A 56,145-nucleotide genomic window follows, 5' to 3' on the forward strand; every position below is an offset into this window, starting at 1 on the left:
GATCGGCCGGGGCGAGTCGGGTCGCGAGGCGCGCGGTCGCGATCGCCGGCCCGGTCCGGCCGACCGCCTGTTGCGCGCGCGCCAGATTCAGCAGAACGCGATGGTCCCGGCCGATGCCGGCCTGGGCTGCCCGGGTGAAATAGCGCACGGCCGACGCGGCGGCGTTCTGACGTATGGCGATCTGGCCCGCGACCGTCAGACCGGAGCTCGACGCCGGCTCCATGGCCAGGGCGCATCGCACCGGGTGCCAGGCTTCGGCGAGCGCGCCGGTGTTTATCAGTTCACGGGCGCGGCTGAGCGGATCGGCCGGAATCATAAGAGGATCCGTCGTGCATCGGTAATCGATACTGCGGCAAACGCCGGTCGAAAAGAAAGAGGGGCGCTCGATGAGCGCCCCTCCGAAGGTATTCGAGGTTCCAGTATCAGAGGAACTCGAAGTCGTTCACGTCGACCACAGACACACCAGAGATGTTGATCTGCAGGTACAGGTTGGTACCGCCATGGATGTGGAGGATACCCGTCTCGTACACGATGCTGTTGACACCGCCGAAGGTCGTTCCGCTCTGGATCGACGGAGTTGCCGTCATGAACAGCAGCTCGATCTTGTCGTTGCCCCGAACGAAGTCGCTGACCACGTTGAACGTGACAGCAGACGCAACGGCCGTGCTCACCTGCGCGGAACCGGTGGTGAAGACGAACAAGTCGTTACCGGCACCACCGAACATGGTGTCGCCGCCGGTCCATGCACCAGCGACCAGCGAGTCGTTGCCGTCGCCACCGGACATGACCGCAGCACCGAGCGTCCCGCCGATGATGGTGTCGTTACCGCCACCGCCGAACAGCGTGTCCAGACCGGTACCGGCACTCAGCAGGTCGTTGCCGTCGTCACCGTAGACGACGTCAGCGCCACCGCCAGCCGTGATGGTGTCGTTGCCGTCACCGCCGTAGAGCAGGTCAGCCGCCGTGTTGCCGGCGAGCACGTCAGCACCGGCACCACCGAACACGGTGTCGGCACCGTCGGTGCCACCCGACAGAACGTCGTTGTCGTCACCGCCGTAGATAAGGTCGGTACCAGTACCGCCGGTGATCGAGTCGAGGCCCGCACCGCCGGACAGGGTGTCGCTGCCCAGACCACCCAGCAGGGTATCGTTCGCAGCACCGCCGATCAGGAGGTCGGCGCCGGTGTTACCCAGCAGCGAGTCGGCATCGAGGTTGCCGTACAGCGTGTCGTTGCCCTCGCCGCCCGAAAGGACGTCGTTGCCCTGACCGCCATACATCAGATCGGCGCCGGTGTTACCCAGCAGCGAGTCGATGCCGAGGTTGCCGTAGATAACGTCGTTGCCGGCACCAGCGGAAACGGTGTCGTTGTCCTGACCGCCGTAGATCGAGTCGGCCAGGTCACCACCGGTGATCGCGTCAGTACCCTGGTTACCGTAGATCAGGGCCGTGCCGCTGTTGGAGGTGAACGCCACGGTGTCGTTGCCCGCGCCACCGAAGACCGTGGCCGCGCCCGACGCATTGACGAGCGAGTCGTTGCCCGCGCCGCCGCTCAGAACGTCCGAGCCAGCGCCGCCGATCAGCGTGTCGTTGCCGAGGTTGCCGAAGAGCAGATCGCTGCCGGCGCCGCCGGACAGAAGATCGTTACCCTGGCCACCGTACATGGTGTCGGCGTCCGCGCCGCCCGACAGCGTGTCGGCGCCGAGGTTACCGTAAACAAGATCGAGACCGTCGCCGGCCGAAACGGTGTCAGAATCCTGACCGCCGAAGATCGTGTCAGCGCCACCCGAGGCGATGACCAGATCGGAACCCTGGTTGCCGTAAACCAGATCGGCTGCATCGAGCGCTGAGATCGTATCGGAGCCCGCCAGCGCAGAGATCACGTCGCTGCTGGCGGTACCGGTGAGCGACTCGCTAGAGGTCGTGCCAGTAATGTTAGCCATCGTTGTAACTCCTAGACTCCCTACAGAGCGTGTGTGCGTCAGAACGATGCTGATCGTCAAGGACGATCACCACCCTCCCCTGTCAGACCGCGTTCTCACGCAACAGCGCCAGCAGCTACCAGGGAGGACGACACGGTTTTACAGCAGGTCATCCGGCAGGCGCAAGCGGCGTAAGAGGAAAAGATCGTAGACAGTGGACGTTAGTGGCAACCGGTGAATGCCCTGTGACACTTTTGCCACAGGACGCCAAAGGTGCTCAGGAACGGTCCATCCGGCGGTCATCGCGCGCAGAGTAGATCGAGACAGGCCCGGGTGACAATCGTCAGTGCTTCCGGCGGCCGGGCCGCCAGTTCGTCTGCCCTTTCCCGGGCTCGCGATCGGATCCGTTCGTTGCCCTGGGCCATTTCCAGGGCGCGCCCGACATCCTCCACCCGGAACTGCCCGCCGGACCGGAGCGCGACGGCGACGCCCATGCGGCCGAGGCTGGTCGCATTCGAAGCCTGTTCGAAATGGCGCGGCAGCAGCAGCTGCGGCCGGCCGAAACCGAGGGCCTGCTCCGAAGTTCCAACGCCGCCATGGTGGATGATCACCGCCGACCGCTCGGCCATCGAGCGAAGGTCCTGCGGCGCATCCCAGACCTGCAGCCCCTTCCGTCGCCAGTCGTTGCGCTGGGCCACGGACGAGTCGCGCAGGAACACCGAGCCGGTCCGGCCACTCGCCAGCAGCCCATCCAGCAGCCGACCGGTGAACCGGTACGCCGCGGACAGGTAGGCGAAATAGGAATCGCCCGGAATCGAGTCGACAGGCCGCGGCGGCGGGTCGATCGGCCCGACGGCGGCAACCGTGCGCATCGGCCGCCAGGGGTCCAGTTCCGGCAGGGTGACGACGAACCGGGCGTTGCCCTCGAACAGTTCCGGCAGACGCTGCGGTGCCGGTCGCCCGCGGGCCGCCTGGACCTGCCGGACGACGCCGCGCATCCGGCCGTCTTCGTATGCCGGACGGGCCTGCCGGAACGGCAGGAACTCCTCGGTCTCGTGCGGCGGCAGCGTGAAGCCGTCGCCGATCGGGATCCACGGCACCGTCCCGCCGTAGAGCGCCAGATTGGCGGTCGGCGAATAGTCGGTGATGACCAGATCGGGAGCCGTCGTCTCGATCAGCATGTGCCAGGCACCGACGATCGGCGCCAGGCGCTCGGCCGCGCCGAACCCGATCGCCCCCATGATGTCGCCGACCGTGACCGGTTGGGTGCCGTCCGGGCCCCGTATCGGCTCCACCCGGGCGAGCGGCGCCTGCAGGACATCGAAGCCGGCGGACTGCACCACACGTCCGGCGAGCTCGAGATTGCGAACGGCGAATCGGCACTTCACCCCGGCGTCGCGCAGACGCTCGGCGATCCGCAGCAGCCGCGTCACATGGCCCAGTCCGTCTCCCAGCTCCCAGGCCAGAAGGACAGTGCCGGTCACCGCAGCGTCCCGCCCCGGCGACGGGCCTCGATCTCGGCCTGCAAGGCGGCCCGCACCCGGGCGAAGACCCCGTCCCAGTCGTCGAGCACGGACTGCCGGAACAGCCGGGCGCTCGGATACCACGGGCTGTCGTCGCGCCCGATCAGCCAGCGCCAGTCGGCGTTGCGCGACAGGACGACCCAGAACGGCCGCCCCAATGCCCCGGCGAGATGGGCGACCGAGGTGCAGGTCGTGATCACCAGGTCGAGCTTGCCCATCGCGACCGCCGTGTCGCGGAAGCTGATCAGCCGCTCGTTCAGCCGGACCACCGATTCCGGGGCATTCGCCAGTTCCGGCTCGCGGTCGCCCTTCTGCATGCTGAAGAACTTGACGCCGTCGAGGTCGAACAGCGGCATCCACGACTCCAGGCGGGTCGAGCGGGTGCGATCGTTCGGGAACTTCGGATTGCCCCCGAACACGAAGCCGACGTTCAGGCAGGCCGGATCCAGCTCCGGGATCGGCAGGTCCGGCCCCGCCGGCACCGGCAGGTAGGGCACCGCGTTCGGCAGCTGCTCGATGGTGTCGACGCCCAGGGCCCGGGCGGCCGACAGCAACGGCATATGCAGGTCGGCCGGCGGTGGCGGGGCGAACCGCTCGATCATCTCGTCGATGCCCGGAAACCCCTGCAGCAGCGACATCAGGGGTTCGTGGCACTCCAGCACGATGCGGCCGGTCCGGCCCTTGCGCTCGACGATCATCGGCAGGAACCGCAGGAACTGCAGCACGTCGCCGATGCCCTGCTCGGTATGCAGCAGCAGCGTGCGGCCGTCGAACGGCTCGCCGTTCCACAACGGCTGCGGGAAGTCCCGCCGCTTGGACGGGAAACTGTCGTATTTCCAGCGCCACTCGTACTCGTCGAAACCCTCCTTGAGCCGGCCGTCGGCAAGCAGGGCCAGCGAGAGGTTCCAGTGCAGTTCCGCATTGGTGGGACGGATCACCAGAGCCCGCCGATAGTGCTGGATCGCGATGTCGATCCGGTTTTCGGCACGGTAGAGGTTGGCGTAGTTGTAGTTGACGCCGCTGTCCGACGGCATCAGGCACATCGCCCGCCGGTACTGGCGCCTGGCGTCATCGTAGCGACCCATCTTCCGCAGCAGGGCGCCGACATTCGACAGGACCGGCGCCTTCAGCCCCTGCATTTCCAGGGTTTGCTGGTACCAGTGCAGGGACTCGTCGAAGCGCTCAGCCGACTGCAGCAGGTTGGCGAGGTTCAGGGCGGCGTCGCCGAACCCGGTTTGGGTCTCCAGGGCCTGCCGGTAGACGCGTTCCGCCCGGTCCCTGTCGCCGCTCGCTTCGAGCGCCTGCGCCAGCGCGATCCGGAACGTCCGCCGGAACGGATTGAGGTTGACGGCGGCATCGTAGGCGGCGACCGCTTCGCCCAACTTGCCCTGCCGCTGCAGTGCCCCGCCGAGCACGCCGAACAGCGCGTCGCTGCAGGGCGCCCGGCGGAGGCCCCGCCGGGCCAGTTTCTCGGCCTCCTCGCTGCGCCCGAAGATCAGGGAGCATCGCGCCGCCACCGTCAGCAGCTCGGAATCGGCATTCGAGCCGGCCTTCGCCATCGCCTTCTGCACATCCGCCACGGCACCGCGCTGGTCGCCGGAATCCAGGCGGATCGCCGCCCGGTGCCGCAGCAATGTCGGGTCGTTCGGCCTGCCCGACAGTGCCTGCTCGACCTGTTCGAGCGTCGGGCGGGCGCCCAGATGAACTTGTGCTGCCTGCTGGTTCACGAACCGGCCCCGCGTTCCATCTCGAGTTTCAACACACCGTACTTCAACAGCCAGCCCAGGGTGCGCAACGTGCGCAGGCGCTGATCCGGAGCCGTCCGCTCGAGGCAGGCGCCCAGGGTGTCGGCGTCGCCGCGAACGAACTCCACCAGCGCCAGCATGCCCTGCTCGTCCAGGAGTGCGCCGCTGGCGTAGGTGTTGCACTTCAGGGCCAGCAGGTCGGCCACCGTGGTGCCGGCCGGATCGACACTCAGCCGGGTACCGATCGTCCCCTGCATGGTGGCGTGCCCCGCGAACACGTCGAACGGATCGCTGAGCCTGGAGTTCCGGACCGACGACGGCGGCGCGATCTCGGCGGCGGCGCGGCGGCGTGCCGCCAGTTCCGCCCAGAGCTCCTGGTACATTCCGATCAGCCGCGACCAGTCGTATTGCTCGCGCGCCCGCCGGCGGCCGGCCTCGCCCATCCGGCGCCGGCCCTCGGGATCGGTGGCGAGGACCTCCACGGCGGCGGCGAAGGCCGCGACGTCGACCGCCGTCGATTGACTCGCGTAGCCGATGTAGAGGTCGTAGGTCAGCGACCCGCTGGCATAGCTGTCGGCCAGCTTGCCGCCGGCCCCGGCCGGCGGCAGCCAGGTCGGAACCCGGATGCCGGTCTCGCCGTCGATCACGGTGTCGCGGTAGCCGTCCCAGTCGCTGACCAGGCACGGGAGTCCGGCGGCCATCGCTTCGACCGGCGTGATCCCGAAGCTCTCCTGGATATTGTCGGACAGCGACACGAAGATATCGGCGGCCGCCCAGCTGCCGTCGGCGAGCTCCGGGTCGGAACCGTCGAGGAAATGAACCGCCACGTCCTTGCAGTAGCGCGCCGCACCATCGCGATAGCCGGCTTCGGCGGTCGTGTTGGGGAAATGACCGGTCTGCACGAGATGCAGGCGGACGCCCCGCTCGGCGAGCCGCTCGGCGGCGCGCTGCAGACCGAGATACATCGGGACCGGGTGCGCCTTGGCGTGGAACACGAGCCGCCCGAAGAACAGCAGGACGACGTCGTTGTCGGCCGCGCCGATACGGTTCCGCAGCGCCGCGCGGGCCGCGCCGTCGCGGCCCAGCCTTTCGAACCGGGCGACGTCCACGCCGAGCGGAATGACCGGGGTCTGGATCGGGTTGGCAGGGCGGGCACCGATACGTCGCTCCAGGTAGTCGGCATGGTGCTCGATCTGCCGCAGCCCGGCGTCCCGGACCGACTTCGACGTGAAGATGATGGCGTCCCAGGCCTGAACCGGCGCCGTCAGCACGTCGCACAGCAGACCCATGGCACCCTGGCTGGAGATCGTATGGGTGATGCCGCACAGGCTGTAGGCACGCTGGTCGAGCTGGCGCCGGCTCTCGGCGAACCGTGCGATCTGCGGGTCGGGCAGGAAGACGGCGCCGACGGACGCCAGACCCTCGAGCGCATTGGTCGGCAGCGTGGCGACCGGCCGGGCCGACCGCGCGGGATCGTTCGAGGCGATTTCGGCGACCCGGCGGCGGAATACCCCGGCGGCCTCGGCGCCGTAGGTGACGCCGACATAGCGGTCGACCTCGGCATGCCTCACGAAGCCCTCCAGGAACGTCGCACCCGCGACGTTCCGGCCCATCACCTTCTTGACCTGTGTGTCGTAGGCGGTCGGCTCGAACAGGATCGCCGCATTGCTACCGGGAATCACGTTTCCTCACCGTCCTTGGCCTGCGGCGGCAACGCGGCAACCGCCTTGTCGAACTCCTCGACGATCGTATCCAGCCGGTCCGGGCGCCAGACGAAGCGGCGCAGCGGCGTCGCATGCGGAAAGCTCTGGCCCTCGGCGACGCCCAGCAGTTCCGCCATCCTTCCGATCCGTCCGAGGCCGACGACCGCCGGCAACTTTTCCACCGGCAGGAAGCACAGCATCGTCGACCCGGCCATGAAGTAGCTCAGGAACGCGGGACCGCCGTTATCCGCGATGTTGAGGGTGGCGAGCCGGAACATAGCCAGCCGCAGGTCGAGGTCAACCGCACCGATCGAGAACACCGGCAGGTCCCCGAAGATCGACATTTCATAGCCGCCGGTGACCACGTCGGTGTCCGGCACGACGATCGGGTCGAAGCCACGCTCGCGCATCACCCGCGCCGCCGCCAGCCACTCGTCGAGGCGGGAGTTGCGGTCGGGCTCGGCCCGCGACGTGCGCAGGGTGAGGCTGACCGGCCGCCCGCCCGGCGCGCGTTGGGACAGCCAGCCGCCGACCCGCTCCAGCGCCGACGCCGTCGGCTCGAACACCGCCATCTCCTCGGCCGTCGGGGCGAGCTGGAAGACCTGGCTGAGCATGATCAGCTGGTTCGGCTTCTCGAGCGTGTAGTCCGGCGGGATGATCTGCATCGGGTGGATGGCGCGCAGGAGCTGCGCCAGCTCCTTGCGTTCCTTCATGATGCTGACCCCGAGGCAGTTCCGGGCGATGCCGGCGTGCGGCATCAGCACATGCCACAGCCGCCAGACCTTCTCGTCGTAGGGCAGCGTGAGGTCCTTGGGGGTCAGGTTCCGGAACTCGCGGCCCTCGCCCATCACGAAGATCACGTGGTAGCCGGAGAACCCCGCGCGCTGCGACCAGATGTGCGCGAACGCGAAGAAGTTCATGACGTCGAACGTCACCGGCGCCTTGCTGAGGTCGTAGATCGCGTAGAGGCACGGTCGATGCGGCGCTTCGGTCGTCATCCTCGCTCCCTGTCCCCGATCGTCGTCCCGATCGTCAGGCCGGATTCAGCCAGTCGCTCTCGAAGACCTCGTGCCGGGCCGGCATCTCGGCATCGAAGAAGCGTTGATAGTCTTGGGCCGCACGCTCGTAAAGCTCGCCGGACTGCGCGCGTAGCCGGCCGGCCGCCAGAATGAACAGCTTGCGCAGGTAGCGGCGCACCGCCGGCTCGTCGCCGGCCGGCCGCCAGCCGTCCGCCTGCAGCCGCTCCAGGCAGATGATCGCATAGTCCGGCATGCCGTTGCGCAGCGAGAACGCCGCCAGCTTCAGCAGCGCCGCCGCCGTCTCGTCGCCGCCCCAGGCCCCGATCGAGGCCGGCTTGCGGACGAACACCGCGTCGCAGCCGCACAGCGCCCCGAAATTGCCGTCGACCGTCAGGTAGCTCAGCGGCTGGCCGCGGCCGTCGTAGTCCAGGCGCATCAGCCGGAAATCCAGCCGGTCGATCAGATGCGCGAAGATCGCCGAGGCGGTCTGGGTCTCGAAGCTGTCGTCGAACTGCACCTCGACCCGAAGCGCCAGGGTGCGGTCGAGCGTGCGGGCGCCGCCCTCCAGGACCGCCAACTCGTGGCCCTCGACGTCGATCTTCAGGAAATCGGCCCGCGACCCGGTGGCTGCGAGATAAGCGTCCAGGGTGGTGGCCGGCGCGGTGATCGTGCCCTCGACCGTGCCCTCCTCGCGGCGCACGTCGCCGAACCAGAGGCTGTCCGGGTTCGGTCTGGTGGCGCCGACATAGCCGCGGTGGGCGGTGATGAACAGGTCGATCGTGCTGTCCGGGACCGCCCCGAGCGCTTCCGCGAGCACCGTGACGTCCTTGCGGGCAGCGTATTTCCGGGCGAGCCGGGCGGCCTCGACCGGCTCCGGCTCGAACATCCGGTAGTCGAGCGGCGCCTCGAAGCCGCGCCAGGAGGGGTGCAGCCCGTATCGACCGCCGGCGTCGACCACTGCGGTGGTCCACAGGTCGGGAGCGGCGGGGGTGGTGGTCTCGGTCATCGCGGAACTCCTCGAGTCGGCACGGGGCGACTCGCCCAGGGGTGCGGCGTCAGCGGACGCGCTCGATCGTCGGCCGGCGCGGATCGGTCGACCATACCGCCCCGCGGAACCCGTCCTCGGCCAGCTTGCCGGCGATCGCCGGCTGGTGGTGATAGGCGCCGATGAACACATGGTCGAGCCCGGCCAGCAGTTCGGCGCTGCGCGGATGGATGGTCGCGGTGCCGCCGCGGCCATAGGTCTGGCGGCCGGCATAGTCCGGATTGTCGTCGATGAAGCGGGTCGGCGCCGCCCCGGCCTCGAACAGATTGAAGAACGTCACGCCCTGCGAGGTCGCGCCGTAGACCGCGGTGCGTTCGGGCCGGCCGTCGAACGCCGCCAGGAAGGATTCGTGCGCCCGCCGGCGCTCGCCCACCCGGTCGGTCCGGCTCGGCGCCGGGTTCCGGTCCGGCAGTTCGGTCCGCCCCGGCCGCGCCAGGATGCCGACGTCATGGCCCTGAAGGATGTCGTGGGCGGCGGTCACCACCAGGCCGGCGTCCGCCATCAGGCGGCGGCGGGCCGCGTCGTCGAGATAATGCAGGTGCTGGACATGCACTTCCATGTAGGCGCCGCTCCCGGCGATGAACTCCAGGGTCGGCACCTCGACATAGGCGAAGCCGTCCGGCGCGACCGCCGCTCCCAGGGCCCGCACGAACGGCCGCACCTCGGCGATGTGCTCGACCACCTGCCGGCAGATCACCCCGTCGAAGGTCTCGTCGATGGTGCCGGGGCCGAAGAAGTCGTTCACCACGCGGATCCGGCCGGCCTGGTCGCCCAGCAGGGCCGGCAGGTCGTCGTTCGGCTCGACCACCGTGACCGCCGCGCCGAGGTCGGCCAGCAGCCGGGCCAGGCTGCCGGTGCCGCCGCCGACCTCCAGGATCCGCTTGCCGGTCAGCCGCTCGCGGCCGAGGAAGTCGATCAGCGTGTCGTAGCGCCGGTGCATGTCGGCCGACACCGGTCGGTTGGTGGCGGTCTGCCGCCGGTAGATCTCGGCGATGGTCTCGTCGGACAGTTCGCGGTTGAACACATGACCGCAGGCCACGCACTGCCGCAGCCGCACCGGCGCGAACCGGTCGGTCAGCCCGGGGTCGGCGACTACCCAGAACATCTGGGCGTCGGTCTCGTACACGACCCGAGCCCGCTCGGCTTCGCACAGGGGGCAGACGTCGGACATGGGACGGCGCGCTCCTTCCGCCGGTCCAGCTGGCGGCGCCCGTGCTATAGGGGACGAAGCCGCTTCCGATCAAGGCAATCCCACCGCAGGCGCCGCCGATGAACGAGCCCCGTCCAGCTGCAGAAACCTGCGTCACCGGCGCCGGCGGCTTTCTCGGCGCGCGGATCGCCGCCGCCCTCGCGGCCGCCGGCCGCCGGGTAGCGGCGTTCGGACGGGTGGCGCCGCCGGGGCTGGACCGCCGTGTGCGGACGGCGGCCTGGGACGGCCGGCAGCCGGCCCCCGCCGGCCTGCAGGTCGACGCGGTGGTCGACTGCGCCGCCGCGATTCCGTCCCGGCTGGCGGATCCCGACCTGCTGATCGCCACCAACGTCGCGCTGGCCCGCAATGCCGTCGACCTGGCCGCCCGCTGCGCGGCGCCGCTGCTCTACATGTCGTCGCAGTCGGCGATCGGCCGGCCGGCGGCCGCGACGATCGACGACGCCACGCCGCCGGACCCGGACACGCCGTACGGCCACTCCAAGCTCGCGGCCGAGCGGCTGATCGCCGCGGCGGTGGCGGACGGCTCGCTGCCCTGGGCCGTGGCGCTGCGGCTGCCGGCGGTGATCGGGCCGGGATGCCACGGCAACTTCCCGGCGACCGTGGCGGCCCGGCTGGCGGCCGGCGAGACGATCACCCTGTTCAATCCGGACGGCCCCTACAACGCGGTCGTCCACGCCGACACCGTCGCCGCCTTCGTCGGGCACCTGCTGGCGCATCCGCCCGCCGGCTTCCGGGCGGTGTCGCTGGCCGCGAGGCCGCCGATTCCGGTGCGCGACGCGGTCGCGGCGATCGCCGCCGGGTTCGACGCGGCGCCCCGGCTCGACGTCCGCCCGGCGGCGCACGCCTCGCCGGTCATCGACCCGACGGGCGCGGTGGCCCTCGGCTTCGTGCCCGACGGGACCCGCGACGTGCTGACCCGGTACGGTGCCGAGGCGGCGTTACGCATTGCGACCCCGCCGCCGCCGCGATAAGACTGCGAACGTTCCAGAGGGTTTAAGCGGCACAGAGGGCTCGGCAATGACCGGCAGCAACATGGGCGTCGACAACAAGTTTCCGGGCAAGGACCTGTCCGAGGACGACCTGCAGAACAAGATCCCGCTCGTCGCCAAGAAGCGCCCCGACCACCGCACCACCTTCGAATGCGCCGGCATCGAGTTCGGCGGCAAGCTGGTCCCGGTGATGGCCGGCCCGAACACGGTCGAGAACGAGGAGCTGATCGTGAAGACCGCGATCGGCGTGAAGAAGGCCGGTGCCCACTTCCTGCGCGGCGGCGCCTTCAAGCCGCTGACCTTCCCGTACCGCTCGCCGAAGTTCTTCGAGCCGCGCGAGGACGGACTGAAGTGGCTGCAGGTCGCCAAGCAGGAGACCGGCCTGCCGATCGTCACCGAGGTGATGGAGATCACCAAGATCGAGGTGGTCGCGAAATACGCCGACATGCTGCAGATCGGCACCCGCAACATGCAGAACTACCCACTGCTGACTGAGGTCGGGAAGACCGGCATGCCGGTCATGCTGAAGCGCGGCTTCGGCAACAGCCTGCGGGACTGGCTGATGGCCGCCGAGTACATCGCGCTGGAGCACGACAAGCTGCGGCAGCCGGCCAAGATCGTGCTGTGCGAGCGCGGCGTGGTCGCCCCGCATACCCACCGCGCGACCTCGCGCTTCCTGATCGACCTGCAGGTCATCCCGGCGGCCCAGGAGGCTACCCACCTGCCGATCATGTCCGACCCCAGCCACGCCACCTTCTGGCAGCCCTGGGTGAAGTCGATGATGCTGGCGTCGATCGCCGCCGGCGCCGACGGCCTGATGCTGGAGGTCCATCCGGACCCGGTGAACGCCGCCGTCGACCCGCTGCAGTGCTCCAGTCTCGAGCAGTTCGACGACATCATGAAGGCCTGCCGCCCGGTGGCCGAGGCGATCGGCCGGACGGTCGACGCCTGACCATGGCCGGCCCCGCCTCCTTCGCCGGGCCGATCGGCAACCCGGTCACCATCGCGACAGACCGTTACGCCGCGATCCTCGGCGCGTCGCCCTCCAAAGGCGCGCGCTCGCCGCTGCTGTGGAACGCCGCCTTCCGGGCCGCCGGAATCGACGCGGTCATGCACCCGATGGACGTGACCGCCGGCGACCTGCCGGCGGTGGTCGCCGCCCTCAAGGCCGATCAGCGGTTCGTCGGCGGCGCGGTCGCCGTGCCGCACAAGCAGGCGCTGGTGTCGCTGCTCGACCGGGTCGAACCTGAGGCCGCGCGGATCGGTGCGGTCAACGCGATCTACCGCGACGGTGGCGCCCTGGTCGGCGCCAACACCGACGGCGCCGGGGCCTTGTCGCAGATCGAGGAACTGGTCGGCGGCGCGAACGCCCTGATGACCCGCCGGGCGCTGGTGCTGGGGCTCGGCGGTGCCGGCCTGGCGGTCGCCGCGTTCCTCGCCGGCCGGGTCACCGAGCTGACGGTCGCCAACCGCAGCCGCGCCACCGCCGGGGCGGTGGCGGCGAAGCTGGGGACACTGGTCGCCGACTGGCCGGTCGGCGCCGACGTCACCAGCAAGGTCGACCTGGTGGTGAACGCGACCTCGGTCGGCCACAAGGACGGTCCCGCCGGGTCGCCGCTCGACGAGGCGGCGCTGGCCGCCCTGCCGGCGTCGGCGGCGGTGTACGACGTGATCTACCAGCCGGAGGTCACGGCGCTCCTCGCCGCGGCGGCGGCGCGCGGGCTGGCGACCCGCAACGGCCTCGGCATGAACCTCGACCAGGCGGTCATCGCCTTCGGCAAGGCCGTCCCGGGGGCGCTCGACATGGATGCCGTCCGCGCCGCGATGCGAGCGGCTTGACGGAGACGCTGGCCATGCGCCGCATCCTGCTGACGGCCGACACGCCGGAGCTGACCGTGGAGACCGTCGACGAGGTGACCGCGACCCCCCTCACCGAGGTCGCCGCCCGCTACCATGTCGTCGTCCCGGCCGACCACATGGCCGAGCCGCCGCTGCTGTCCGACGGCCTGCGGGTCGCCTTCCTGTGCACCGACCTGGACGCCTTCGACCGGCTGCGCCGGCTGGCGCTGCCGGGCGACCTTTTGTTCAAGCCGTCGCCGGTGGCCCGCCTCGACCTGCTGCGGCGCGGCCGGCGCACCCTTGTGGCGGCGCGGCCGGTCGCGGCCGGCACGGTCCTGGGCGAGGCCGACCTGGCCGAGGTGGTGGGCGGCACCGGCATCGGCGCCGAGCATCGAATTGCCATGATCGGCCGACGCACCATGTACGCCATGGCCGAGGGAACGGCCGTCGATTTCGGCATGATCTCCGAGGACCCGGTGGATGTCCCGCCCGCCGGCTCGGCGGGAGGCGAATCATGATCAGCGTCGTGCTGCGCGCCAAGAACGAGCGCTACTGGATCGGCCGCTGCCTGACCGCGATCCGGCGGCAGCGCCTGCCCGACATCGACGTGGTCCTGGTCGACAACGACTCGACCGACGGCACGGTCGAGGTCGCCGAGGCCCATGGCTGCACGCTGACCAACATCACCCGCGAGCAGTTCTCCTACGGCCGCGCCCTCAACATCGGCATCGAGGCCGCAAGGCACGACGTGGTGGTGCTGCTGTCGTCGCACTGCGTGCCGGTCGACGAGCTGTGGGCCGACTACGCCAACGCCCATCTCGGGCCCGAGGGCGACCCGCGGGTCTGCGGGGTGTACGGGCGCCAGGAGCCGTTGCCGGACACCAGCGCGATCGACCGCCGCGACCTCTGGACGACGTTCCGAGACGAGCGGGTGCGCCAGCGCCTCGACTACTTCTTCCACAACGCGAACTCCGCCATCCGCAAGTCGATCTGGCGCGACCAGCCGTTCGACGAGAAGATCCGCGGGGTCGAGGACCGCGAGTGGGGCAAGCGCATGATCGCCGCCGGCTACGACATCGTCTACGAGCCCGGGATGCGGGCCTATCACCAGCACGGCATCCACCAGGGCCGCGACGAGGGCCGGGCCAAGCGGGTCGCCGAGGTCATCGAGGTGATCCGCTCGGGGAGCGCGTCGTGAGCGCGCCGCTGGTCATCATCCCGGTGCTGTCGGCAGCGCGCAGCACGCCGCGGCTGCTGATGCCGATCCACGGCCGGTCGAGCCTGGAGCGTACGCTCGACTCGGCGGTCGCCGACCTGCCCGACTCCGACGTCGTGGTCACCACCGACGACGCCCGGATCCGGGACATGGCGGACGCCTTCGGCGGCCACGTGATGTCCCATGGACGCACCGCCGAGAGCTATGTCGCCGCCCTGGCCGAGGTCGCCCGCACCCGCGACGCCGCCATCGTGGTGGTGCTGGAGCCGACCCACCCGTTCCGGCCGGAGGGCCTGATCCGCCGCACTGCCGAGAACCTGGCGGCCCGCGACCACCTGGACAGCGTGGTGTGCGTGCGGCGCTTCACGGCCAACCTGTGGCGCCGCACCGGCGACGGCGAGATCCTGGCGATGTCCGAGGGCGGCGACGCCCGCGACGCCGTGTATTTCCAGGAGATGGTCGGGCTCGCCCTGGCCGCCAGGCCGCATCTGTTCGGGGACGGCCGCCGGCTCGGCGACGCCGTCGGGTTCGAGGTCGTCGACCAGACCTGGGCGCTGGTCGACGTCCGCGACGACACCGGGTTCACGGTCGCCGAGGCGCTGGCCGACCGCCTGCCGCAACTGAAGGAAGCAAGCGCATGAGCATGGAGAGTCGGGGGGCGGCCGATCGGGTGATCGCCATCATTCCGGCCCGCGGCGGCTCGAAGGGGCTGCCCGGCAAGAACGTCCGGCCGATCGGCGGCAAGCCGCTGATCGCCCATTCGGTGCACCACGCGCTCGAGTCCGGGGCGTGCGACCGGGTGCTGGTCACCACCGACGACGAGCAGATCCGGGCCGCCGCCGAGGCCGCCGGCGCCTGGACCCCGTTCATGCGCGACCCCGGGCTGGCCGAGGACCTGACCCCGACCGAGCCGGTGCTGAAGGACGCGCTTGAGCGCGCCGAGGCGATCGACGGCCCGTTCGGGATCGTGGTGTTCCTGCAGCCGACCGACATCTTCCGCAAGCCGGAGTGGATCGCCCAGGCGGTCGGCATCCTGAAGAGCCGGCCCGAGGTCGACAGTGCCTTCGTCGCCAACAAGACCCACAAGAACTTCTGGACCCGGGGCGAGGACGGCACCTGGAAACGGGTGTTCGACTGGATGGCGGTGTACGGCCCGCGCCAGACCCGCACCCCGCTGTTCCGCGAGGATACCGGCATCGCCTCGGCGCTCAGGGCCGGCCTGATCCGGCAGGGCCTCCGCACCGGCGACCGGGCCGAGATCATCGAGATCAGCGACACCGCGTCGGGCATCGACATTCACGACGAGTTCGACTTCTACCTCGCGGAGAAGGCGCTCGAATGGTTCGCGACGAAGGGCAAGGGCTGATGTCCGACAACCAACGCAGGGGCGTGGCCCTGGCGGACGGGCTGCACACGGCGTTCCCGACCCCGCTGCTGGTGCGGCGCTACGAGGAGTCCGACCTCAACCGCCGCCTGCTCGAGCACATCGCCGCCCGCGAGGCGGCCGAGACCTCGGCCGGCATGAGCAATGTCGGCGGCTGGCATTCCGGCAACGACCTGCTGGACGCCGACAACCCGGCGATCGTCGAGCTCCGCCAGCGGGTCTGGAAGGCCGTCAAGTGGATGGTGTCGAACGTCGGCACCGGCGGCCATTTGGCCGGCCGCCAGATGCGGGTCTCGGCCTGGGCCAACGTCGCCCGCAACGGCTCCTACAACGCCATCCACAACCACACGCCGGCGGTGTTCTCCGGGGTCTACTACGTCAGCACCGGCGATCCGGCGCCGGAGGGCAGCCGAGACGGGCTGATCGAGTTCGTCGACCCGCGCCCGGGCGCGCATGGCGGGCCGCTGCCGACCCATGCCTTCCACAAGCAGCTGATCCTGGATCCCGAGCCGGGCATGCTGCTGATGTTCCCCGGCTGGCTGCTGCACTACGTGCATCCGTACCGGGGAACCGCGCCGCGGGTGTCGATCGCGTTCAACCTGTGGCTCGACCCGGTGGCGCCGGCGACCGGCTGACCCACCGTCGATCACGGGACCTCACGCCCGGCGCGGCGCCCCTGTCGCAGCGTCGGCCCCGAATGCGAGACTGCGCCGCCATGGAAATCCCGCCGGTCCGTCTGTCGCCCGCCGGTCCGCCAAGCGCACGGCCGCCGGCCGGCTTGCCGCACGATCTGCTGGTCCACGCCATCGGCTGGTTCGACGGCCGGTTCGGCTACAACGTGCACACCCGTGGCCTGTTCGAGGCGCTGTCCCGCCGGCTGCCGGTGGTGGCGACACCGCTCTATACGCTGTCCGGCCCGCTGGAGGAGGACAAGGCCGCCGTGCCGGCGCTGCTCGGGCACCGCCGGACGGCGACCGTCGCCCTGATCTACGGCAGCCTGACCGGCGTGCTCGACGGCGCCACCGGCACCCGGATCGCCTACACGGTGTGGGAGTCGACCCGGCTGCCGGACGACTGGTACGAGCCGCTCGCCCGGGCCGACCGGATCTGGACGGCGACCGCGTGGGGCAAGCGCGTGTTCGCGGCCAACGGTTTCGACGCCGACCGGATCGACGTCGTGCCCGAGGGCGTCGACCCCGACCTCTTCCATCCGGGGGTCAAGCCGACCGACGCATTCCCGCCGGCGCCGTTCAAGTTCCTGGCGATCGGCCGCTGGGAGCGCCGCAAGGGCATGGCCGAGCTGGTCCAGGCCTTCGACCGGGAGTTCGGCGACCGCGACGACGTCATGCTGGTGCTGGCGGGTCTCTATGCGAACCGCCTGGATCTCGACCTCGGGGCCGAGCTGCGCGCCCTGCAGCTGCGCCGCCCGGACCGCATCAGGATCGTGCCGCCGGTCGATACCCACCGGACCTTCGCCGGCCTCTACACCGCCTGCGACGCCTTCGTCTCGCCGACCCGGGCCGAGGGCTGGGGCCTGCCGGTGATCGAGGCCATGGCCTGCGGCCTGCCGACCATCGTCACCGGCTACAGCGGGCCGACCGAGTTCATCGGCGAGCATGCCTGGCGCATCGAGCACCGGCTGGTCCCGGTCGACGAGCCGTTCTTCGAGCGCGCCGACGGCGACCTCGGCCTGTGGGCCGAGCCCGACTGGCGGCACCTGCGGCACCTGATGCGCCGGATGGTCGAGCAGCGCGACACCGCCCGCGAGCGCGGGCTCGCCGGATCCGCGCATGTCCGGCGGAACTTCTCCTGGGACCGTGCCGCGGCAGTCGCCGAGCGGCACCTGCGGGGCCTGCTCGCGACCGCCTGACCGACTGCCTCAGCCGGCGGCCCGCGCGTAGCCGAGCTCGTCCATCAGCGGGCCGGCGATCGTCTCGAAAGCCTCGACCTCGGCCGGGGTCAGCACCTCCGCCCAGCCACCGACCTCGCCGCGGCGATAGTGCGAGGCCGAGTCCTCCTGGCCCCGCTTGCGGCCGCCGGACAGCCGCTCGAAGCTGGCCGCATCCAGGGCGGTCCGCACCGACTCCGGGCTGCCGTCGGCACCGAGGAACCTGAACAGCTCGCCGGCCGCGTTGTCGGGATCGGTGTGCAGCGCCTCGTAGCGAACCTCGTGGTAGCGCCGCCCGCGGCCCAGCGCGCGGGCATCCCGGATCCGCTTGGTCCAGCCCTCGGCATAGGCGCGGCAGTAGTCCTCCTGGGTCATCTCGGCGGGCAGCTTCGTACGGAAGCGGATATAGGCGGAGACCGCGCCGTCGCGGCCGTCGCGGATCACGTTCACGAAACGGGCCCCCGGCAAGGTGCTCCAGATCCGCCCCAGACTCATGATGTTGTCGGGGGTCTTCTCGCCGATCGCCACCAGCCCGGCGGTGTCGCGGCCGTCGAGGTTCGCCTGGACCAGGGCGACGAAGGCGGCGTGCATCATCGGCGCCAGCATCGCGCTACCCGGTCCCCTGACGGTCGGAGCCCAGGTGTCGTGGCCCTCTGCCCGACGCTGGCCGTACAGCTCCACCGCGCGCGTCAGCGTGGGGACCAGGTCGTTGAAGAAATGCGACTCGCCCAGGCAGACCAGCGCCGGATGCGCGTTCAGGAGCTGCTGCACCCAGGTCGTTCCCGAACGCGGCAGCCCGCCGACGAAGAACATCGGCAGCGAACTCAGTCTGCGCTGCTCCGCAACGAGATCTCGGTTCATTCGCGTCCTCTGGCGTATCCGCTGGCCGTCCGGCCCGGTCCGGCTGTCGGGGCTCACTGTCTAGCGGTGGCCGGGCCTGGCCCGCAAGCGCATTGCGAGCGGCCCCGCCTCACCGGGCCGCGGCGGCGGTCTCCGGACCGAGTTCCCAGGACGCCGAGACCGGCCGGCCGTCCCCGCTCCACAGGAACAGCGGACCGTCGCCGTAGCCCCACCACTGCGGGCAGGCCGCGACCGGCACGGCCACCCGGGTCGCGGCCGGCACGCCGAATTCGATGGCGGGGCCGACGACGTCCCGGGACCATGGCGGGCGATCGCTCAGGTGCAGCCGCCGGCCCGAGTCGCCGCCCTCGGCGACCAGACGGAGCCGCGCGCGTGCCGCCCGGTCGATCGGCAGACGGGCAAGCAGCGCGACACCGTCGTGGACGGCGATCTCGCGGGTCTCGATGGTGCCGACCGCCGGGCCCTCGGCGCCGGGCGCACCCTCGAACGCGATCGCCGGACCGGCCTCGATCGGGCGCCGGCTGCCGTCGGCCATGGCGGCCGCCAGGCGAACCCGCCGGCCGGCCTCCCGCGGCACCTGCAGCGTCATGCGGAACGTCCCGTCGGCGCCACCCGAGGGCACCTCGTCGGCGATCGGGCGGCCGTCCAGCAGCGCCACCAGCAACTCGATGCCGCCACCGGCCGTCGGCGCGGAAAGCCGGCCGCTGAACGTCACGGTCTCGGGCCCGGACACCTGTCGCGCCAGCCATTCCTGCGGTCCCTCCGTCGGTGGCGGCAGCGACAGCGTCGCGGCAACCGCGCCCCAGTCGCAGGCCGCGACCCGCGAATACAGGGCGGGGTCGGCCAGGTCGGTGCCGTGCGGCACGAACAGCACGCCGTCCGGGAACGCCTCGACCGGGACGTAGCGGTTCAGGACGGCGCCGGTCAGCCGGTGCAGACGAACGGTCGCCGGGACACCGTCGGCGTCGCGCGCCGTCGGCAGGACCACCGCTTCCGGCCTGGCCCGCTCGAGCTCGGCCGCCAGCGCCGCCTGGTCGGCGGCCCGGAAGGCCAGCCCGGCATGCAGGAACCGGCCGGTCGGACGATAACCCAGAAGCACATGGAACAGGCCCGGCCGGCCGCTGAGGTCGAGCACCCGGCCGCCCGGCGCCACCCAGCCCTCGAGCAGCAGGCGCCAGCCGTCGAATACCGCAGGGTCGACCGCGTCGGCCCCGGCATAGCCGAGCAGGCCTTGGGGCCGGTCGGCGACCACCGTCGGGCGCAGGCGGCGGACCACGGTCTCGGGGTCGATTGCGACGCCGCCGCGCGGCCAGACCGCGACACCGACGACCGTGACCAGCAGCCCGACCAGGATCGCCGGGCAGCGGATCGCCCGCGGGTGCGGAACCGCCGCCTCCACGACCGTGAGCAGCCGCACCGCCGCGACCGCCACCGGGACGGCGACGGCCTGGGCCAGCCCGACCGGATCGCCGCCGAAGGCGCCCGGCAGCGCCGAGAGGGCGAACAGCCCGGCCGCCAGCGTCACACAGTCGCGCGGACCGAGGGGACGGCGGGCGACCACGCCCCAGCCCGCGACCGCCGCGATCGCCGCCAGCGCCACCCCGGCCGGCAGCGACCCCGCAAGCGCGTCGCCGGCGGCGGCACCGCCGAAGCCGTCCAGCCGGTCGACCAGCCCGGCGGCGTCGATCCCGAGCGCCAGCGGCTGCAGCAGGCGGCCGGCTTCGGTCGCGGTCATGGCGGTCGCGATCGCCGCGGCCAGCGGCACCGCCCAGGCCCCGCACAGCACGGTGCGCCGGAACCGGCGACCACCTGCCGGACCGGCGACCAGGTCGTGCAGCACGACCGTGGCGGCGACCGCCGCGGCCGCCGTCGCCGCCGCCGGCACCAGCACCACCTGCGCCGCCGCGAGCCCGACCAGCAGCGCCGCGCGCGGCACCGTGGCGCGCACCAGCAGCAGCGCCAGCGCCGCCAGGGTCGGCGCCCACAGGAGCAGCATGCCGCCGCGCGCCGGATCGACCAGGCAGGCCACCAGGGTCGCGAGCGCGGCATGCGGCCAACGCCAGCCGAACAGCCAGGCAAACAGCGCGGCATTGCCGGCCAGCATCATCGGGCCGAGCACCATCTGCTGCCCGGCGACCGCTCCCCAGCGTGTCGGATCGAACACCAGCATGCCGACCAGCGCCCGGCCGGCGTCGGCCCAGGGCCCGCGGATCACCGATAGCTCGGTCCACGGCCAGCGCCCGTCGAGCGCGGCGAACGCCGCCGACAGGGTCTCGCCCTCGACGCGCAGATCGAACGGTCCCAAGCCGCCGGGCAGGTCCGCCACCAGCAGCCAGGCCAGCGGCAGGCCGACCCACAGCATCGCCACCGGACGCGCCGCCCGCTCCGCGCCGAGCCGGTGCACGACGGCCCAGCCGGCTACCGCGAGAATCACCGCCAGCCAGACCGGAAACCACGGATAGGCCTGTGTCGCGCCGGACTCCACCACGCTGACCGCGGTCCGCGCCGACGCCACCGACAGCAGAGCCGGACCGAGCGGCGCCAGCCCGGCAACCGCCCGCGCCAGCCCCTCGGCCTCGCGCCCGGTCGCGACCGCCAGGGCCGCCGCCACCGCCAGCGCGGTCCCGAGCATGCCGAGCGCCCCGAGGTCGAACGCCAGCGCAGCGCCGAGTCCCGCTGCAAGCCCCAGCACCGCGGCATCGGTCAGGCCGGCGGTCACGTCGTAGACCGGCCGCTCGACCGGGGGCAGCGTCAACAGCGGCCGCTGCCAGAGCCCGTCGCGCGGCCGCCACAGCCGCCGGGCAGCCAGAGCCAGGCCGAGGGTCAGCCCGGCCCAGCCGAGCGCTGCCGGGAGCAGGAGCATCCGTCCGGAGAACCCGTCACTGCCATGACGGACCGCCAACCACACGCCCGCAGCCGCCGCGAGCGCGGCCGCCGCCAGGATCAGCCCCCCGCGCCGACTCGCCGTCAGGGGCGCCGACCGGGCCTCGCTCATCCGCCACCGTAGAGGCGGGCGAGCGCATCGGCCACGAGTTCCGCCACCAGCCGATGCCCGGCCGCCGACGGAACCGCGTGGACGTAGTACTGCCCGATGAAGGCCGAGGGGTCGGCGCGATAGCGGGCGCGCAGCGCCGACAGGGTATCGAGCGTGGTCAGGCCGTTGCGCTTCGCGCATTCCAGCAACCGGGCCGATCCACCGAGATCCTCGACGGACCGCGGGTCGTCGGGGGTGGTCAGGTCGCGCGGCGGGTAGTTCGCGACCACCAGGACCGACGCCCCGGTATTGTCTTGCAGCGCCTCGAGCCGCTGCATCAGGAGGCAGGCGACCTGCAGCCCCTCGGCATGCGCCCGCACCTCCGAGAACCCGGGCGCATACCACCACGCGGTGGCGCCCGACCGGCGGGCCAGCCAGTCGACGAGATAGCTGTAGCCGAGGACCGCCCGCACCGCGCCGACCTGCTCGACCCGCGGCCGGTTCCGGGCCGGCGGCCGGTTCCGGAGTTCGAGCCGGCCGTCGACCACGTCGAAATAGGGCTTTTCCATGCCGGTGCGCTGGAGCAGCTGGGCCGCCCGGACGTCGTCGTAGGAGAACAGCAGGACCAGCGCCAGCGGCCGATGCGCCGCGGCCAGCTTCTCGGCCCGCAGCACCGCCTGGTCGATCCCGTAGCCGAACACTCCGCCGTTCGCCACCGGCTGATCGAGCAGCCCCTGCAGCTGTGCCGGCCAGGTGTGGGCGTCGGAGACCTCGTCGCCGAAGGTATAGGACCCGCCGACCGCGACCACGGCCGCGGGAACCGGTGTCTGCTCGCCCGGCGCGTTCTGGCGCAGCCCGCCCGGGCCGATGGTGACCCGCGCGTTCCAGGCCGCCGGCATGCCGTCGTAGTCCGGTGTCGGGACGTAGCCGAGTTCCGGATCGTAGACCCCGGGATAGCCGCCGGCGACCAGGGACAGCCTGTCCGCCACGTAGTTCCGGGCGGTGAAGCCGACGCCGTCGAGCAGACGAACGATGGCTTCGAGACCGACCAACGCGATGAGCAGGGCAACGGATACGGTCACGACGCTTGCCGTCGACCGGGTCTTCGGTCGTGCACCGTTCTGCAATGCCATCCGGTGTCTCCTGACCTTTGGCGGACATTAGGCCAGGCGGCGGAGCCACCGCAAGAAAACACCGATCGAGCGGGCCGCCGGGGAACCGTTCCGCCGGCTGCCGAGTTTCCCCTTCCAGACCCGCGCCGAGTCCGGCCGGGTTGCGTCACGACGATCAGGAGAACAGCCATGACACGTCTGCTGCTCCCCGCGGCCCTGGCCGGCGCTCTTGCGCTCGGTGGCTGCTCGGGCATGAACGACACCCAGCAACGTACCCTCTCCGGCGGCGCCCTCGGCGCCGGCACCGGCGCCGCCGCGGGCCTGCTGACCGGTGGTTGCGTCTCCTGCGGCGCCGTGATCGGCGGTGCGGTCGGTGCCGCCGGCGGCTACATCTATGACCAGACCAAGAAGAAGTAATCCCGCCCGCCCGACGTCATCCTCCCCAGCTCCTCCCGGCCCGCCCTCTCGGCGGGCCGGTTCTTTTTTGCGCCGGTTGTCCGTACGGAAGCGCCCCGCATCGGCCGGCCGATCCCCTCTCTTCACACGCGAAAGGGCCCGCCGGTTTCCCGGCGGGCCCTGGTCGTTCGGTCGCAGCGTCGGCGGGACTACTGCTTGGTCACCGAGGCGCTCTGGTCGACCTTGACCGTCTTCTCCTGGGTGGTCTGGCCGGTCGCGATTACCACCACGCGGCGGTTGCGCTCCTCGCGGACGCCGTCGCCGGTCTGCACGGCCGGGTCGTTCTCGCCCCTGGCCTGGATGTCGAGATCCTTGATCTCGCCGATGGTCATGCCCTGGCGCAGCAGCTCGGCGCGGACGCTCTCGGCCCGCCGGCGCGACAGGTCGTCGTTGTAGTCCTGCGGGCCCGAGGTGTCGGCATGGCCCTCGATGTACAGGGTCACCGGCTCGATCTTCCGCATCTCGTCGAGGAAGCGATCGAGCTCGCCCTGCTGGTCGCCACGGATGTTCGCCTTGTCCCAGTCGAAGTACACCGTGTCGCGGGCGACCTCCTCCTGGACCGTCTCATAGGTGACGTTGGTCGGCTTCATGGCGTTCCGCAGGGCCTCCATGGCCGCCAGATACGAGGCCCGGCAGGCGGCGATGTGGTCGAACTGGTGACCCTCCTCCTCCTGCTCGACCCAGCAGTCGTAGCGGGTCTGGGCAACCGCCGCCTCGGTCGGCGCCTTCTCCCGGCCACCGGCGTCCAGCACGCTCACCAGGTCGGTGCGGGCGGTCTGCAGCTCGGAGCGGGTGGAAGCATCCTGGATGTCCCACTTCTCCGGCTCGGTCGGCATCGGCACGTCGCCGCCGCCCGACCGCAGGCTCTTGCCGGCGAAGAACTCGGCGTCCTTCCAGTCGCCCATGTCGTCGGCCTCGAACAGCGACAGGTCCTTGTATTCCTTGGCCAGGGTGCCGCCGAAGCCGGTGCCGTTCGGGCTGCTGGCCCGGACCTGCTCGACGTTGGGGAACAGCGGGAACAGGGTCGCCGCATCGGCACTCCCGGTCGCGAAGCCGCCCGCGGCGGTGCCGATCGCCAGGGTCACCGGCAGGGCATACATCAGGGTCTTGCGCATGGTCAGTCCTTTCGGTCGTTTCAGTAGACGGATCTACAGTGGTCGGGGTCCGGTGACCGGACCCGGTGGCAGGGCCCGGGCGTTCAGCGCACGCGGCGCCCTGCCGTCAGCACAAAGCCCACGCAGAGCGCCGCAGCGCCGCCCGCCAGCAGCCAGATCGTGCGATCCGGGTAGCTGCCGGTGACCGCCTCGGTCAGTTGGGCCATCGGCGCATCCGTGGCGTTGAGGCCGAGGCCGACAAGCACGGCGCCGGCGGCGACGAGAGCCAGTCCGACGAGTCGCTGGGGGTGCATCGAGACCTCCCGATTGGGTCTTGCTGATCGCGGGCCGGGAGATCGCTCCCCCCGTCCGCGGTCATCCCATAAACAACCGAGCGCGCGGACGGTTCCGATCAGGATCGCCAAACGCCCATTGACGAAGCCGGCTCGGATCGAGAACCTTGGCGGCTTCTTTTGCACCGCAACAACGGCTCCCCCGATGACTGTGTCCAGCACCGCCCCGCGTCTCGCCGTCGACGTGGGAGGAACCTTCACCGACGTCGCCCTGGAGATCGGACCAAGGCGCGTCACCGCGAAGGTCCTGACCACCCCGCAGGCGCCCGAAATCGGCGTTCTGTCCGGCGTCGACAAGGCGGTGGCGGAAGCCGGGGTGGCGCCGGAGAGCGTCGGCCTGATCATCCACGGCACCACGCTGGCAACCAACGCGCTGATCGAGCGCAAGGGGGCGAAGACCGCGCTGATCACCAGCGCCGGTCACCGCGACAGCGTCGAGATGGCCCAGGAGAACCGGTTCGAGCAATACGACATCGGCATCGACCGGCCGCCGCCGCTGGTGCCGCGCTACCTGCGCTGGTCGGTCGGCGAGCGGCTGAACTACCGCGGCGAGGTGCTGGTGCCGCTCGACGAGGAGTCGGTGCGCGCCCTGATCCCGCGGATCGCCGAGGAGAAGATCGACGCCGTGGCGATCGGCCTGCTGCACAGCTACGCCAACGGCACCCACGAGCGCCGGGTCGCCGAGATCCTGGCCGCGGCCTACCCGGAGCTGGCGATCACCCTGTCGAGCGAGGTCTGCCCGGAGATCCGCGAATACGAGCGCCAGTCGACCGCCTGCGCCAACGCCTACGTCCAGCCCAAGATGGCGCGCTACCTGACCGAGCTCGACGCCCGCATGCGCGACCGGGGCTATCGCTGCCCGTTCCTGCTGATGACCTCGGGCGGCGGCCTGACCACGCTGGAGACCGCCGTCCGCTTCCCGATCCGGCTGGTCGAGTCGGGGCCGGCCGGGGGTGCCATCCTGGCGACCGAGATCGCCAAGGAATGCGGCCTGCGCGACGTGCTGTCCTACGACATGGGCGGCACCACCGCGAAGATCTGCCTGATCGACGACTTCGCGCCGCTGTCCACCCGGACCTTCGAAGTCGCCCGGGTCTATCGCAACCTGCGGGGCAGCGGCCTGCCGGTCCGGATCCCGGCGATCGAGATGGTCGAGATCGGCGCCGGCGGCGGCTCGATCGCCCATGTCGACGCCATGGGCCGGCTGCTGGTCGGACCGGAGAGCGCGTCGTCCGAGCCGGGCCCGGCCTGCTACGGCCGCGGCGGCACCCGCCCGACCGTGACCGACGGCGACGTGGTGCTCGGCAAGATCGACCCGGCCCGGTTCGCCGGCGGCGAGGTGAAGCTCGACGTCGAAGCGGCGGCCGACGCGGTCGCGAACGCGGTCGGCGGGCCGATGCGGCTGGAGGGCCGGCTCGGCGCCTTCGCGATCGCCGAGATCGTCGACGAGAACATGGCCAATGCCGCCCGCGTGCACGCCATCGAGTGGGGCAAGGACATCACCGCCCGCGCCATGATCGCGTTCGGCGGCGCCGCCCCGCTGCACGCCGCGCGACTCGCCGAGAAGCTCGACATCGACACAGTGGTGGTGCCGACCGGCGCCGGCGTCGGGTCGGCGATCGGCTTCCTGCGGGCGCCGATTTCCTACGAGGTGGTGCGCAGCCGCTATCTCCGGCTGTCCGAGTTCGACGCCGGCGCGGTCAACGCCCTGCTGGCCGGCATGGCCGAGGAGGCGACGGCGATCGTCGCAGCCGGCGCCGGGTCCGAGGGCCTGAGCGAGACCCGGGTCGCCTTCATGCGCTATGTCGGCCAGGGCCACGAGATCAGCGTGCCGCTGCCGGCCGGCGCCCTGACCGCGGCCGACGCCGGCCGCATCCGGGCCGCCTTCGAGGCCGAGTACGTCAACCTGTACGGCCGCACCATTCCGGGACAGGAGCCGGAGATCCTGAGCTGGACCCTCACGGTCTCGGCCCCGATCGTCCCGGCCGCGGCCCCGGCCGCGATCCCGAAGGACGCCCCGGCGCCCAGGCCGGTCGGCTCGCGCAGCGTGTTCGACCCGGACCTGCAGGAAAGCGTCGATTATGCGATCTACGTCCGCGACGACCTGGTGCCCGGGGCCACCGTGCCCGGCCCGGCGTTGATCGTCGAGGACCAGACCACCACCGTCGTCACCTCGCCCTTCGACGTGTCGGTGAATCCGCTCGGCTATCTGGTGCTGACCGCCAGGCCCACGACCGGCCGACGCGGCGCCTGAGGAGAAACGCCATGACCGCAAGCCCCGCCCCCGCCAACCGCACCGCCCTCGACCAGATCCACATGCAGATCCAGTGGAACCGGCTGCTCTCGGTGGTCGAGGAGCAGGCCCAGACCCTGGTGCGCACCGCGTTCTCCACCTCGGCGCGCGAGGCCGGCGACATCTCCGCCGGGGTGTTCGACATCCAGGGCCGGATGCTGGCCCAGGCCGTCACCGGCACCCCCGGCCACGTCAACGCCATGGCCGCCTCGGTCGGGTTCTTCCTGGAGGTCTTCCCGGTCGCGACCATGGCCGAGGGCGACGTGTTCATCACCAACGACCCGTGGAAGGGCACCGGCCACCTGAACGACTTCACGGTGGTCACCCCGACCTTCCTGGACGGCCGGCCGGTCGGGCTGTTCGCCTGCACCACCCATGTGGTCGACGTCGGCGGCCGCGGCTTCGGGCCGGACGGCCGGCAGGTCTACGAGGAAGGCATCAACATCCCGATCATGCGGCTGGCCGCCGGCGGCACCGTCGACGAGGGCCTGATGGGGGTGATCCGGGTGAACGTCCGAAACCCGGTCGAGGTCGAGGGCGACATCTACTCGCTGATGGCCTGCAACGAGGTCGGCGGGCGCCGGCTGGTCGACATGATGCGGGAGTTCGGCCTCGCCGACCTGGACGAGCTCGGCCGCCACATCATCGACAGCAGCCGGGCCGGCATGCTGGAGGAGATCCGCAAGCTGCCGAAGGGCACATGGTCGCAGTCCATGCGGATCGACGGCTACGAGAGGGAGATCGACCTGGTCGGCACCCTGACCGTGGGCGACGACGGCATCGCGGTCGACTTCGCCGGCACCTCCGGCACCTCCAGCTACGGCATCAACGTGCCGCTGACCTACACCCAGGCCTATGCCAGCTTCGGCGTGCGCTGCGTGATCGGCGGCCGGGTGCCGAACAACGCCGGGTCGCTGGGCGCGGTCAGGGTCACCGCCCCCGAGGGCACGATCCTGAACGCCGCCCACCCGTCGGCGGTCGCCGCCCGCCACGTGATCGGCCAGATGCTGCCGGACGTGGTGCTGGGCTGCCTGAACCAGATCATCCCCGACCGGGTACCGGCCGAGGGCACCAGCTGCCTGTGGAACCCGGTGCTGCTGGGCGGCCACGGAATCGCCGACGGCGACTACGGCGACAGCCGGCCGTTCGCCATGAACACCTTCCACGCCGGCGGCACCGGCGCCCGGCCCGGCAAGGACGGCCTGAACGCCACCGCCTTCCCGTCCGGCGTGCGCAACACCCCGGTCGAGGTCAACGAGACCATCGCCCCGCTGATCTTCTGGAAGAAGGAGTACCGGACCGACTCCGGCGGCCCCGGCGCCCAGCGCGGCGGCCTCGGCCAGGTCATGGAGATCGCCCATGCCGACGGCGCGCCGTTCGCCATGAACTGCATGTTCGACCGCGTGATCCACGCCCCGCGCGGCCGCAACGGCGGCCGGGACGGCACCGCCGGCAGGCTGACCCTGGCCTCCGGCCCGTCGTTCCGCGGCAAGGGCCGGCAGACCATCCCGGCCGGCGACAAGGTGATCATCGAGATGCCCGGCGGCGGCGGCCTCGGCGACCCCGAGGCCCGTGACCGGGCGCAACTGGCGATCGACGTCCGCGACGGCTTCGTCAGCCCCGAGCAGGCCAGGGCGGTGTACGGCTGGGATGCCGCCCCGGCCGGCGACGACTGAGGGTCAGCGGCCGGCCAGCAGCAGGGCGACGCCGGCGACGGTGACCGCCACGCCGACGGCGACCCGCGGGCCGATCCGCACGCCGCGCAGGACCAGCGCGCCGAGCGCCAGGGTGGCCAGCGGATAGGTCGCGACCAGCGGGGCGACAAGCGCCACCGGGCCGCGCGCCAGGGCGGCGTACAGGGTGACCACCGCCGCCCCGTTGCACAGTCCGACCGCGGCGAACCACAGGATGCCGGCCCGGTCGGCGCGCGGTGACGGCAGGCCGCCGCGGGCGGCCGCGAAGCCGGTCACCACCGCCGCCGACACCAGGTAGCCGACGGTGGCGGCGGCATAGGGGTCGGGCCAGGTCTCGAAGCCGATCTTGACGGCCGGCTGCACCAGGCCGCGCACCAGGGCGGCGGCCAGCGGCAGCAGCAGCGCCGCCCCGGCCGGCACCGTGGCGCTGCGCGCCGACCCCAGGACCAGGACCGTCGCCCCGGCCACCACCACCATGATGCCGGCGGCCTGTCGCCATCCCGGCACCTCGCCCAGCAGCAGTGCGGCCAGCAGCACCGCGAACAGCGGGGTCAGGTTGCCGAGCGCGCCGGTCACATGCGGTCCCAGCCGCCGGTTGGCGGCGAAGGTCAGCATCGTGACGGTCGCCGGGAACAGCAGGCCGACCCCGGCGAACACCAGCACCGCCGGCCACGCCGCCGCCCGCCAGTCGACCGTCAGCGGGGAGACCAGCAGGAAGGCCGCCGCGGTCGTCGGCACGCTGACCGCCGCCGCCTGCAGCGGTGCCAGGTGCCGCAGGCCGAACGGGGTCAGCACCAGGGCCGATCCGAAGAACACGGCCGACAGCAGGGCCAGCGTGATCGCGTCACCGGGCATGCCCGCCCCCCTCAAGCAAATCAGGCAGCCGGCTTCGAGCGACGGAACTGCGCCTGTGTCGCGTTCAATAGCATGTGGCGGGCTCAGCGTGTGTTGGACCGCTTCTTGCTTGCCTCAGAACGAACAGGAATCGAGCCGCGGAGCCCGTCATGCCCCCGACCACCGCCTTCGCATCGACCGTCGCAGAGACGACGACGCAGGTGACCGTCGACTTCGACGCCACCTATGTCGGCACCGCCGACGACGACAGCCTGAGCGGCAGCACCGCCGACGACCTGATGTTCGGCGGCGACGGCTACGACATCCTGTCGGGCTTCTCCGGCAACGACGTGCTGTACGGCAATGTCGGCCTCGATACCATCGACGGCGGCACCGGCAACGACCTGATCTATGGCGGCCAGGACGACGACCTGCTGTCGGGCGGCGCCGGCAACGACACCCTGGTCGGCGGCATGAACTCCCCCGAGACCTTCGTGTTCCGCGACGGCCGGCTGTGGATCCCGGCCGGCCAGGACAGCCTGTCGGGCGGCGCCGGCGACGACCTGGTCTACGGCAACCAGGGCGACGACCTGCTGGACGGCGGCAGCGGCGACGACACCCTGTACGGCGGCCAGGACGCCGACCGCCTGACCGGCGGCGGCGACGACGACCTGCTGTATGGCGGGCTCGGCGGCGACGCCTTCGTCTACTCCGACGCCAACGACGGCCGCGATACCATCCACGGCTTCGACGTCGCCGAGGACCAGATCCTGCTGGCCGCCGGTACCTCCGTCGCGATCCGGACCGACCTGGGCGACGACGCCATGCTGCGGCTGTCCACCGGCACCCGCATCACCCTGATCGGCGTCGCCGACCCGGACGACATCGCGGTCGCGGGGTTCTAGCCGAAGGCACCGGCCGCGCCGACGCCGTCATTCGCCGCCCACCGGCCGCATTCCCTCCCCGACCTGGCCACGCCACCCGGCGATCGTCGGCCGGGTCAGCCAGGGAGGAGCGAGGATGACGACCAACACCGGAACGGACGGCACGACCGGCAAGGCGACCGGTTCACGGCGGCTGCGGGCGTTCCTGTCCCGCGATCGTACCACCAAGACACTCGGTCTGGCGGCGATGCTGATCGGCTTCCTCGTCGCCCTCGAGCAGGTCGACGGCCTGGTCGCGGAGCGGCAATGGATGCGCAACGTCGCCCGCGACGCGGTCGGCGCCCTGTGGGGGCCGGCGCAGCATCTCGCCGGCCCGTTCCTGATCGTGCCGGTCGACCGGGTGTCCGGCAGCGGCGACACGCTGCGGGCCGAGACCGCGTACCGGGTGATCTCGCCCAGGGAGCTCGACGTCGCGGTCGTGCTGGAAACCGAGACACGGCACCGCGGCCTGTTCGAAGTACCGGTCTATACAGCGACCGCGACGATCGGCGGCCGATTCGCCCGCGAGGACTTCGCCGGACAGGCCGGCGTCGGCCTGCGGCCGCCGGTCCTGGCGCTGCGGATGGCCGACGCTGCCGGCGTCGTCGGCACGCCGGAGGCCGGCTGGAACGGGACCGCCGTGCCGGTCGACCCCGACCTTGCCGCCGCGGCGAAGACGGTGCTCGGCGACCAGGCCATCGCGGCGACCCTGCCGGCGGCCGTCCTTTCGGACGAGGCCAACGGACGCTTCGTCCTGACGGTCGGCCTGCGCGGCACCGGGCAGTTCCACCTGGCGCCGTCGGGCCGGTCGACCACGGTGGCCATGCGGTCGCCCTGGCCGCATCCCAGCTTCACCGGCAGCCGCACCACCGCGAGCCACGAGATCACCACCGACGGGTTCGAGGCGACCTGGGAGATCGGCCCGTTCGGCCGCGGCACCCCGTCCAGCTGGACTACCGGATCCGGCCCGGCCGCAGCCGACGGGCTGGCGACCCTGGAAGCAGCGGCCTTCGGAGTCGCCCTCGTGCAGCCGGTCGACCCGTACCGGATGACCGAGCGGACCCTGAAATACGGCATGCTGTTCGCCCTCTACACCTTCGGGGCGTTCGTGCTGCTGGAGACCGTGTTCCGGCGACCGTTGCACTGGCTGCACTACCTGCTGACCGGCGCCTCGGTCGCCTGCTTCTTCCTGCTGCTGCTGTCGCTGTCCGAACTGCTCGGCTTTGCCGCGGCCTACGCGCTCGGCGCCGCCGGGGTGGTCGCCCAGACCGGGCTCTATGCCCGCGCCGTGCTGGCCGAGTTGCGCCTGTCCCTGGTCTTCGGCGGCCTGCTGGCGGGGCTGTATGCCGGGCTATACGGGCTGCTGCGGCTGGAGGACACCGCCCTGGTCGCCGGCTCGGTGGGGCTGTTCGCGGCGATCGGCCTGGCGATGCTGCTGACCCGCAGGCTGAACCGTCGACCCGCCGAACCCGTCGCTACCTGAGAGAGCGGGGTATCGGTTCGAATTGCCGACCACGCGCGGCCTGCCCGCGTGCTAGGAATCGTCGGCTCCGTCGCCGCCGGGGCCCAGGCTCCGCTCCCGCAACGAGGGTCGCCATGATCAAGCACGTCGTCCGAGCCCTCTTGTGCCTGCTGCTCGCGGCGGCGGGCCCGGCGGCCGCCCAGCAGACGGTATCGCCGGACGCAACCGGGCACCCCCTGCAGCCGGTCGACACATCGAGCCCGCGCGCGACCCTGATGGGGTTCCTCGAGAGCAGCGACGCGGTCGGCCGGTTCTACCGGGACGTCTACTATGTCGACCCGACGCTGGCCCACCTGCAGGCAGCGTTCAACGCCCGTCGGCGGACGGCTTTCCGGGTCCTGGATCTCCATGACATCGCGCCGGCGACCCGCGACCAGGTCGCCGTCGAGGCCAGTGTCTATCTGTACGAGATCCTGTCCCGCATCGAGCTGCCGCCGGCCGAGGCGATCCCGGGGCCGGAGGCGGTCGCCGGCGCGAACCCGCCCGAGCGCTGGCTGGTGCCCGGCACCAACATCACCATGGTCCGCGTCACGGACGGGGAGCGGCGGGGCGACTACCTGTTCAGCGGCGACACGGTCAATCTGGCCGCCGACGACTACGCCCTGGTCAGGCACCTGCCCTACCGGCGTACCGTGCCGACGCGGGATTTCGTCGAGATCCGCCAGCTGATCGGCGGCGTGCTGATTCCCCCGAGGGCGATCGAGAACCTGCCCGGCTGGCTCAAGTCGAGCGTCTTCGGTCTCGTCGTCTGGAAACTGCTGGCGCTGGCGGCCCTGGTGGCGCTGATCGCGGCCCTGATCGCCCTCGCCTACCACCTCTCGGGACGCCTGCGGCGGCGGATCGGCGACCGGTCCGCCGTCGGCGCGTCGCTGGTCCGGCTGGTGGTGCCGGTCGCGATCGTCGTCCTGGTGCCGCTTGGCGCCGTCGTGGCCAACGGCGTCATACATGTCAACGAGGCGCTCGGCTCGCCGATCAGGATCGGCGCCGAAGCCGTGATGCACCTGGTCGGCGCCTGGATCGCCTGGGTCGCCTGCGTGTCGGCCGCCGAGCTCGTGATCGCCTCGCCGCGCGTCGCCGAGGGCACCCTGGACGCCCAGGTGCTGCGACTGTGCTCGCGCATCCTGGGCATGGTCTTCGCCGTGACCCTGATCCTGCTCGGCGGCGAGAAGATCGGCTTGCCGCTGGTCGGCCTGATCGCCGGCGTCGGCGTCGGCGGCCTGGCGATCGCGCTGGCCGCGCAGGACACGCTTCGGAACGTCCTCGGCAGCCTGATGATCTTCTTCGACCAGCCCTATCGGGCCGGCGACCTGATCTCGGTCCTCGGCCACGAGGGCGTGGTCGAGACCATCGGGCTGCGCTCGACCCGGATCCGCCAGCTCAATGGCACCCTGACGACGATCCCGAACGAGAAGATGGCGTCGGTGGAGATCGTGAACGTGTCCCGGCGCCCGAGTATTCGCCGGATCATCCGTCTCGGCCTGACCTACGACACGCCACCGGCGACGGTCGAACATGCGCTGGCCGTCCTGCGCGAGGTGCTCGACGAGCACGCCGGGAGCTGGGCCGACCGCCCGCCGCGGATCTATTTCGAGGACCTGGCGGCGGACAACCTGGCCCTGGTCGCCTACACGTGGTTCCACCCGCCGGAGTTCTGGGAGTTCAAGGCCGCGCACGACCGGATCAACCTGCGGATCCTGCAGCGCTTCGCGGAGGAGGGCATCGACTTCGCCTTCCCGACGAGCACCACCGTGCTCGAGCCGGGCAGTGCGCCGATCGCCATCGCGCTGTCGGGTCCGGCGCCGGCCGCCGACGCGCCGGCCTGAACGCAGCGCGACCGGATCGCGGGTCGGCGGCGCGCTACCCGCGGTCGGCGGAGTCCCACCAGCCGCCCAGTTCGCGGCGGACCAGGGTTTCGTAGAGGCCGATCGCGTCGGCGCCCGAGTTCAGGCAGGGCACCGCCGTGAAATGCGTGCCGCCGGCATGCTCGAAGGTCTCGCGCGCCTGCAGGGCGATCTCCTCCAGGGTCTCGACGCAGTCGGCGACGAAACCCGGCATCACCACGGCCATCCGCTTCACCCCGGCCTTGGCCAGGGTCTCGATGGTCTCGTCGGTGTAGGGCCGCAGCCACTCCTCGCGGCCGAAGCGCGACTGGAAGGTCAGCCGCAGCCGGTCGGCGTCCAGCCCCAGCCGCTCGCGCACCAGCCGGGCGGTCTTGGCGCAGTGGCAGTGGTACGGGTCGCCCATCGTCAGGTAGCGTTTCGGCAGGCCGTGGAACGACGCCAGGATCACCTCCGGCTCCCAGTCCAGGGTGGCCAGGTGCGCCCGGATGCCGGCGGCCACCGCCTCGATATAGGCCGGGTCGTCGTGGAACGCCGGCACCGTCCGCACCGCCGGCTGCCAGCGCGTCGCGCGCAGATGGCGGGACACTTCGTCGACCACGGTGGCGGTCGTCGACGCTGCGTATTGCGGGTACAGCGGCAGCACCAGGATGCGGTCGCAGCCCTCGTCCTGCAGGGCCTGCATGCGCTCGCGGATCGCCGGGTTGCCATAGCGCATCGCCCAGTCGACGCGCACCGTCCCGGCGTCCGGGTCGAGACGGGCCTGCAGCGCCTCGGCGGTCGCCCGGGTGTGGAAGCGCAGCGGCGACTCGTCGGTCTCGGTCATCCAGATCGCCCGGTAGGCCTCGGCGGTCTTCGGCGGCCGGATGCGCAGGATCACCCCGTGCAGGATCAGCTTCCACAGCAGCGGGTTGACCTCGATCACCCGGCGGTCCGAGAGGAATTCCGCCAGATAGCGGCGGATATCCGGGATGCTGGTCGAGTCCGGGGTCCCCAGGTTGACCAGCAGGACGCCGAGCCGGCCGAGCCGGACGGTCGGGTGGTCGGGCACGCCGGGAACGGCGGTGACGGTGCGCAGGGCCATGGTCGGCACTCTCCTCTCGGGCCGACACGACATGTGCGCTTCGGGCGTCGGCGTCAATCGCGAACGCCGATCGCAGCGATAGGACGCGGCCGGCTCCATCGGCCCGCCAGCGCAGAGGCGGCGGCGCCGCCAGGCACCGCCGCTCCGCTTGCGGGTCGGTTCGCGCCGGGATCAGGCGGTCACGAGGACGCCGCCTCGGCCTTCTCGATCCAGGAGTCGAAGGTCTTCCGGTGGCTCTCGATCCACTCCTTGGCGTGGCGCTGGATGTCCTCCGGCTTGTCCTCGCCCTCGAACATCCTGGCGTTCTGCGCGAAGATGTCCTGCAGCGGGATGCGCGCCACCTTGAACAGCGTGGCGGCCGCCGGGTTCTCCTCCAGGAAGTCCTTGTTGACCACCGGGCGAATGTCGTTGGCCGGCCAGCCCATCCTGCAGGGATCGGCGACGCAGCCCTCGACGCCCTCGACCGTGGTCATGTCCTCGTACTTCTTCTGGTCGTCGGGCAGCGCGGGGAACGGCGTGCCGATCCAGACCACGTCCTTGCCGGGCTTCAGCAGGCCGACCGTCCAGTTCGGCGTCCAGGTGTAGAACAGGATCGGCTTGCCGTCCTCGTAGCGCCCGATCGCGTCGGCCATCGAGGCCGAGTAGCCGGCCTTGATCGGGTTGATGCTGTCGCGCAGGTCGTAGGCGTCGAGCTGGTGCTCGATCACGAGTTCACAGCCCCAGCCGGGCGGGCAGGCGACCATGTCGGCCTTGCCGTCGCCGTTGCTGTCGAACGCCTCCCGCACGTCCGGGCGCTTGAAGTCCTCCAGGCTCTCGATGCCGAACTTGTCGGCCGACGCCTTGTCGACGAGGTAGCCCTGCAGGGCGCCGCCCTTGGCGACGTAGCCGACGGTCTCGGCGCCCTTGCCGAAATCGTCCTCGTAGCTGTTGTGCAGGGGGAACCAGCCGTTGACCCAGAAGTCGACGTCGCCGCTGGCGACCGCCTGGTAGAAGACCGGGTTGTCGAGCGACTTCGGCTGGCCGACGTCGTAGCCCAGCGCCTCCAGCGCCTGGCTGTAGATCGCGGTCTGGAACCAGCCGGTATCCCAGGTCGCGCGTGCAGGCGTGACGGTCACGCCGTCGCCGGGGCCGGCCGCGGCCGCATCCTGGGGTGAGACGAACAGGGCCGCCGCGATCGCGGTTGCGGCGATGCCCTTCACCGCTGTTCCGTAACGCATGTGAACCTCCTTTTCCGGTTCTCGGTGCCTCGGTTGTCGAGCGGGAGCCGGCGCTGTGGCACGCACCGGCGGTGGATCGCGGCGGCGCCCCGCTCAGGCGCCGCGCGAATGCGGTTCGCCGGCCGGATCGGCCTCGTCGGCCGCGGCGGGCCGCCGGCCGGCCAGCTTCGCGAACAGCGCCCGGAAGCTGCGCGGTTCGCCGTTGGCGTCGCCGACCGCCTGGGTCAGGCGGTCGAGCACGATGGCGATGAGCACGATCCCGATCCCGCCGAGCGCCGCCAGCCCGACGTCCAGCCGGCCGATGCCCTGGAACACGATCAGGCCCAGGCCCTCGGCGCCGATCAGGGCGGCGATCACCACCATCGACAGCGACAGCATCAGGGTCTGGTTCAGCCCGGCCAGGATGGCGCGCAGCGCCAGCGGGATCTGGATCTCGAACAGGATCTGCCGCGGGGTCGCGCCGAAGGCGTGCCCGGCCTCCACCAGATCACCCGAGACCTGGCGGATGCCCAGGTTGGTCAGCCGGATGATCGGCGGCATCGAGAAGATGATGGTGGCGATCACCCCCGGCACCATGCCGACGCCGAACAGCATCACCACCGGCACCAGGTACACGAAGGCGGGGGTGGTCTGCATGATGTCGAGCACCGGGCGGATGCCGGCGGCGAACCGGTCGCTGCGGCCGGCCCAGATGCCGAGCGGCACCCCGACCAGGGCGCAGAACAGCACGGCGGTCAGCACCATGGAGAGCGTCGTCATGCTCTCCTCCCAGATCCCGACCAGATCCAGGAACACCAGCGCGACGCCCGTGAAGACCGCCACGTTGCGGCCGGCGACGCGCCAGGCGACGGCGCAGCCGGCCACCAGGAACACCAGGAACGGGATCGCCAGCAGGGCGACCTCGAAGCCGCCGAGAATCTGGTTCACCGGCCACTGCAGCGCCTGGAACACCGGGCGCAGCAGCGGCACCATCTGGTCCTTCACCAGCCACTCGATCCAGTCGTCGAGCGGCAGGGTCAGCAGGTCGGACGGGCGGGGTAGCGGATCGGCCATGACGGTCACCCCGCCGCGGCCGGCCGGTCGGCCGCCGCCCCGGCGTCTGGCGGCCCGGCCCCCGGCACCCGGCACAGTTCGGCGAACACGTCCTGCGGATGCAGGGCACCGACGCAGCGCCCGGCCTCGTCGACCACCGGCACCGGCAGGCCCTCGCCGCAGGCGGCATAGGCCTCGGCGATCGGCGCGCCCGCGGCGACCGGTTCGGCCGCCGCGCGGTGCTTCGGCACCGGCTCGCGCATCAGTGTCGCCACGGTCACGACCCGGCCGCGATCGACGTCCTGGGTGAACGCCGCGACATAGGGGTCGCCGGGCGCGCGCACGATGTCCTCGGGCGTCGCCACCTGGACGAACCGGCCCTCCTTCATGATGGCGATCCGGTCGCCGAGATGCAGGGCCTCGTGCAGATCATGGGTGATGAAGACGACGGTCTTCCGGAATCGGCGCTGCAGCTGCAGCATCTCGTCCTGCATGTCGCGGCGGATCAGCGGGTCGAGCGCCGAGAACGGCTCGTCCATCAGCAGGATCTCGGTCCGCGAGGCGAGCGCGCGGGCCAGCCCGACGCGCTGCTTCATGCCGCCTGACAGCGCGCTCGGCCGGTAGTCGGCCCAGCGCGCCAGGCCGACCACGTCCAGCGCCTCGTCGGCGGCGGCGCGGCGCGCCTCGGCGGCGCTGCCGCGGATCTTGAGGCCGAACTCGACGTTCTGGCGCACGGACTTGTGGGGCAGCAGGGCGAAGTGCTGGAACACCATGCCGATCCTGGTGCGCCGCAATTCCCGCAGGGCGCCGGCATCGAGCGCCGTCACGTCCTCCCCGTCGATCAGCACCCGGCCGGCGGTCGGCTCGATCAGGCGGTTCAGACAGCGGATCAGGGTCGACTTCCCGGATCCGGACAGGCCCATCACCACGAAGAACGCCCCCTCCGGCACATCGAAGGAAACGTCGTCGACGGCCACGACCTGACCAGTCGCGGCCTGGACCTCGTCCCGATCGTGTCCGGATTCACGCATTTCCAGCGCCGGTTCCGGCCGATCGCCAAATATCTTTACGAGTCCATCGACCTGAATTCTCGGAGTAATCTGATTCTGGTCTGCTCTACTCGACAAAATTAGGACCGTTCTCCGTTCTCAGTACCCGGCGCCATCACGCGCATTGCCGCAAACGCCTCTTGACCACCTAATCTCCATTTCCCGCACGTCAACCGGTTTCTCGGCGATCCGGCTCGAAGGGTCGGTCAGGTCGGTGCGGCCAGGAAGACCAGCAGCACGTAGCGCAGGCCGGCGGTCACCGGCACCGCCTCGTGCATCAGCGAGCACGAGAACACCAGGCCGCCGCCGGCCGGTGCGCGCCAGCGATCGTCGGAGTATTCCGGGAACACCAGCCCGCCGCCCTCGTAGTCGTCGTTCAGCTCGATGCTGACGGCGATCCGGCGGCGCTCCGTGCTCGGCAGGTTGTTGTCGCGATGGGCCGAGAAGAAGTCGCCGCGCTCGGCCTGGTAGCTGGCGACGTAGAACGCCTCGGTCTGCAGCCGGTCGATCCACCAGGCCTTCCAGAGCTCCGGCATCAGCCGCTGGGCGATCGCCGTGTGGATCTCCGCGTAGAGCGGCCCGCCGCGGTCGAGGGTCAGGTCGCGCCGGCGCTTGCGGTCCGGCATCTCGACGATGGTCGGGTTGCCCTGGGCATCGACGATGGCCACCGTGCCCTCGCGGTTGTCCGCCTTGAACGCCGCGATCAGCCGGTCGCGCAGATCCTGGTCCAGGAGGTTCGGCAGCAGCATGACCGGCGCGGTCGCCCGCCGCTCCCCGGCGGCCGGCCGGCTCAGGCCGTCGAGCGCCGCCCGGATCCGCACCAGGCCCGGTTCGTCGAGCCGCTCGCGCGCCACCAGGCGCTGGTCGGCATCCGCCAGCAGGACTTCCGGCGGGGCGCCGACGACCGACGCCGGGCCGGGGAACAGGGCGGCGCGGATCTTACCCTCCGGATCCAGCAGTCCGCGCAGGCCGGGAGTGACGGTCGCCGTTCCCGGTGCCTTGCCGATCGCCAGCACCGTCGCCCGACCGTCGACCGCCGATACCACCCGGGCGACCTCGGCCGACGGGCCGCGCGACACCATGACCGTCGGCCCCCTGACCACGTCGCGGTGATACTCGAAGCGTCGGCCGGCCATGTCTTCGGCGATGAAGTTCGGCAGCCGTCTGCCCCAGTTCGGCGGTGTCATTGCCATCGTTCTCAACTCCTCCGGGGGAACCCTAGCGCCGGACGGCCGCGAGGCCAAACTCTCGGCCTTCCCGACCGTGCCGGCCGTTGAGCCGCCGACCCTCTCCCTGTATGTTCCGCCGCCGATCCCGGGACGATGCCGGCCGCCACGGAGTCCGCCGCGATGAGCACGCGTTACTTCTTCTTCGGGACCCTCATGGACCTGGACGTGCTGAATCTGGTGCTCGAGCGGCCGGCCGCCCCCGGCGCGCTGGCCCCGGCCCGGCTGCCCGGCTATCGCCGGATGCGGATCCTGCGCGACAGTTTCCCGATCCTGGTCGAGGACCCGTCGGCCGCGGTCGACGGGCTGGTGTTCACCACCGCGTCGGCCGAGGAGGACGCCCGGATCCTGTTCTTCGAGGACTACGACTACGACATGGCGCCCTGCCGGCCGGTGCTGCGGGACGGCCGCGTGCTGGAGGCGACGTTCTGCGGCGCCGAGGCGGGCGTGCAGGCGTCCGACGAGCCCTGGGACCTGGAGCGCTGGGCCGCCCGTCACAAGCCGGGATTCCTGGAGCTGTCGCGGATCTACATGGCGTGCTACGGACGAATGACCACGGACGAGGCGGAGTCGGTCTGGGTCGAGGCGCGCGAGCGCCTGCGCGCCGAGGGCGTGCTGCTGTCGACCCCGGACCTGGCGCCTGCAGCGGAGGGCTGAGACGTGAAGCTGGTTGCCGAACCGATCACCGAGGCGGCGTTCGCGCCGTTCGGCCAGATCCTGACCCTGCCGGGCGAGCCGGGCCGGGTCGACTACTCGGCCTTCGCCGAGAACCGGCGGCCGGGCAAGGCGGAGGTTTGCTTCCGGACCAGCCTGACCGCGCCGACTTCGCTGCCGCTGAAGACCACGGTGATGGAGCGGCACGCCTTCTCAAGCCAGGCGTTCCTGCCGGTCGACGTGGCGCGCTACGTGGTGATGGTCGCCCCGGACGGCGCCGAGGGCGGGCCGGACCTGGCCGGCGCCCGGCTGTTCCTGGTGGACGGCGGCACCGGCATCAACTACCGCGCCGGCGTCTGGCACCACCCGATGACCGTCCTGGACCGCGACGCGATCTTCGCGACCGTCATGTTCAACGACGGCGGCGACCGCGACGAGGACTGGACCGACCTGCCGGTCGAGGTCGAACTGGCGCTGGCCTGACTGTCCGGCAGGCCCGCTGCTGCAGCGCCCGAGCGCCCCTGCATGCCGCGAGCGCTTTCTCCCACCTGCTGCGCCGGGCAGCATTCGCTACCCGACCGGAGCTCTACCGCCTGCATCCCAGATGCCGAAGGCCAGGGCACTTGACGCCGCTGACTTGATACAATGCAATCTTTGATCGTCGGTATTGTCGGCGGAAGATACCGTCATTCTGGCAGGTACGGGACAGGCGTGGCTCGAACGATTTTGGGACGGAAGCTGACGTGACGATCGCAGCAATTGAGTCGCGGTGGATCGACGGGAGCGGCGGCCGAGGCGATCTGGAGAGGCTGGTAGGACGTCTGGGCAACGACATCCGCCAGTTTGCCCTGCATACACTCGGATGGATCCGCGTGCAGGAGGTCCTGGGGTATCTCGAGATCGAGTTCGACCCGCGCGCGACCCATCCGGCATCCATCGCGGCCCTGCTCAGCATGGTTCGCGGTTTCGAGCGCGCGTCGACGCTGTCGTTCGTCAAGGCAAGCGCATACACAGGTAGGTCTTGGGTCGCGTACACGTGCACAGGGCGCGAGATCGATGGCCTGGCGGAATGGATCTGGGCCGTAGCCGAGTTCGGCGGCGCCCCGATCGTGCCGTCGGCAATCACGGTCTCCGACTTGCCCGATCGAGCAATCGCGAACGAATCGGATCCGGATCTGCGCTACGTGCTCGGCACCTGGCGCATGACCGGCGGCAGGCTCGACCTCGGCGAGCCGAGCCCCTGGCCGATGAAGTCCTGGAGTGGTCCCCGCCCCTACGTGAACCTGAAGGTTCTGCGGCGCGATTGCGACGGCCAGATTGTGTTCGGCGCCTATCGGCCTGCGCTCACCTCGCTTTGGGAGACGGAGGTCTCCGACCGCTTCGTCGATGCTCGAGTCACGGAGAGCGTTCCGGATCGCGCCCTGGCGCAGTGCGTGGTTCGTTCCGCTTTGCGCACGCTGGCCGGGGGACAGCCCCTTGCCGAGCGCTTTGCCGGCCCGTGCCTGCGGTCGGACGGAAGCGTCGAGGAACTGGACTGGATGCGTATCAGCTTGCCGACTGCCTCCTCCGCGACCGGTGAGCTCGATTCGCTGATCGTGTTCTGCCGGATTCTGTCGCTCGAAGAGCGGAAGCAGATGATCGGTTGCGCCGCCAATCAGCAGCTTACACGACCGACATAGCGATCGCCCTCAGGCCGGGATGAAGCCGTCCGGGCCGACCGGCGGGCTGTAGATCACGATCAGCTCGGCGGTCTCGTCGCCGAGGATCTCGACATAGTGCGGCATCATCGGCGGGATCCGAACCACCGTGCCCGGGCCGACCTCCCGGGCGATCCCGTCGCCCAGCTCGACCCGGGCCCGGCCCTTCTGGAACAGGATGATCTGCCAGGCCTCGCGGTGCATGTGCCGGCTGGCGGTGCCGCCCGGCTCCAGCCGGCCCTGGATCACCTCGACGCCGGCACCGAGCCCCGCCTCGACCAGCCGCCGGTTGACCGTGCCGTCGTGCAGCGGCGGCGAGTAGGTGGCGATCGAATCGAGGTGCTGAATCAGGTCGGCGGCATCCATGTCTCGTCTCCGGCGGCGGGGTCGGCGGCCGGATCATCGCAGGCTTTCGGCATCTGCTCCAGGATCGGGCGGGGCAGGCCCTCGGCGTCGACCGCGATGTAGGTGTACTCGACCGCGGCCGCCCTCTCCGGCGCGCCGCCGTCCTGCGCGACCGCCCAGGCGGCGACCGTCAGCGTCAGCGAGGTGGATCCGTAGCGCATCTCCTCGACGTGCAGTCGCACCCTGTCACCCGGGGCGACCGCCTGCGTGACGGCGGCGCGCGAGGCCGCGACCGCCAGCACCGGGCCTGCCGCCAGCCGGGTCGCGACGGCCGATGCCGCCTTGTCCATCACCGACCGGATCCAGCCGGGACCGGCATCGTCGGGCACCGTCAGCGGACCGGAAACGGGCTCGCCTCGCGGCTCCGGCGGCACCGCCTCGGCGGCGGTCGAAGAGAAGGTCCTGGGCGACGGGCTCATCGGAGCCTCCACGGGGTTGGATCGAGCCTGTCTCGGGCACTCGTCTCCACCCTGGAAGGCTTGTTGATTGCCCTCTATGTTGCACTGCACCATCAAAAATTCAACACCCTCAGCCGCAGCGCCCCGCGGCCGGCGCGATCCGGATCAGCGCGCCCGCCGGCTCGTCGGTCAGCAGCCAGATCGCCCCGTCCGGCCCGATCCGGACGTCGCGCACCCGGCCGAACGCCCGCCGGAACAGCCGCTCCTCGCCGACCACATGGCCGTCGCGGACCGTCAGGTGCACCAGCATCTCGTCCTTCAGCGCCCCGACCAGCAGGTCGCCGCGCCAGGCCCCGAACAGCGGCCCGGCCACCACCGCCAGCCCCGACGGCGCGATCGACGGGTCCCAGTAATATGCCGGTTGCTCCAGCCCGGGGGCGCGGCTGCCCTCGCCGATCGGCCGGCCGGAGTAGTGCACGCCATAGGAGATCCGCGGCCAGCCGTAGTTGCGGCCGCGCTGCGGCAGGTTGATCTCGTCGCCGCCGCGGGCACCGTGCTCGACGATCCACAGCCGGTCGCCGGCCCGGTCCCAGGCCATGCCCTGCGGGTTGCGGTGGCCGTAGGACCAGATCTCGGGCGCCCCGCCGGAACCGGCGCCGACGAACGGGTTGCCGGGCGCCGGGCTGCCGTCGTCGCGCAGCCGCAGCACCGAACCGGCGTGATCGCCCGGATCCTGGGCGCGCTCGTCCTCGCCGCGGTCGCCGACCGTCACGAACAGGTTGCCGGCCGGGTCGAACGCCAGCCGCGACCCGAAATGCCGGGTGGTGCCGCTCGCCCGGTTGATCCGGAAGACCGTCTCGAGCCCGGCCAGCCGCGGCCGGCCGGGACCGCTCTCCAGCCGCCCCCGTGCCACCGCGGTACCGGCGCCGCCGTCATAGGCCGCCGAGTAGCTCAGGTAGACCAGAGCGTTGCGGGCGAAGTCGGGATGCAGGGCCACGTCCAGCAGGCCGCCCTGGCCGCGCGCCACCACCTCGGGGGTGCCTTCCACCACCGGCCCGATGCCACCGGCCGGATCGACCAGCCGCAATCGGCCCGGCCGCTCGGTCACCAGCGCCCGCCCGTCCGGCAGAAAGGCCAGGCCCCAGGGGTGCTCGAAGCCGCCGACCCGCGTCTCCGCGACCAGATCGCAGGCCGCGGCGGTCGCCCGGATCTCGGCCCGGCCGCCGACCGGTACCAGCGCCAATACCGCCGCCAGGCCTGCGACCATCCACCCGGTCGTCGTCCGCATCCGTCGCCTCCGTGCTCGCCATCTGCGTCACAGAATGACATGGCGCGCCGGCGCGCATGTCCAAGGGCCGGTCCGAGGGCCGGCGGCCCGCCGCTACCGGCGCACGGCCTGCTCCAGCGCCTCGAGGAAGCGCGACCGGTCCTGCTTGGTGTAGCCCGGGCCGCCGCCGCTGACCTCGCCCATCGCCCGCAGGTCGCTCATCAGGTCGCGCATGGCCAGCGCCATGCCGATGCCGTGCTCGGTGAACGGCTTGCCCTTGCTGTCCAGGACCCGGGCCCCGCGCTCCAGGCAGCGCGCCGCCAGCGGGATGTCGCCGGTGACCGCGACGTCGCCGGCGGCGATCCGCTCGGCGATCCAGTCGTCGGCGGCGTCGAGCCGGTCCGAGACCAGGACGTTGCGCACGTTCGGCCGGTCGGTGGTGCGGAAGCCGCGGTTGCTGACCAGGTGCACCACCAGCCCGTGCCGGTCGGCGACCCGCAGGATCTCGTCGCGCACCGGGCAGGCGTCGGCGTCGACGTAGATCTCCGGGCGGCGGGCGGCGTCGGTCGGGCTGCTATCGGTCACGCGGCGAACTCCGGATCTTGCGGGCGTAGTGTTCCTTCAGGGCCCCCGCCTTGTAGCGCTCGACGTTGCGGAACCGGGCGGCGAGACCGAAGCCGTCGATGCGCAGCACGACCACCGCGAGGTTCTCCAGTCTCAGCGAACCGTCGGGATCGTGCCAGTCGCGGATCACCACCGACAGGACCGCCCGCTGTCCCGGCGCCAGCCCGCCGGCATAGGGCGCGATCAGCACCCCGTCCTCCGACCAGTTGCGGATCGCGAAGTCGCGGCCGTCGATGCGGGCGTAGCTGTCGCCGTGCGGCCGCAGCCGGCGCTGGCGGCGGCGATCGGTCACGGGCGTGCGGGGGCGTGACAGGAAGGGAATGCGCATACCGCCAAGGTTAGCAGGAAATGTGCCAGCCTCGGGGCAGGACGGCGACCGGAACAGGGCCGGCTTGCCGCCGGCCCGGCCCGGCGCTACACCCCCGCCATGAAGGACGGAATAGAGACCCGCCTGTACGTCCGGACGCCGCTGTCCGAGGCGGATGCCGTTGAACTGGACAGCGCGCAGGCCCACTACCTGCGCAGCGTGCTGCGGCTCGGCCCCGGCGAAGGGGTGGCGCTGTTCAACGGCCGCGACGGCGAGTGGCTGGCCCGGATCGAGGCGATCGCGAAGAACCGGGCGACCCTGCGGGTCGAGCGCCGGACCCGCGAACAACGGCCCGAGCCCGACCTGTGGCTGGCCTTCGCGCCGATCAAGCGCGCCCGCATCGACTTCACCGCCCAGAAGGCGACCGAACTCGGCGCCTCGCTGCTGTGGCCGGTAATGACCCGGCGCACCATGGTCGACCGGGTGAACACCGACCGGCTGGCGGCCAACGCCGTGGAGGCCGCCGAGCAGTCGGAGCGCCTGACGGTCCCGGAAGTGCGCGAGCCGGTCGCCCTCGACCGGCTGATCGAAGCCTGGCCGAGCGACCGGCCGATGGTGCTGTGCGACGAGTCCGGGGCCGGCGGCAGCGTGCCCGGGATCGCCGAGGCGCTGGCCGCGGCCGGCCCGACGATCCGCGAGCGTGTCGGATTCGTGATCGGACCGGAAGGAGGCTTTGCTCAGGAGGAACTTGACCGCCTCCGGTCGCTGCCGTTTGTTACCGCCGTCGGTCTGGGGCCTCGGCTCCTGCGTGCCGATACCGCCGCCCTGGCGGCCATCGCCGTCTGGCAGGCGGTGGCCGGCGATTGGCGGACATCAACCCATTAAGAGGCACGCATGTCCCGTCCCCCTGAAGACCAAGGCGCGCCGATCACCGGCAAGGCGCAGCTCGTCGAGTGGTTCTCGTCGTCGGTCAAGCCGCGCGACAAGTGGCTGATCGGAACCGAGCACGAGAAATTCGCGTTCCGGCTCTCCGACCTAAAGCGCCTGCCCTATGAAGGCCCCGACGGCATCGGTGTGATCCTCGACAACCTTACCCGCTTCGGCTGGGAGCCGATCAAGGAGCACGGCAACACCATTGCGCTGACCCATGGCGGCTGCGCGATCACCCTGGAGCCGGGCGGGCAGTTCGAGCTGTCGGGCGCCCCGCTCGACAACCTGCACCAGACCTGCAACGAGGTTCACACCCATCTGGCGCAGGTCCGCGAGGTCTGCGACGAGCTCGGCGTCGGCATGCTCGGCATCGGGTTCGATCCGAAGTGGACCCGCGACGACATCGGCTGGATGCCGAAGGGCCGCTACGAGATCATGAAGCGCTACATGCCGCTGAAGGGCAATCTCGGCATCGACATGATGAAGCGGACCTGCACGGTGCAGGTCAATCTCGACTTCGAGTCGGAAGCCGACATGGTCGAGAAGTACCGGATCAGCCTGGCGCTGCAGCCGCTGGCGACCGCGCTGTTCGCCAACTCGCCGTTCTACGAGGGCAAGCCGTCGGGCTTCACAACCTTCCGCAGCCACGTGTGGACGGACACCGACCCGGACCGCTGCGGCATGCTGCCCTTCGTGTTCGAGGACGGCTTCGGGTTCGAGCGCTACGTCGACTACCTGCTCGACGTGCCGATGTACTTCGTCTACCGCGATAACCGGTACATCGATGTCGCCGGCAAGAGCTTCCGCGACTTCATCGCCGGCAAGCTGCCGGAGGCCGAAGGCCATACCGCGTCGATGGGCGACTGGTCGGACCACACCACCACGGTGTTCCAGGAAGTCCGGCTCAAGAAGTACATGGAGATGCGCGGCGCGGACGGCGGTCCCTGGAACCGTCTGTGCGCCCTGCCGGCCCTCTGGGTCGGGCTGCTGTACGACAAGGGCGTACAGGACCAGGCCTGGCAGCTGTGCCGCGACTGGACGGTCGAGGAGCACCAGATGCTGCGCGACGCGGTGCCGCGCGACGGCCTGAAGACCGAGTTCCGCGGCCGCAGCCTGGCGGCGTGGTCGCGCGACGTGCTGGGACTGGCCCGCGAGGGCCTGCGGCGGCGCGGTCGGCTGGACAGCTCCGGCAACGACGAGACCGGCTTCCTCGGCGTGCTCGACGCGATCGCCGAATCGGGGCGGACCCCGGCGGAGGAACTGCTCGCGGCCTACGACACGCGCTGGGGCGGCTCGGTGGACCCGGTGTTCGAGGAACTGCGGTACTGAGCCGGCGGGGCGGCGCTACTCGGCTTCGGGTACCGGTTCCGGGCGACGTAGCGGGCCACCGGCAAGGCCGCCGGCGAGAACGACGGTCGCGCCGATAGCGGCGATGCCGATACAGACCCACGACAGGCCGACCGCCGTCGCCGCCCAGCCGCCGGCGAGCGTCACCATCGTCATGCCGCCGAGCGATCCGGTGGTCATGGCCACGGACAGACTGGGGGCGTGCTCCTGCCGGCAGGCCGCCATGATCTCCCCGGTCAGGCGGACGAAGGCGATCTCGTAGACCAGCATGAACAGGAAATACAGGCCCATCGCCGGGGCCGGCGACGCCGGCAGCCAGGTAGCGAGCATCAGGCCGTATCCGAGGATCGCGATCAGCTCGACCCGGGTCGCCTCGTAGCGCCGTAGCCCGACACAGGCGGCCGCCAGAACCGCGCCGACGAATACCCCGCCGATGGACGCGGTCTGCAGCCAGGCCGGCCCGCTGGTCTCCAGCCCGAGGCGCTCGATCGGAAACACGGTACGGGCGATGGTGTGGTAGCCCTGCATGGTGGCGACGACCAGCAGGTAGAGCGCGAACCGGCGCGCCAGCGGCCGGTCGGCGTCGAGCGCGGTGCGGATGTCGCGCAGCTTCGGGCGGGTCGCCAGCGCCGACGGCTCCGGGGCCGCCGCCGCGCCGCCGTGCAGCATACCGTACAACAGCGCCGCGATCCCGGAGCACGCCGCCGCAACGAGGGCGATCGACCAGATCTCCAGGCGCCCGACCAGGACCGAGGCCAGTAGACCGGCGCTGGCCAGCCCGAGGATGTACGGCGTGGAGTTGAGCGACATCGCGCTCTTTAGTCGGTCGCCCGAGAAGCACGCCTTCAGCGCCACCATGCGGCCGGACTTGACGGTGACGTCGACGATGCCGCGCAGCACCAGCAACGGCAGCAGCAGCGCCAGTCCGTGCGGAACCAGCCATCCGATGCCGATCGCCAGCCCGATCCCGATCGTCTCGCAACCGACCAGCGCCGCCTTCGGCGACAGCACCCCGAAGATCCCGATCACCAGCGGCGCCAGGACGATCGGCGCCAACCACTGGGCGGCATAGATCAGCGAGGCGTCGAGCGCGGACTAGGTATCGAGATAGATCTGGGTGGCGATCGCCAGCAGCAGCGTGGACGATCCGACGCTGCTGAAGAACATCGCCAGCCACATCGCCGCGAAAGTCGGGTCGAGCAGGGTCGTCGCGACCCGGCGGACCGGTCCGCCGTCGAGATCGTTCGTCATTCGTCAGGCCCCCTTGCGACGCCGCGTCTTAGCGGCCGCCGGTCATTCGTACAAGGACAGGCCGCCGTACATGAACGGGCCGCTCGCCGTGCGCCGTCGCCGACCGGAACCGGGCGCGCGGGCCGGGTCAGCCGCTCCCGATCGCGCCGACCCAGCCGGGGACCGACATCTGCTGCCGTTCGATCAGGCTTACGCAGACGTCGACGACCTCGGGGTCGAGCTTGGCACCCCGCATTTCCCGCAGGATCTCCAGCCCCTTGGTCAGCCCCAGCCCGGGTCGGTAGGGCCGGTGCGAGGTCACCGCCTCCAGCACGTCGGCGACCGCGATGATCCGGGACTCCAGCAACAGCTGGTCGCCCGTCAGCCCCAGCGGATAGCCGGATCCGTCGATCGCCTCGTGATGCTCGCGCACCATCCGGGCGATCGGCCAGGGGAAGTCGATGTCCTTCAGGATCTGGTAGCCGACCTCGGCATGCGAGCGAATGATCTCGAACTCCGGCCCGGACAGCTTGCCGGGCTTGCTGAGGATCTGGATCGGCACGTTGATCTTGCCGATGTCGTGCACGATGGCCCCGAGCCGAAGGCCTTCCAGCCGGTCCTCGTCCATGCCCATCACGCGGCCGATCGCCACCGCGAGGTCGGCGACCCGGTCCTGGTGGCCGGTTACGTAGGGATCGCGCTGCTCGACGGTGGTGCACAGTGCCTGGACCGTCTGCACCATCGACGCCTTCAGACGCTTCAGGCTGTCGTTGCGATCGGTGACGTCGTGGCAGGTGACCAGCCAGCGGCAGGCGCCGATCTCGATCGGCTTGACGGTCATCAGGACGTCCCGGACCTCCCCGTCGGCCCGCGTGAAGCTCCGCTCGATGTTCCGGGTCTCGCGGTCGCGCCGCAGGCTGTGGAGTTCACAGGAGTCGCAGCCGAGCAAAGCGCACAGGGTTCCGTGCGCCATCGCTTCCCGCGGCGCCAGGCCGAAGATGCCGGTCACGGCCGGGCCGACGAATACGAAGCGATGCTCGTGGTCCAGCAGGAACACGGCATCGGAGATGCTCTCGACGACCAGCCGGTGGATGGTCTGCGACTCCACGAGCTGCTGCTCGGTCTCGAACTGCGCCGTGCGGTCGATGAAGACCCCGAGGATGCCGACCGCCCGGCCGGTCTCGTCGTCCAGGCGGATCTTGAAGATCTCGCCGCGCAGCGCCGGGGCGCCGAGGCGCCGGACGTTCACGGGGAAGGTCGCGACCCCGCCCTCGGCCAGAATCTTCCGGTCGGTCTCCTCGTGCCATGTCGCGTCGAGCAGACCGACCTGCGCGGCCCGGCTGCCGACGATATCGTCCGCATCGAGCCCCACCAGTTCGCAGTAGGCCGGGTTCGCGTGGGTGAAGACGAGGTCGACGTCCTTGATGTAGGCCGGCATCGGCAGCATCCGGAAGACCGTGCTGCGGTTGAACGGCGTAAGCGCGGCGGCATGGCCCAGCAAGGGCAAACCCACTCCGTCCAGCATGCGATCCTCCGACCTTTCCGACGAGGTGGAAGCGGCTCGTCGACAGCGAAGGCGCATTGTCCGGCACAACTGGTTAAGAGTACGTTATGTCGGTATTTCTACGTATCACCGAGCGCACCGGGTCCAAGTGGAGTGCGCCAGTTGCCACGCGCCGTGGTAGCAAGGGACAGGACAACCGAAGCACCGCGGCGGCGCATGACCACCGAACCTCGCCTCGAGCACGGCCACAGCCGTGAGCAGATCCGCCGGCGCCTGGCGCGCGGGCCGCGGGTCAGCTACCTGCGCGACCTGGTGTTCGGCGGCATCGACGGGGCGGTCACGACCTTCGCCATCGTCGCCGGCGTGGTCGGCGCCGACCTGTCGTCGCGCATCGTGCTGATCCTGGGCGCCGCCAACCTGCTGGCCGACGGCTTCTCGATGGCGGCGGCCAACTACTCCAGCACCCGCACCGAGGCCGAGGAATACGCGCAGCTGCGGGCCATGGAGGCACGGCACATCGACGTGGTGCCGGACGGCGAGCGCGAGGAAGTTCGGCAGATCCTGCATGCCAAGGGCTTCGACGGCGACGGGCTCGACCAGGCGGTCGGCGTGATCACTGCCGACCGGGAGCGCTGGATCGACACCATGATGGCGGACGAGCACGGCCTGCAGCCGGTTGCGCGAGAACCGCTACGCGCCGCGCTCGCCACCTTCGCCGCCTTCGTGGTCTGCGGCACCGTCCCGCTGCTGCCGTACCTGTTCGGGCTCGCGGCGTCGACCGTGACGTCGACCGTGATGACCGGGCTGACCTTCTTCGCCATCGGCTCGATGCGCAGCCGCTGGTCGCCGCTGCCGTGGTGGCGGGCCGGGCTGGAGACCGCCGCCATCGGGCTGGCCGCCGCCGCCGTGGCCTATGTCGTCGGGAACCTGCTGGCGCGGCTCTGAACCCACGGCAGGACGCGGCCTGCGAATCGCCGCCGGGACGCGGCAGCCGGGCTACCCGACCACCGGGATGCCGGCGTCGAACACGCCTTCCTCCTTGAAGCCGTGCGAGGTGGCGATCAGCACGGTGGTCTCGTCCGGCGCGACGGCGCCCCGTTCGCGCAGCCGGCGCAGGCCGGTCAGGGCGGCAGCGCTCGACAACTCCAGATACAGGCCGCACCCGGCCAGCAGCTTCTGGTCGCGGACCGCATCGGCCTCGGCCACCGCCACCGCAGTGCCGCCGCACAGCGCCAGGGCGTCGAGCGCCTGGTAGGCGACCGTGTCGCCGCCGATCGAGAGCAGCGCCGAGGATCCCGGGAAGCTGTCCCTGTGGTCGGCGCCGTCCAGCACCGCCGAGATCCGCGGGAACGGCTCGACCGCATGGACCTTCGGCGCCGAGCGGGCCAGGCCGGCCTCGACCAGGTCGCGGAACCCGCGGGCGATGCCCCACAGCAGGTCGGCCCGCGAGGTCGGCACCAGCACCGAGCCGATGCTCCCGGCCCCGATCTCCTCGTGCAGTTCGAAGGCGATGGTCCGGAAGCCGTCGACCCCGAAGCAGTTGCTGCCGACCGGCGGGGTCAGGTAGTTCGTCACCGGGAACCAGCCTTCGCCCTCGATGCGGTCCCGGACATAGGTCCAGCGGGTCTCGGGCCGTTCGGTGGCGACCAGTCTCGCACCGGTCATCTCGACGGCGCGCCGCCAGTTCGCGCTCATGCCCGGCATCGTCACGATCACGCAGTCGATGCCGGCCGCCGCCGCATAGGCCGCCACCGAATGCCCGGCGTTACCGCTGGACGCGGCGACCACGGCCCGGGCACCGACCTCGCAGGCCCTGGCGACCGCCAGCATGGACATCCGGTCCTTGTGCGACCCGGTCGGGTTCTGGCCCTCGTTCTTGACCAGCACCCGGCCGGCGCCGGGCGGCTCGGCCAGCCCCGGCACCTCGACCAACGGCGTCCCGCCCTCGCCCAGCGACGGCCAGTCGCGGTAGGCCAGCCAGTCGGCATAGCGCGCGCAGCCGCGCCCGCCCGGCGCCGCCAGGCTGCCCGGGAGCCCCCGGTACGCGGCGGCGACGCTCGACGGGCTGCCGGCCTCCAAGCAGACCGGGCAGCCGGCGAAATGGTCGGCGACCGGATGAACGGTGCCGCACTGCAGGCAGCGGAAGCCGGCGAGCCGTTGGTTCAGGCGGTAGGCCATGTCGGGACCCTCCGGCGCGCGCCGGCTACTTCACCACCCGGCGGATCAACGGGCCGATGGTAAGCCCCTGCACGAGGATCGAGAACAGCACCACCACATAGGTCGCGGTCAGGATCGTCGGCTTCCACTCGCTGGCCGGCAGCGACAGGGCGAGCGCCACCGAGATGCCGCCGCGCAGGCCGCCCCAGGTCATCACCGCGACCGCCCCTTCGGTGAACCGCCGCCGCAGACGCATGGCGCCGACCGGCAGCAGCACCGCCAGGAACCGCGCCAGCAGCACCAGCGGGATCGCCGCCAGCGCCGGCAGCAGTGCCTGCTCGCCGAACGGGATCGCGAACACCTCGACGCCGATCAGCAGGAACAGCACGGCGTTCAGGATCTCGTCGATCAGGTGCCAGAAGTCGCGGACATGGCGCGCGCTCCTGGCGCTCATCCCGAAGGCGACGCCGTGGTTGCCGATGAACAGCCCGGCGACCACCATCGCCAGCGGCCCGCTGACGTGCAGGGCGTGGGCGAGCGCGTAGCCGCCCATCACCAGCGCCAGGGTCAGCAGGATCTCCAGCACGTATTCGTCGGTGCGCTTCAGCACCTGGTAGGTCAGCCAGCCGATCAGGCCGCCGAACAGGACGCCGCCGACGGCCTCCTGCAGGAACAGCACCGCCACCCCGCCCGCGGTCATCGGCCCGTCGCCGCCGGACGGGAACGCGACCGCCACCAGCACCAGGAACACCACGACCGCGATGCCGTCGTTGAACAGCGACTCCCCGGCGATCTTGGTCTCCAGGCTCTTGGGGACCTCGACCTGCTTGAGGACGCCCAGCACCGCCACAGGGTCGGTCGGGCTGATCAGGGCCCCGAACACCAGCGCCACCACCACCGGCACGCCGGCCAGCCAGGCGTAGCCGAGCCCGACCAGCACGGTCGAAAGCACCACGCCGAGGCTGGCCATGAGCGCCACGATCCAGCGCTGCGCCTTCAGGTCGTTCAGGTCGACGGTCAGGGCGCCGGCGAACAGCAGGAAGCCGAGCATGCTGTCCATCAGGGTGTTGTCGAAGTCGATCGCCTCGACCTGGGCGCGCACCGCGTCGGCGATGCCGAGCGCCGGCAGGGCGGCGTCGACCGCCATGGTCGCCAGCGAGGCGGCGAGCGCCATCACCAGCAGTCCGACCGTGGTCGGCAGCCGCAGCAGGTGATGGTTCACGGCCGCGAACACCGTGGTCAGCACCACCAGCAGGGCGGCGACGTGGAACGGGGTCAGCACGGGAACGAGGTCAGCACGGGGACGGGCTCCTCACTTGATCGGCGGCTTCGGCAGCCGGGCCTCGCCGGGCTCCAGCACCAGGGTGTGGTCGAGGCTGTACCACGGCGCCGCCGCCGACGGGTCGGTCGGGTGCGGCTCTTCGTGACGCCGGAACCGGCCGACCAGCGCGCGGGTCACGCCGAACTGCACGTCGGTCTCCAGGTTCGGATCGTCGTCGGCATAGACCTGGCTGGTCAGGGTCTTGTAGCCGTCCTTGAACACCAGCGCGTGCAGATGCGCCGGCCGGAACGGGTGCCGGCCCTGGGCCTGCAGCAGCCGGCCGACCACGCCGCCGGTCGGGATCGGGTAGCCGGCCGGCTTGACCGTGCGGAACCAGAACCGGCCCTCGGAATCGGTGGTCAGCTTGCCGCGCAGGTTCATCTCGGCCTGTTCCGGATCCTGGTTCTCGTACAGCCCGACCGGCGAGGAATGCCAGACGTCGACCTCGGCGCCGGCGACCGGCCGGCCGTCGCGGTCGACCACCCTTGCGGTGACGAACAGCGCCGGGCCGGGGGTGTCTGAGCGGACGATCGAGCCGCCGTTCGCGACCGGCGGCGAGTGCATCCGCCAGAACGGGCCGAGCAGGTTCTGCGAGGTCGCGCCGCCGTCGCCGTTGTTCAGCAGGCAGACCAGCGCCGACACCCCGAGCGAGCCGGCCATCAGCACCGCCTCGTTGTGGCGGTCGTCCGAGAGCCGGCCGATTTCGTTCAGGATCGCCGTCGCCTCGCGGAACTCCGCCTCGGTCAGCCGGACCTCGCGCACGAAGCCGTGCAGGTGGCGGACCAGCGCCACCATGATCTCGCGCAGCCGCGGGTCGGCGGTGCGCGCCATGACGGCGAGCGCCGCCGCGGTGACGTCGTCCGGTCGCTCGGCGATCATGGCGGGCCTCCCGGGTGAAAGCTGTCGGCTCGTGGGCTATCCTGCCGTGCATGACAGCTCCCGTCTCGCTTCCGCCGCTCGGCCTGGCGCATTTCACCGCGCTCGACGTGCCGCCCCTCGAACTGGTCGGCCTGGCCGCCGACGCCGGCTATTCCTCGATCGGCCTGCGGCTGATCCCGGCGGCGCCCGGCGCCCTGGCCTACACGATCCCCGCCGGCCGCGCCCAGATGGCCGAGATGCGGCACCGGCTGCACGACCGCGGCGTCCGGGTGCACGACGTCGAGATCGCCACCATCGGCGCGGACTTCGACCCGGCGAGCCTGGCGGTGGTCCTGGACTCGGCGGCCGAGCTGGGCGCCGAGTCCCTCAGCGTGTGTGCCGACGACACCGACCGCGGCCGCTTGGTCGACCGCTTCGGCGCGCTGTGCGACCTGGCGGCCCGCTCGGCGATCGCCGTCGACCTGGAATGGATGGGCTGGCGCGCCGTCCGCACCCTCGACGACGCCCTCGACGTGGTCACCCGGGCCGGACGGCCGAACGGCCGGATTCTGGTCGACGCCCTGCACCTGAAACGCAACGGCGGCACGCCGGCCGACCTCGCCGCGGTGCCGGCCGGCCTGATCCGCAGCGTCCAGCTGTGCGACGCCGGCCCGGTGGCCCCGGTCGGCACCGAGGCGATCATCGCCGAGGCGCGCGGCGGCCGGCTGCCGCCCGGCGAGGGTGTGCTGCCGTTGGCCGAGCTGCTCGCCGTCCTGCCGGTAGAGGCGAACCTGTCGCTGGAGGTGCCGATGGGCACCGCCCTGCCGGCCGAAGAGCGCGTGCGCCGGGTGCACGCCGCGACGGTGGCGCTGATGGAAGGCCGGGCGGCCGGCTGAGGCCGCCAACCGACCCCTTCATCCGATGGCCCGGCGGCCGGAAGGGCGGGTCAGGATGCCGCCGGCAGGCGCATGATGATCACGGCTCCGCCCTGCGGTGCGTTGCGTGCCTCGACGCTGCCGCCGGCCTGCCTTACCGCCCCCTCGACCTGAGCCAGGCCCAGCCCGGTGCCCTCGCCCGGCGCCTTGGTCGTCACGAACGGCTTGAACAGCTGGCCGCGGAGATGATCAGGGATGCCCGGTCCGCTGTCCGCGAACGACAACTCCACCATGTTGGCGTTGCGCGTGGCCGTGATCGTCACGCGACCACCCCCGCCCATGGCGTCGCGGGCGTTGATGGCGAGGTTGACCAGCGCCAGCTCCATCTGGTCCCGGTTCGCGAGCACCCAGCGCGCGTCTTCCGCGATCTCGATGCTGAGCGACGTCCGGTCCCCGACCGACCGACCGAGCAACCCCTCGATGCCCTGCACCAGCGTCGACAGATCGAGCTTCTCGATCTCCACGTCGCCGCGTCGCGCGAAGCTGAGGAGCTGGTTGGTCAGGCGGGTGCCGCGCTGGATCGCGTCCCGGGCCAGGCCGATGATCCGCATCACTTCGGGGTCGGTGGAATGCTTTCCGATCTGATGCAGCGCCGACTGCATGACCGACAGGAGGTTGTTGAAGTCGTGGACCACGGTGCTGGTGAACCGGCCCAGCGCCTCGACTTTCTGCAGCTCGAGCATGGCCCGCTCCTCGCGGCGGCGCATGGCGAGATCCAGCACCAGGTAACCGACCAGTCCCGCCGCGGCGACCAGGGCGGCGATCGATCCCACCGCGACGGCGGCCCGGTATCCGGCGCGCGGACCGTCGATCAGGCTGCGGTTGACCGCGACATGCGACGACCAGCCGTGACGCTCGGAGGTCACATAGGCGGTGTAGTTCTCCAGTCCCTCATAGGTCCGGCCGCTATATATCCCCTCCCCGCCGCGCGCCACGGCGTCGCGGACATAGTGCGTTCCGGGCGTGCCCAACCGGTCCGCGTAGTCGATCGAGCGTGCCAGGAACAGCCCGTCGCGGTCCACAATCCCACCGACGGCGCCCATCGGCAGATGCGACAGCAGGATGGCCTGGTACACATGGGGGTCGACCGCGAGCGAAAGCAGGTGATCGGGCAATCCTGGAACCGGCATGTGAAGGTCCACGCACGGACAGTTCCGGCCGTCGCGGGCCACTCCGCCGACATGCACGCGCGGCGGCGACACGACCGACGTTCGCGCCGGTTCCTCGGCGCCGATTCCGCCGTCGGGCAACCCGGAATCCAGCACCACGGTCCCGCTGCGCAGGTCGGTCAGCACCAGCGCCTTCCAGCCCGGATTGACGGTCAGGGCACCGGTCAGGCGAGCAAGCAAAAGGGTCGGGTTCCGATCGGCGAACGTGCCCGAGCCCACCAGGACCCTGAGCCCGGCCAGGTCCGCCTCGACCCTGGCATCGGACAGCAGCATCAGCTCGCGCGCGGCGGCGAGGGCCTC

The 56,145-nt window shown here is 71.2% G+C and carries 53 protein-coding genes (2 of these 53 running past the window's edge); 22 read left to right on the forward strand and 31 right to left on the reverse strand.

Annotated features, from left to right (window positions below):
* The 8 genes from RIC31_RS05225 to RIC31_RS05260 form a co-directional block, all read right to left on the reverse strand.
* Nucleotides 1-316: the start of a tetratricopeptide repeat protein gene (locus RIC31_RS05225; RefSeq protein ID WP_350103850.1), read on the reverse strand. The gene continues 2,063 nt to the left of window position 1, outside the view; the window shows 316 of its 2,379 coding nt (coding positions 1-316); it begins with the start codon at nucleotides 314-316; its stop codon lies off the left edge, out of view.
* 106 nt (nucleotides 317-422) lie between these two features.
* The gene (locus RIC31_RS05230; protein WP_350103852.1) at nucleotides 423-1,940 is read right to left on the reverse strand and encodes a calcium-binding protein; all 1,518 of its coding nucleotides are present in this window, start codon (nucleotides 1,938-1,940) and stop codon (nucleotides 423-425) included.
* Nucleotides 1,941-2,218: 278 nt separating this feature from the next.
* Nucleotides 2,219-3,403, reverse strand: coding sequence for a nucleotide disphospho-sugar-binding domain-containing protein (locus RIC31_RS05235; RefSeq protein ID WP_350103854.1), 1,185 nt, complete (start codon nucleotides 3,401-3,403; stop codon nucleotides 2,219-2,221).
* A complete protein-coding gene (locus tag RIC31_RS05240) occupies nucleotides 3,400-5,169 on the reverse strand; it encodes a tetratricopeptide repeat protein (RefSeq protein WP_350103856.1) in 1,770 nt (589 codons plus the stop codon). Before RIC31_RS05240 ends, RIC31_RS05235 begins: the two co-directional genes overlap by 4 nt.
* A complete protein-coding gene (locus tag RIC31_RS05245) occupies nucleotides 5,166-6,869 on the reverse strand; it encodes a glycosyltransferase family 4 protein (protein WP_350103859.1) in 1,704 nt (567 codons plus the stop codon). Before RIC31_RS05245 ends, RIC31_RS05240 begins: the two co-directional genes overlap by 4 nt.
* Entirely contained in the window at nucleotides 6,866-7,888 is a 1,023-nt protein-coding gene (locus tag RIC31_RS05250) for a hypothetical protein (RefSeq protein ID WP_350103861.1), read from the reverse strand. Before RIC31_RS05250 ends, RIC31_RS05245 begins: the two co-directional genes overlap by 4 nt.
* A gap of 34 nt (nucleotides 7,889-7,922) precedes the next feature.
* Nucleotides 7,923-8,915 carry an FkbM family methyltransferase gene (locus RIC31_RS05255; RefSeq protein ID WP_350103863.1) on the reverse strand — a complete coding sequence of 331 codons (993 nt, stop codon included), beginning with the start codon at nucleotides 8,913-8,915 and terminating at the stop codon, nucleotides 7,923-7,925.
* Nucleotides 8,916-8,964: 49 nt separating this feature from the next.
* The gene (locus tag RIC31_RS05260; RefSeq protein WP_350103864.1) at nucleotides 8,965-10,125 is read right to left on the reverse strand and encodes a class I SAM-dependent methyltransferase; all 1,161 of its coding nucleotides are present in this window, start codon (nucleotides 10,123-10,125) and stop codon (nucleotides 8,965-8,967) included.
* A 98-nt stretch (nucleotides 10,126-10,223) separates the two neighbouring features.
* Between RIC31_RS05260 and RIC31_RS05265 the strand changes: the two genes are divergently transcribed.
* The 9 genes from RIC31_RS05265 (at nucleotide 10,224) to RIC31_RS05305 (ending at nucleotide 17,462) form a co-directional block, all read left to right on the forward strand.
* Entirely contained in the window at nucleotides 10,224-11,135 is a 912-nt protein-coding gene (locus tag RIC31_RS05265; RefSeq protein ID WP_350103866.1) for an NAD-dependent epimerase/dehydratase family protein, read from the forward strand.
* 46 nt (nucleotides 11,136-11,181) lie between these two features.
* A complete protein-coding gene (gene aroF, locus RIC31_RS05270) occupies nucleotides 11,182-12,105 on the forward strand; it encodes a 3-deoxy-7-phosphoheptulonate synthase (protein WP_350103868.1) in 924 nt (307 codons plus the stop codon).
* A 2-nt stretch (nucleotides 12,106-12,107) separates the two neighbouring features.
* Entirely contained in the window at nucleotides 12,108-12,992 is an 885-nt protein-coding gene (locus tag RIC31_RS05275) for a shikimate dehydrogenase family protein (protein WP_350103870.1), read from the forward strand.
* Nucleotides 12,993-13,006: 14 nt separating this feature from the next.
* Nucleotides 13,007-13,510, forward strand: coding sequence for an SAF domain-containing protein (locus RIC31_RS05280; protein WP_350103872.1), 504 nt, complete (start codon nucleotides 13,007-13,009; stop codon nucleotides 13,508-13,510).
* Complete coding sequence (locus RIC31_RS05285) at nucleotides 13,507-14,190, forward strand: glycosyltransferase family 2 protein (RefSeq protein WP_350103874.1); 684 nt, start codon at nucleotides 13,507-13,509, stop codon at nucleotides 14,188-14,190. Before RIC31_RS05280 ends, RIC31_RS05285 begins: the two co-directional genes overlap by 4 nt.
* Complete coding sequence (locus RIC31_RS05290) at nucleotides 14,187-14,849, forward strand: NTP transferase domain-containing protein (RefSeq protein WP_350103876.1); 663 nt, start codon at nucleotides 14,187-14,189, stop codon at nucleotides 14,847-14,849. The genes RIC31_RS05285 and RIC31_RS05290 overlap by 4 nt, the downstream gene beginning before the upstream one ends.
* Nucleotides 14,846-15,574: an acylneuraminate cytidylyltransferase family protein gene (locus RIC31_RS05295; protein ID WP_350103878.1), complete on the forward strand. Its 729-nt coding sequence runs from the start codon at nucleotides 14,846-14,848 to the stop codon at nucleotides 15,572-15,574. Before RIC31_RS05290 ends, RIC31_RS05295 begins: the two co-directional genes overlap by 4 nt.
* Complete coding sequence (locus RIC31_RS05300; RefSeq protein WP_350103881.1) at nucleotides 15,574-16,227, forward strand: TIGR02466 family protein; 654 nt, start codon at nucleotides 15,574-15,576, stop codon at nucleotides 16,225-16,227. The genes RIC31_RS05295 and RIC31_RS05300 overlap by 1 nt, the downstream gene beginning before the upstream one ends.
* A 143-nt stretch (nucleotides 16,228-16,370) precedes the next feature.
* On the forward strand, nucleotides 16,371-17,462 hold the full coding sequence (locus RIC31_RS05305) for a glycosyltransferase family 4 protein (protein ID WP_350103883.1): 1,092 nt from the start codon (nucleotides 16,371-16,373) through the stop codon (nucleotides 17,460-17,462).
* Nucleotides 17,463-17,471: 9 nt separating this feature from the next.
* Here RIC31_RS05305 and RIC31_RS05310 read toward each other — a convergent pair whose 3' ends face one another.
* From RIC31_RS05310 to RIC31_RS05320, 3 genes are all read right to left on the reverse strand, one after another.
* The gene (locus RIC31_RS05310; protein ID WP_350103885.1) at nucleotides 17,472-18,341 is read right to left on the reverse strand and encodes a sulfotransferase family protein; all 870 of its coding nucleotides are present in this window, start codon (nucleotides 18,339-18,341) and stop codon (nucleotides 17,472-17,474) included.
* A gap of 109 nt (nucleotides 18,342-18,450) precedes the next feature.
* On the reverse strand, nucleotides 18,451-21,204 hold the full coding sequence (locus tag RIC31_RS05315) for a hypothetical protein (protein ID WP_350103887.1): 2,754 nt from the start codon (nucleotides 21,202-21,204) through the stop codon (nucleotides 18,451-18,453).
* A 128-nt stretch (nucleotides 21,205-21,332) separates the two neighbouring features.
* Entirely contained in the window at nucleotides 21,333-22,397 is a 1,065-nt protein-coding gene (locus RIC31_RS05320; RefSeq protein WP_350103889.1) for an SGNH/GDSL hydrolase family protein, read from the reverse strand.
* A gap of 219 nt (nucleotides 22,398-22,616) precedes the next feature.
* On the opposite strand from RIC31_RS05320, the gene RIC31_RS05325 reads away from it, so the two are divergent.
* Nucleotides 22,617-22,844 carry a YMGG-like glycine zipper-containing protein gene (locus RIC31_RS05325; RefSeq protein ID WP_350103893.1) on the forward strand — a complete coding sequence of 76 codons (228 nt, stop codon included), beginning with the start codon at nucleotides 22,617-22,619 and terminating at the stop codon, nucleotides 22,842-22,844.
* A gap of 188 nt (nucleotides 22,845-23,032) precedes the next feature.
* Here RIC31_RS05325 and RIC31_RS05330 read toward each other — a convergent pair whose 3' ends face one another.
* The gene (locus RIC31_RS05330; RefSeq protein WP_350103895.1) at nucleotides 23,033-23,998 is read right to left on the reverse strand and encodes an OmpA family protein; all 966 of its coding nucleotides are present in this window, start codon (nucleotides 23,996-23,998) and stop codon (nucleotides 23,033-23,035) included.
* An 83-nt stretch (nucleotides 23,999-24,081) separates the two neighbouring features.
* On the reverse strand, nucleotides 24,082-24,291 hold the full coding sequence (locus RIC31_RS05335; RefSeq protein ID WP_350103898.1) for a DUF3185 family protein: 210 nt from the start codon (nucleotides 24,289-24,291) through the stop codon (nucleotides 24,082-24,084).
* 184 nt (nucleotides 24,292-24,475) lie between these two features.
* On the opposite strand from RIC31_RS05335, the gene RIC31_RS05340 reads away from it, so the two are divergent.
* Both RIC31_RS05340 and RIC31_RS05345 read left to right on the forward strand, forming a co-directional pair.
* On the forward strand, nucleotides 24,476-26,584 hold the full coding sequence (locus RIC31_RS05340) for a hydantoinase/oxoprolinase family protein (RefSeq protein ID WP_350103902.1): 2,109 nt from the start codon (nucleotides 24,476-24,478) through the stop codon (nucleotides 26,582-26,584).
* Nucleotides 26,585-26,595: 11 nt separating this feature from the next.
* Complete coding sequence (locus RIC31_RS05345; RefSeq protein WP_350103905.1) at nucleotides 26,596-28,299, forward strand: hydantoinase B/oxoprolinase family protein; 1,704 nt, start codon at nucleotides 26,596-26,598, stop codon at nucleotides 28,297-28,299.
* Between the two features lie 3 nt (nucleotides 28,300-28,302).
* Here RIC31_RS05345 and RIC31_RS05350 read toward each other — a convergent pair whose 3' ends face one another.
* A complete protein-coding gene (locus RIC31_RS05350; protein ID WP_350103907.1) occupies nucleotides 28,303-29,172 on the reverse strand; it encodes an EamA family transporter in 870 nt (289 codons plus the stop codon).
* A gap of 149 nt (nucleotides 29,173-29,321) precedes the next feature.
* Here RIC31_RS05350 and RIC31_RS05355 point away from each other — a divergent pair, with 149 nt between their 5' ends.
* From RIC31_RS05355 to RIC31_RS05365, 3 genes are all read left to right on the forward strand, one after another.
* A complete protein-coding gene (locus RIC31_RS05355) occupies nucleotides 29,322-30,056 on the forward strand; it encodes a calcium-binding protein (protein WP_350103910.1) in 735 nt (244 codons plus the stop codon).
* 115 nt (nucleotides 30,057-30,171) lie between these two features.
* Complete coding sequence (gene creD / locus RIC31_RS05360) at nucleotides 30,172-31,557, forward strand: cell envelope integrity protein CreD (protein WP_350103913.1); 1,386 nt, start codon at nucleotides 30,172-30,174, stop codon at nucleotides 31,555-31,557.
* Nucleotides 31,558-31,670: 113 nt separating this feature from the next.
* The gene (locus RIC31_RS05365; RefSeq protein WP_350103916.1) at nucleotides 31,671-33,419 is read left to right on the forward strand and encodes a mechanosensitive ion channel family protein; all 1,749 of its coding nucleotides are present in this window, start codon (nucleotides 31,671-31,673) and stop codon (nucleotides 33,417-33,419) included.
* A 34-nt stretch (nucleotides 33,420-33,453) separates the two neighbouring features.
* Here RIC31_RS05365 and hemH read toward each other — a convergent pair whose 3' ends face one another.
* The 5 genes from hemH to RIC31_RS05390 form a co-directional block, all read right to left on the reverse strand.
* The gene (hemH, locus tag RIC31_RS05370; protein WP_350103919.1) at nucleotides 33,454-34,518 is read right to left on the reverse strand and encodes a ferrochelatase; all 1,065 of its coding nucleotides are present in this window, start codon (nucleotides 34,516-34,518) and stop codon (nucleotides 33,454-33,456) included.
* Nucleotides 34,519-34,697: 179 nt separating this feature from the next.
* Nucleotides 34,698-35,735: a glycine betaine/L-proline ABC transporter substrate-binding protein ProX gene (proX, locus tag RIC31_RS05375; protein ID WP_350103924.1), complete on the reverse strand. Its 1,038-nt coding sequence runs from the start codon at nucleotides 35,733-35,735 to the stop codon at nucleotides 34,698-34,700.
* A 93-nt stretch (nucleotides 35,736-35,828) separates the two neighbouring features.
* Nucleotides 35,829-36,788 (reverse strand): ABC transporter permease, encoded by a 960-nt coding sequence (locus tag RIC31_RS05380; protein WP_350103927.1) that lies wholly within the window; start codon nucleotides 36,786-36,788, stop codon nucleotides 35,829-35,831.
* Between the two features lie 5 nt (nucleotides 36,789-36,793).
* On the reverse strand, nucleotides 36,794-37,798 hold the full coding sequence (locus tag RIC31_RS05385; RefSeq protein ID WP_350103930.1) for a quaternary amine ABC transporter ATP-binding protein: 1,005 nt from the start codon (nucleotides 37,796-37,798) through the stop codon (nucleotides 36,794-36,796).
* 224 nt (nucleotides 37,799-38,022) lie between these two features.
* On the reverse strand, nucleotides 38,023-39,009 hold the full coding sequence (locus RIC31_RS05390; RefSeq protein ID WP_350103933.1) for a 2OG-Fe(II) oxygenase family protein: 987 nt from the start codon (nucleotides 39,007-39,009) through the stop codon (nucleotides 38,023-38,025).
* 156 nt (nucleotides 39,010-39,165) lie between these two features.
* Here RIC31_RS05390 and RIC31_RS05395 point away from each other — a divergent pair, with 156 nt between their 5' ends.
* From RIC31_RS05395 to RIC31_RS05405, 3 genes are all read left to right on the forward strand, one after another.
* Nucleotides 39,166-39,699 (forward strand): gamma-glutamylcyclotransferase family protein, encoded by a 534-nt coding sequence (locus tag RIC31_RS05395; protein ID WP_350103935.1) that lies wholly within the window; start codon nucleotides 39,166-39,168, stop codon nucleotides 39,697-39,699.
* A gap of 3 nt (nucleotides 39,700-39,702) precedes the next feature.
* Nucleotides 39,703-40,179 carry an ureidoglycolate lyase gene (locus RIC31_RS05400; RefSeq protein WP_350103938.1) on the forward strand — a complete coding sequence of 159 codons (477 nt, stop codon included), beginning with the start codon at nucleotides 39,703-39,705 and terminating at the stop codon, nucleotides 40,177-40,179.
* 260 nt (nucleotides 40,180-40,439) lie between these two features.
* Nucleotides 40,440-41,375 (forward strand): hypothetical protein, encoded by a 936-nt coding sequence (locus RIC31_RS05405; RefSeq protein ID WP_350103941.1) that lies wholly within the window; start codon nucleotides 40,440-40,442, stop codon nucleotides 41,373-41,375.
* 9 nt (nucleotides 41,376-41,384) lie between these two features.
* Here RIC31_RS05405 and RIC31_RS05410 read toward each other — a convergent pair whose 3' ends face one another.
* From RIC31_RS05410 to RIC31_RS05430, 5 genes are all read right to left on the reverse strand, one after another.
* Nucleotides 41,385-41,759, reverse strand: coding sequence for a cupin domain-containing protein (locus RIC31_RS05410; protein ID WP_350103944.1), 375 nt, complete (start codon nucleotides 41,757-41,759; stop codon nucleotides 41,385-41,387).
* Nucleotides 41,741-42,217, reverse strand: a complete 477-nt coding sequence (locus RIC31_RS05415) for a hotdog domain-containing protein (protein WP_350103947.1) — start codon at nucleotides 42,215-42,217, stop codon at nucleotides 41,741-41,743. Before RIC31_RS05415 ends, RIC31_RS05410 begins: the two co-directional genes overlap by 19 nt.
* Before the next feature lie 109 nt (nucleotides 42,218-42,326).
* Entirely contained in the window at nucleotides 42,327-43,484 is a 1,158-nt protein-coding gene (locus RIC31_RS05420) for a PQQ-dependent sugar dehydrogenase (RefSeq protein WP_350103949.1), read from the reverse strand.
* A 93-nt stretch (nucleotides 43,485-43,577) separates the two neighbouring features.
* A complete protein-coding gene (locus RIC31_RS05425) occupies nucleotides 43,578-44,048 on the reverse strand; it encodes a YaiI/YqxD family protein (RefSeq protein WP_350103951.1) in 471 nt (156 codons plus the stop codon).
* Nucleotides 44,038-44,379: a hypothetical protein gene (locus RIC31_RS05430; RefSeq protein ID WP_350103953.1), complete on the reverse strand. Its 342-nt coding sequence runs from the start codon at nucleotides 44,377-44,379 to the stop codon at nucleotides 44,038-44,040. The genes RIC31_RS05425 and RIC31_RS05430 overlap by 11 nt, the downstream gene beginning before the upstream one ends.
* A 135-nt stretch (nucleotides 44,380-44,514) precedes the next feature.
* Here RIC31_RS05430 and RIC31_RS05435 point away from each other — a divergent pair, with 135 nt between their 5' ends.
* Both RIC31_RS05435 and RIC31_RS05440 read left to right on the forward strand, forming a co-directional pair.
* On the forward strand, nucleotides 44,515-45,279 hold the full coding sequence (locus tag RIC31_RS05435; protein WP_350103955.1) for a 16S rRNA (uracil(1498)-N(3))-methyltransferase: 765 nt from the start codon (nucleotides 44,515-44,517) through the stop codon (nucleotides 45,277-45,279).
* Nucleotides 45,280-45,288: 9 nt separating this feature from the next.
* A complete protein-coding gene (locus RIC31_RS05440) occupies nucleotides 45,289-46,653 on the forward strand; it encodes a glutamate--cysteine ligase (RefSeq protein ID WP_350103958.1) in 1,365 nt (454 codons plus the stop codon).
* A 15-nt stretch (nucleotides 46,654-46,668) separates the two neighbouring features.
* On the opposite strand, the gene RIC31_RS05445 is transcribed toward RIC31_RS05440, so the two are convergent.
* From RIC31_RS05445 to RIC31_RS05455, 3 genes are all read right to left on the reverse strand, one after another.
* Nucleotides 46,669-47,727: an MFS transporter gene (locus tag RIC31_RS05445; RefSeq protein ID WP_350103960.1), complete on the reverse strand. Its 1,059-nt coding sequence runs from the start codon at nucleotides 47,725-47,727 to the stop codon at nucleotides 46,669-46,671.
* Nucleotides 47,728-47,766: 39 nt separating this feature from the next.
* Nucleotides 47,767-47,922, reverse strand: coding sequence for a hypothetical protein (locus RIC31_RS05450; protein WP_350103963.1), 156 nt, complete (start codon nucleotides 47,920-47,922; stop codon nucleotides 47,767-47,769).
* 127 nt (nucleotides 47,923-48,049) lie between these two features.
* Nucleotides 48,050-49,426, reverse strand: a complete 1,377-nt coding sequence (locus RIC31_RS05455; protein WP_350103966.1) for an HD domain-containing phosphohydrolase — start codon at nucleotides 49,424-49,426, stop codon at nucleotides 48,050-48,052.
* Nucleotides 49,427-49,621: 195 nt separating this feature from the next.
* Between RIC31_RS05455 and RIC31_RS05460 the strand changes: the two genes are divergently transcribed.
* Nucleotides 49,622-50,350 (forward strand): VIT1/CCC1 transporter family protein, encoded by a 729-nt coding sequence (locus tag RIC31_RS05460; protein WP_350103967.1) that lies wholly within the window; start codon nucleotides 49,622-49,624, stop codon nucleotides 50,348-50,350.
* 51 nt (nucleotides 50,351-50,401) lie between these two features.
* Here RIC31_RS05460 and RIC31_RS05465 read toward each other — a convergent pair whose 3' ends face one another.
* Genes RIC31_RS05465 through RIC31_RS05475 form a run of 3 tightly spaced genes read right to left on the reverse strand, consistent with a single transcriptional unit; the run spans nucleotide 50,402 to nucleotide 53,762 of the window.
* Entirely contained in the window at nucleotides 50,402-51,583 is a 1,182-nt protein-coding gene (locus tag RIC31_RS05465) for a pyridoxal-phosphate dependent enzyme (RefSeq protein WP_350103969.1), read from the reverse strand.
* A 25-nt stretch (nucleotides 51,584-51,608) separates the two neighbouring features.
* Nucleotides 51,609-52,844 carry a cation:proton antiporter gene (locus RIC31_RS05470; RefSeq protein WP_350103971.1) on the reverse strand — a complete coding sequence of 412 codons (1,236 nt, stop codon included), beginning with the start codon at nucleotides 52,842-52,844 and terminating at the stop codon, nucleotides 51,609-51,611.
* 30 nt (nucleotides 52,845-52,874) lie between these two features.
* A complete protein-coding gene (locus RIC31_RS05475; protein WP_350103974.1) occupies nucleotides 52,875-53,762 on the reverse strand; it encodes a dioxygenase family protein in 888 nt (295 codons plus the stop codon).
* Between the two features lie 50 nt (nucleotides 53,763-53,812).
* Between RIC31_RS05475 and RIC31_RS05480 the strand changes: the two genes are divergently transcribed.
* On the forward strand, nucleotides 53,813-54,637 hold the full coding sequence (locus RIC31_RS05480; protein WP_350103976.1) for a sugar phosphate isomerase/epimerase family protein: 825 nt from the start codon (nucleotides 53,813-53,815) through the stop codon (nucleotides 54,635-54,637).
* 50 nt (nucleotides 54,638-54,687) lie between these two features.
* Here RIC31_RS05480 and RIC31_RS05485 read toward each other — a convergent pair whose 3' ends face one another.
* On the reverse strand, nucleotides 54,688-56,145 hold the 3' portion of the coding sequence (locus RIC31_RS05485; protein WP_350103978.1) for a sensor histidine kinase. Its footprint extends 135 nt past the window's final position; 1,458 of the gene's 1,593 nt are visible here — the last part of the coding sequence; its start codon lies beyond the right edge, outside the window; its stop codon occupies nucleotides 54,688-54,690.

Origin of the sequence: Thalassobaculum sp. (assembly GCF_040219615.1) — a bacterium.
GTDB lineage: Bacteria > Pseudomonadota > Alphaproteobacteria > Thalassobaculales > Thalassobaculaceae > Thalassobaculum_A.

Coding starts and splice junctions, on each gene's coding strand:
- RIC31_RS05230 (WP_350103852.1), bottom strand. CDS start 1,940: ATGGCTAACATTACTGGCACGACCTCTAGCGAGTCGCTCACCGGTACC.
- RIC31_RS05250 (WP_350103861.1), bottom strand. CDS start 7,888: ATGACGACCGAAGCGCCGCATCGACCGTGCCTCTACGCGATCTACGAC.
- RIC31_RS05255 (WP_350103863.1), bottom strand. CDS start 8,915: ATGACCGAGACCACCACCCCCGCCGCTCCCGACCTGTGGACCACCGCA.
- RIC31_RS05260 (WP_350103864.1), bottom strand. CDS start 10,125: ATGTCCGACGTCTGCCCCCTGTGCGAAGCCGAGCGGGCTCGGGTCGTG.
- RIC31_RS05265 (WP_350103866.1), top strand. CDS start 10,224: ATGAACGAGCCCCGTCCAGCTGCAGAAACCTGCGTCACCGGCGCCGGC.
- aroF (WP_350103868.1), top strand. CDS start 11,182: ATGACCGGCAGCAACATGGGCGTCGACAACAAGTTTCCGGGCAAGGAC.
- RIC31_RS05275 (WP_350103870.1), top strand. CDS start 12,108: ATGGCCGGCCCCGCCTCCTTCGCCGGGCCGATCGGCAACCCGGTCACC.
- RIC31_RS05280 (WP_350103872.1), top strand. CDS start 13,007: ATGCGCCGCATCCTGCTGACGGCCGACACGCCGGAGCTGACCGTGGAG.
- RIC31_RS05285 (WP_350103874.1), top strand. CDS start 13,507: ATGATCAGCGTCGTGCTGCGCGCCAAGAACGAGCGCTACTGGATCGGC.
- RIC31_RS05295 (WP_350103878.1), top strand. CDS start 14,846: ATGAGCATGGAGAGTCGGGGGGCGGCCGATCGGGTGATCGCCATCATT.
- RIC31_RS05300 (WP_350103881.1), top strand. CDS start 15,574: ATGTCCGACAACCAACGCAGGGGCGTGGCCCTGGCGGACGGGCTGCAC.
- RIC31_RS05310 (WP_350103885.1), bottom strand. CDS start 18,341: ATGAACCGAGATCTCGTTGCGGAGCAGCGCAGACTGAGTTCGCTGCCG.
- RIC31_RS05315 (WP_350103887.1), bottom strand. CDS start 21,204: ATGCTCCTGCTCCCGGCAGCGCTCGGCTGGGCCGGGCTGACCCTCGGC.
- RIC31_RS05325 (WP_350103893.1), top strand. CDS start 22,617: ATGACACGTCTGCTGCTCCCCGCGGCCCTGGCCGGCGCTCTTGCGCTC.
- RIC31_RS05330 (WP_350103895.1), bottom strand. CDS start 23,998: ATGCGCAAGACCCTGATGTATGCCCTGCCGGTGACCCTGGCGATCGGC.
- RIC31_RS05335 (WP_350103898.1), bottom strand. CDS start 24,291: ATGCACCCCCAGCGACTCGTCGGACTGGCTCTCGTCGCCGCCGGCGCC.
- RIC31_RS05340 (WP_350103902.1), top strand. CDS start 24,476: ATGACTGTGTCCAGCACCGCCCCGCGTCTCGCCGTCGACGTGGGAGGA.
- RIC31_RS05345 (WP_350103905.1), top strand. CDS start 26,596: ATGACCGCAAGCCCCGCCCCCGCCAACCGCACCGCCCTCGACCAGATC.
- RIC31_RS05350 (WP_350103907.1), bottom strand. CDS start 29,172: ATGCCCGGTGACGCGATCACGCTGGCCCTGCTGTCGGCCGTGTTCTTC.
- RIC31_RS05355 (WP_350103910.1), top strand. CDS start 29,322: ATGCCCCCGACCACCGCCTTCGCATCGACCGTCGCAGAGACGACGACG.
- creD (WP_350103913.1), top strand. CDS start 30,172: ATGACGACCAACACCGGAACGGACGGCACGACCGGCAAGGCGACCGGT.
- RIC31_RS05365 (WP_350103916.1), top strand. CDS start 31,671: ATGATCAAGCACGTCGTCCGAGCCCTCTTGTGCCTGCTGCTCGCGGCG.
- hemH (WP_350103919.1), bottom strand. CDS start 34,518: ATGGCCCTGCGCACCGTCACCGCCGTTCCCGGCGTGCCCGACCACCCG.
- proX (WP_350103924.1), bottom strand. CDS start 35,735: ATGCGTTACGGAACAGCGGTGAAGGGCATCGCCGCAACCGCGATCGCG.
- RIC31_RS05380 (WP_350103927.1), bottom strand. CDS start 36,788: ATGGCCGATCCGCTACCCCGCCCGTCCGACCTGCTGACCCTGCCGCTC.
- RIC31_RS05385 (WP_350103930.1), bottom strand. CDS start 37,798: ATGCGTGAATCCGGACACGATCGGGACGAGGTCCAGGCCGCGACTGGT.
- RIC31_RS05390 (WP_350103933.1), bottom strand. CDS start 39,009: ATGGCAATGACACCGCCGAACTGGGGCAGACGGCTGCCGAACTTCATC.
- RIC31_RS05395 (WP_350103935.1), top strand. CDS start 39,166: ATGAGCACGCGTTACTTCTTCTTCGGGACCCTCATGGACCTGGACGTG.
- RIC31_RS05410 (WP_350103944.1), bottom strand. CDS start 41,759: ATGGATGCCGCCGACCTGATTCAGCACCTCGATTCGATCGCCACCTAC.
- RIC31_RS05415 (WP_350103947.1), bottom strand. CDS start 42,217: ATGAGCCCGTCGCCCAGGACCTTCTCTTCGACCGCCGCCGAGGCGGTG.
- RIC31_RS05420 (WP_350103949.1), bottom strand. CDS start 43,484: ATGCGGACGACGACCGGGTGGATGGTCGCAGGCCTGGCGGCGGTATTG.
- RIC31_RS05435 (WP_350103955.1), top strand. CDS start 44,515: ATGAAGGACGGAATAGAGACCCGCCTGTACGTCCGGACGCCGCTGTCC.
- RIC31_RS05440 (WP_350103958.1), top strand. CDS start 45,289: ATGTCCCGTCCCCCTGAAGACCAAGGCGCGCCGATCACCGGCAAGGCG.
- RIC31_RS05450 (WP_350103963.1), bottom strand. CDS start 47,922: ATGACGAACGATCTCGACGGCGGACCGGTCCGCCGGGTCGCGACGACC.
- RIC31_RS05455 (WP_350103966.1), bottom strand. CDS start 49,426: ATGCTGGACGGAGTGGGTTTGCCCTTGCTGGGCCATGCCGCCGCGCTT.
- RIC31_RS05460 (WP_350103967.1), top strand. CDS start 49,622: ATGACCACCGAACCTCGCCTCGAGCACGGCCACAGCCGTGAGCAGATC.
- RIC31_RS05465 (WP_350103969.1), bottom strand. CDS start 51,583: ATGGCCTACCGCCTGAACCAACGGCTCGCCGGCTTCCGCTGCCTGCAG.
- RIC31_RS05475 (WP_350103974.1), bottom strand. CDS start 53,762: ATGATCGCCGAGCGACCGGACGACGTCACCGCGGCGGCGCTCGCCGTC.
- RIC31_RS05480 (WP_350103976.1), top strand. CDS start 53,813: ATGACAGCTCCCGTCTCGCTTCCGCCGCTCGGCCTGGCGCATTTCACC.